General features: G+C 47.2%; 55 protein-coding genes and 1 tRNA gene (1 of these 56 only partly in view). 22 read left to right on the top strand and 34 right to left on the bottom strand.

Annotation, left to right across the window (positions count from 1 at the left end):
• Nucleotides 1–287, top strand: the end of a protein-coding gene (locus ACM64D_RS08380; protein WP_415062750.1) for a hypothetical protein. It extends 3,709 nt beyond the left edge of the window; 287 of the gene's 3,996 nt are visible here — the last part of the coding sequence; its start codon lies off the left edge, out of view; it ends in the stop codon at nt 285–287.
• Here ACM64D_RS08380 and sixA read toward each other — a convergent pair.
• Both sixA and ppk1 read right to left on the bottom strand, forming a co-directional pair.
• Complete coding sequence (sixA, locus tag ACM64D_RS08375) at nt 284–790, bottom strand: phosphohistidine phosphatase SixA (protein WP_415062749.1); 507 nt, start codon at nt 788–790, stop codon at nt 284–286. The two genes, ACM64D_RS08380 and sixA, sit on opposite strands and share 4 nt — an antisense overlap.
• 4 nt (nt 791–794) lie before the next feature.
• A complete protein-coding gene (gene ppk1 / locus ACM64D_RS08370; protein ID WP_415062748.1) occupies nt 795–2,960 on the bottom strand; it encodes a polyphosphate kinase 1 in 2,166 nt (721 codons plus the stop codon).
• 78 nt (nt 2,961–3,038) lie between these two features.
• On the opposite strand from ppk1, the gene thiL reads away from it, so the two are divergent.
• Together thiL and ACM64D_RS08360 are read left to right on the top strand one after the other, a co-directional pair.
• Nucleotides 3,039–3,989 (top strand): thiamine-phosphate kinase, encoded by a 951-nt coding sequence (gene thiL / locus ACM64D_RS08365; RefSeq protein WP_415062747.1) that lies wholly within the window; start codon nt 3,039–3,041, stop codon nt 3,987–3,989.
• 67 nt (nt 3,990–4,056) lie between these two features.
• On the top strand, nt 4,057–4,596 hold the full coding sequence (locus ACM64D_RS08360; RefSeq protein ID WP_415062746.1) for a PilZ domain-containing protein: 540 nt from the start codon (nt 4,057–4,059) through the stop codon (nt 4,594–4,596).
• A gap of 2 nt (nt 4,597–4,598) precedes the next feature.
• Here the strand turns inward: ACM64D_RS08360 and ACM64D_RS08355 are convergent, their stop codons facing one another.
• Nucleotides 4,599–5,498: a LysR family transcriptional regulator gene (locus tag ACM64D_RS08355; protein ID WP_415062745.1), complete on the bottom strand. Its 900-nt coding sequence runs from the start codon at nt 5,496–5,498 to the stop codon at nt 4,599–4,601.
• 93 nt (nt 5,499–5,591) lie between these two features.
• Here ACM64D_RS08355 and ACM64D_RS08350 point away from each other — a divergent pair, with 93 nt between their 5' ends.
• Nucleotides 5,592–6,194: a YceI family protein gene (locus ACM64D_RS08350; RefSeq protein ID WP_415062744.1), complete on the top strand. Its 603-nt coding sequence runs from the start codon at nt 5,592–5,594 to the stop codon at nt 6,192–6,194.
• A 6-nt stretch (nt 6,195–6,200) separates the two neighbouring features.
• On the top strand, nt 6,201–6,971 hold the full coding sequence (gene ygiD, locus ACM64D_RS08345) for a 4,5-DOPA dioxygenase extradiol (protein WP_415062743.1): 771 nt from the start codon (nt 6,201–6,203) through the stop codon (nt 6,969–6,971).
• Here ygiD and ACM64D_RS08340 read toward each other — a convergent pair.
• Complete coding sequence (locus ACM64D_RS08340) at nt 6,968–7,579, bottom strand: 16S rRNA (guanine(527)-N(7))-methyltransferase RsmG (protein ID WP_415062742.1); 612 nt, start codon at nt 7,577–7,579, stop codon at nt 6,968–6,970. The genes ygiD and ACM64D_RS08340 overlap by 4 nt on opposite strands.
• An 81-nt stretch (nt 7,580–7,660) precedes the next feature.
• On the bottom strand, nt 7,661–10,810 hold the full coding sequence (locus ACM64D_RS08335) for an efflux RND transporter permease subunit (RefSeq protein ID WP_415062741.1): 3,150 nt from the start codon (nt 10,808–10,810) through the stop codon (nt 7,661–7,663).
• Between the two features lie 209 nt (nt 10,811–11,019).
• Between ACM64D_RS08335 and ACM64D_RS08330 the strand changes: the two genes are divergently transcribed.
• Genes ACM64D_RS08330 through ACM64D_RS08320 form a run of 3 tightly spaced genes read left to right on the top strand, consistent with a single transcriptional unit; the run spans nt 11,020 to nt 14,167 of the window.
• Entirely contained in the window at nt 11,020–11,796 is a 777-nt protein-coding gene (locus ACM64D_RS08330; RefSeq protein WP_415062740.1) for a hypothetical protein, read from the top strand.
• On the top strand, nt 11,790–13,259 hold the full coding sequence (locus ACM64D_RS08325; protein ID WP_415062739.1) for a TolC family protein: 1,470 nt from the start codon (nt 11,790–11,792) through the stop codon (nt 13,257–13,259). The genes ACM64D_RS08330 and ACM64D_RS08325 overlap by 7 nt, the downstream gene beginning before the upstream one ends.
• A gap of 11 nt (nt 13,260–13,270) precedes the next feature.
• Nucleotides 13,271–14,167 carry a hypothetical protein gene (locus ACM64D_RS08320; RefSeq protein ID WP_415062738.1) on the top strand — a complete coding sequence of 299 codons (897 nt, stop codon included), beginning with the start codon at nt 13,271–13,273 and terminating at the stop codon, nt 14,165–14,167.
• A gap of 78 nt (nt 14,168–14,245) precedes the next feature.
• Here ACM64D_RS08320 and ACM64D_RS08315 read toward each other — a convergent pair whose 3' ends face one another.
• The 3 genes from ACM64D_RS08315 to ACM64D_RS08305 are packed head-to-tail and all read right to left on the bottom strand — an operon-like array spanning nt 14,246 to nt 18,186.
• Complete coding sequence (locus ACM64D_RS08315) at nt 14,246–16,045, bottom strand: ABC-F family ATP-binding cassette domain-containing protein (RefSeq protein WP_415062737.1); 1,800 nt, start codon at nt 16,043–16,045, stop codon at nt 14,246–14,248.
• Nucleotides 16,046–16,063: 18 nt separating this feature from the next.
• Complete coding sequence (aat, locus tag ACM64D_RS08310) at nt 16,064–16,753, bottom strand: leucyl/phenylalanyl-tRNA--protein transferase (RefSeq protein WP_415062736.1); 690 nt, start codon at nt 16,751–16,753, stop codon at nt 16,064–16,066.
• Nucleotides 16,753–18,186 (bottom strand): RecQ family ATP-dependent DNA helicase, encoded by a 1,434-nt coding sequence (locus tag ACM64D_RS08305; protein ID WP_415062980.1) that lies wholly within the window; start codon nt 18,184–18,186, stop codon nt 16,753–16,755. The genes aat and ACM64D_RS08305 overlap by 1 nt, the downstream gene beginning before the upstream one ends.
• A gap of 377 nt (nt 18,187–18,563) precedes the next feature.
• Here ACM64D_RS08305 and fusA point away from each other — a divergent pair, with 377 nt between their 5' ends.
• Nucleotides 18,564–20,672, top strand: coding sequence for an elongation factor G (gene fusA, locus ACM64D_RS08300; RefSeq protein ID WP_415062735.1), 2,109 nt, complete (start codon nt 18,564–18,566; stop codon nt 20,670–20,672).
• A gap of 139 nt (nt 20,673–20,811) precedes the next feature.
• On the opposite strand, the gene ACM64D_RS08295 is transcribed toward fusA, so the two are convergent.
• From ACM64D_RS08295 to ACM64D_RS08285, 3 genes are all read right to left on the bottom strand, one after another.
• Nucleotides 20,812–22,254 (bottom strand): hypothetical protein, encoded by a 1,443-nt coding sequence (locus ACM64D_RS08295; protein ID WP_415062734.1) that lies wholly within the window; start codon nt 22,252–22,254, stop codon nt 20,812–20,814.
• Between the two features lie 248 nt (nt 22,255–22,502).
• Nucleotides 22,503–22,973, bottom strand: coding sequence for a hypothetical protein (locus tag ACM64D_RS08290; protein WP_415062733.1), 471 nt, complete (start codon nt 22,971–22,973; stop codon nt 22,503–22,505).
• A 99-nt stretch (nt 22,974–23,072) separates the two neighbouring features.
• Nucleotides 23,073–23,873: a dienelactone hydrolase family protein gene (locus tag ACM64D_RS08285; protein WP_415062732.1), complete on the bottom strand. Its 801-nt coding sequence runs from the start codon at nt 23,871–23,873 to the stop codon at nt 23,073–23,075.
• Between the two features lie 225 nt (nt 23,874–24,098).
• Here ACM64D_RS08285 and ACM64D_RS08280 point away from each other — a divergent pair, with 225 nt between their 5' ends.
• Genes ACM64D_RS08280 through ACM64D_RS08265 form a run of 4 tightly spaced genes read left to right on the top strand, consistent with a single transcriptional unit; the run spans nt 24,099 to nt 27,083 of the window.
• Complete coding sequence (locus tag ACM64D_RS08280; RefSeq protein WP_415062731.1) at nt 24,099–25,139, top strand: CNNM domain-containing protein; 1,041 nt, start codon at nt 24,099–24,101, stop codon at nt 25,137–25,139.
• Nucleotides 25,140–25,141: 2 nt separating this feature from the next.
• On the top strand, nt 25,142–25,456 hold the full coding sequence (gene cutA / locus ACM64D_RS08275) for a divalent-cation tolerance protein CutA (RefSeq protein WP_415062730.1): 315 nt from the start codon (nt 25,142–25,144) through the stop codon (nt 25,454–25,456).
• Nucleotides 25,457–25,489: 33 nt separating this feature from the next.
• A complete protein-coding gene (gene pyrE / locus ACM64D_RS08270; protein ID WP_415062729.1) occupies nt 25,490–26,005 on the top strand; it encodes an orotate phosphoribosyltransferase in 516 nt (171 codons plus the stop codon).
• Between the two features lie 40 nt (nt 26,006–26,045).
• The gene (locus ACM64D_RS08265) at nt 26,046–27,083 is read left to right on the top strand and encodes a hypothetical protein (protein WP_415062728.1); all 1,038 of its coding nucleotides are present in this window, start codon (nt 26,046–26,048) and stop codon (nt 27,081–27,083) included.
• 30 nt (nt 27,084–27,113) lie between these two features.
• On the opposite strand, the gene ACM64D_RS08260 is transcribed toward ACM64D_RS08265, so the two are convergent.
• The gene (locus ACM64D_RS08260) at nt 27,114–27,923 is read right to left on the bottom strand and encodes a phosphatase domain-containing protein (RefSeq protein WP_415062727.1); all 810 of its coding nucleotides are present in this window, start codon (nt 27,921–27,923) and stop codon (nt 27,114–27,116) included.
• 284 nt (nt 27,924–28,207) lie between these two features.
• On the opposite strand from ACM64D_RS08260, the gene ACM64D_RS08255 reads away from it, so the two are divergent.
• Nucleotides 28,208–28,747 (top strand): hypothetical protein, encoded by a 540-nt coding sequence (locus tag ACM64D_RS08255; protein WP_415062726.1) that lies wholly within the window; start codon nt 28,208–28,210, stop codon nt 28,745–28,747.
• An 80-nt stretch (nt 28,748–28,827) separates the two neighbouring features.
• On the opposite strand, the gene ACM64D_RS08250 is transcribed toward ACM64D_RS08255, so the two are convergent.
• The 6 genes from ACM64D_RS08250 to topA all read right to left on the bottom strand — a co-directional run bounded on the left by ACM64D_RS08250 (nt 28,828) and on the right by topA (nt 37,839).
• Nucleotides 28,828–29,670, bottom strand: coding sequence for a class I SAM-dependent methyltransferase (locus ACM64D_RS08250; protein WP_415062725.1), 843 nt, complete (start codon nt 29,668–29,670; stop codon nt 28,828–28,830).
• Nucleotides 29,670–30,725: an alpha-ketoacid dehydrogenase subunit beta gene (locus tag ACM64D_RS08245; RefSeq protein ID WP_415062724.1), complete on the bottom strand. Its 1,056-nt coding sequence runs from the start codon at nt 30,723–30,725 to the stop codon at nt 29,670–29,672. Before ACM64D_RS08245 ends, ACM64D_RS08250 begins: the two co-directional genes overlap by 1 nt.
• Nucleotides 30,725–31,834 carry a thiamine pyrophosphate-dependent dehydrogenase E1 component subunit alpha gene (locus tag ACM64D_RS08240; protein WP_415062723.1) on the bottom strand — a complete coding sequence of 370 codons (1,110 nt, stop codon included), beginning with the start codon at nt 31,832–31,834 and terminating at the stop codon, nt 30,725–30,727. The genes ACM64D_RS08245 and ACM64D_RS08240 overlap by 1 nt, the downstream gene beginning before the upstream one ends.
• A 199-nt stretch (nt 31,835–32,033) precedes the next feature.
• The gene (locus ACM64D_RS08235; RefSeq protein WP_415062722.1) at nt 32,034–34,055 is read right to left on the bottom strand and encodes a S41 family peptidase; all 2,022 of its coding nucleotides are present in this window, start codon (nt 34,053–34,055) and stop codon (nt 32,034–32,036) included.
• A gap of 121 nt (nt 34,056–34,176) precedes the next feature.
• On the bottom strand, nt 34,177–35,076 hold the full coding sequence (locus ACM64D_RS08230) for a hypothetical protein (RefSeq protein ID WP_415062721.1): 900 nt from the start codon (nt 35,074–35,076) through the stop codon (nt 34,177–34,179).
• A 75-nt stretch (nt 35,077–35,151) separates the two neighbouring features.
• The gene (topA, locus tag ACM64D_RS08225) at nt 35,152–37,839 is read right to left on the bottom strand and encodes a type I DNA topoisomerase (RefSeq protein ID WP_415062720.1); all 2,688 of its coding nucleotides are present in this window, start codon (nt 37,837–37,839) and stop codon (nt 35,152–35,154) included.
• Between the two features lie 180 nt (nt 37,840–38,019).
• Here topA and ACM64D_RS08220 point away from each other — a divergent pair, with 180 nt between their 5' ends.
• From ACM64D_RS08220 to ACM64D_RS08210, 3 genes are all read left to right on the top strand, one after another.
• Nucleotides 38,020–38,790, top strand: a complete 771-nt coding sequence (locus ACM64D_RS08220; protein ID WP_415062719.1) for an HAD family hydrolase — start codon at nt 38,020–38,022, stop codon at nt 38,788–38,790.
• 112 nt (nt 38,791–38,902) lie between these two features.
• Complete coding sequence (locus ACM64D_RS08215) at nt 38,903–39,382, top strand: hypothetical protein (RefSeq protein ID WP_415062718.1); 480 nt, start codon at nt 38,903–38,905, stop codon at nt 39,380–39,382.
• Between the two features lie 312 nt (nt 39,383–39,694).
• The gene (locus tag ACM64D_RS08210; RefSeq protein WP_415062717.1) at nt 39,695–40,687 is read left to right on the top strand and encodes a hypothetical protein; all 993 of its coding nucleotides are present in this window, start codon (nt 39,695–39,697) and stop codon (nt 40,685–40,687) included.
• A gap of 69 nt (nt 40,688–40,756) precedes the next feature.
• Here ACM64D_RS08210 and ACM64D_RS08205 read toward each other — a convergent pair whose 3' ends face one another.
• The 5 genes from ACM64D_RS08205 to ACM64D_RS08185 form a co-directional block, all read right to left on the bottom strand.
• Entirely contained in the window at nt 40,757–42,100 is a 1,344-nt protein-coding gene (locus ACM64D_RS08205; RefSeq protein WP_415062716.1) for a TldD/PmbA family protein, read from the bottom strand.
• Entirely contained in the window at nt 42,100–43,488 is a 1,389-nt protein-coding gene (locus ACM64D_RS08200; protein WP_415062715.1) for a TldD/PmbA family protein, read from the bottom strand. The genes ACM64D_RS08205 and ACM64D_RS08200 overlap by 1 nt, the downstream gene beginning before the upstream one ends.
• 397 nt (nt 43,489–43,885) lie before the next feature.
• Nucleotides 43,886–46,246, bottom strand: coding sequence for a helix-hairpin-helix domain-containing protein (locus ACM64D_RS08195; RefSeq protein ID WP_415062714.1), 2,361 nt, complete (start codon nt 46,244–46,246; stop codon nt 43,886–43,888).
• A 44-nt stretch (nt 46,247–46,290) separates the two neighbouring features.
• A complete protein-coding gene (gene infA / locus ACM64D_RS08190; RefSeq protein ID WP_088616707.1) occupies nt 46,291–46,509 on the bottom strand; it encodes a translation initiation factor IF-1 in 219 nt (72 codons plus the stop codon).
• Nucleotides 46,510–46,559: 50 nt separating this feature from the next.
• Nucleotides 46,560–47,090: a hypothetical protein gene (locus ACM64D_RS08185; RefSeq protein ID WP_415062713.1), complete on the bottom strand. Its 531-nt coding sequence runs from the start codon at nt 47,088–47,090 to the stop codon at nt 46,560–46,562.
• Nucleotides 47,091–47,211: 121 nt separating this feature from the next.
• Between ACM64D_RS08185 and lpxD the strand changes: the two genes are divergently transcribed.
• Nucleotides 47,212–48,258 (top strand): UDP-3-O-(3-hydroxymyristoyl)glucosamine N-acyltransferase, encoded by a 1,047-nt coding sequence (lpxD, locus tag ACM64D_RS08180; RefSeq protein WP_415062712.1) that lies wholly within the window; start codon nt 47,212–47,214, stop codon nt 48,256–48,258.
• 11 nt (nt 48,259–48,269) lie between these two features.
• Nucleotides 48,270–48,635 carry a hypothetical protein gene (locus ACM64D_RS08175; RefSeq protein ID WP_415062711.1) on the top strand — a complete coding sequence of 122 codons (366 nt, stop codon included), beginning with the start codon at nt 48,270–48,272 and terminating at the stop codon, nt 48,633–48,635.
• Nucleotides 48,636–48,670: 35 nt separating this feature from the next.
• Here the strand turns inward: ACM64D_RS08175 and ACM64D_RS08170 are convergent, their stop codons facing one another.
• From ACM64D_RS08170 to rpmB, 9 genes are all read right to left on the bottom strand, one after another.
• Nucleotides 48,671–49,144 (bottom strand): DUF5615 family PIN-like protein, encoded by a 474-nt coding sequence (locus tag ACM64D_RS08170; RefSeq protein ID WP_415062710.1) that lies wholly within the window; start codon nt 49,142–49,144, stop codon nt 48,671–48,673.
• Nucleotides 49,141–49,527, bottom strand: coding sequence for a branched-chain amino acid aminotransferase (locus tag ACM64D_RS08165; protein ID WP_415062709.1), 387 nt, complete (start codon nt 49,525–49,527; stop codon nt 49,141–49,143). Before ACM64D_RS08165 ends, ACM64D_RS08170 begins: the two co-directional genes overlap by 4 nt.
• A gap of 13 nt (nt 49,528–49,540) precedes the next feature.
• Nucleotides 49,541–50,665 carry a THUMP domain-containing class I SAM-dependent RNA methyltransferase gene (locus tag ACM64D_RS08160; protein WP_415062708.1) on the bottom strand — a complete coding sequence of 375 codons (1,125 nt, stop codon included), beginning with the start codon at nt 50,663–50,665 and terminating at the stop codon, nt 49,541–49,543.
• Between the two features lie 85 nt (nt 50,666–50,750).
• Nucleotides 50,751–52,487, bottom strand: coding sequence for a 4Fe-4S dicluster domain-containing protein (locus ACM64D_RS08155; protein WP_415062707.1), 1,737 nt, complete (start codon nt 52,485–52,487; stop codon nt 50,751–50,753).
• Nucleotides 52,488–52,526: 39 nt separating this feature from the next.
• Nucleotides 52,527–52,778, bottom strand: a complete 252-nt coding sequence (locus tag ACM64D_RS08150; RefSeq protein ID WP_415062706.1) for a hypothetical protein — start codon at nt 52,776–52,778, stop codon at nt 52,527–52,529.
• A gap of 85 nt (nt 52,779–52,863) precedes the next feature.
• Entirely contained in the window at nt 52,864–53,694 is an 831-nt protein-coding gene (locus ACM64D_RS08145; protein WP_415062705.1) for a carbon-nitrogen hydrolase family protein, read from the bottom strand.
• Between the two features lie 7 nt (nt 53,695–53,701).
• Nucleotides 53,702–54,049 (bottom strand): hypothetical protein, encoded by a 348-nt coding sequence (locus ACM64D_RS08140; RefSeq protein WP_415062704.1) that lies wholly within the window; start codon nt 54,047–54,049, stop codon nt 53,702–53,704.
• Nucleotides 54,050–54,223: 174 nt separating this feature from the next.
• Nucleotides 54,224–54,484, bottom strand: coding sequence for a KOW motif-containing protein (locus ACM64D_RS08135; protein WP_374715983.1), 261 nt, complete (start codon nt 54,482–54,484; stop codon nt 54,224–54,226).
• Between the two features lie 12 nt (nt 54,485–54,496).
• On the bottom strand, nt 54,497–54,784 hold the full coding sequence (rpmB, locus tag ACM64D_RS08130; protein WP_415062703.1) for a 50S ribosomal protein L28: 288 nt from the start codon (nt 54,782–54,784) through the stop codon (nt 54,497–54,499).
• A gap of 194 nt (nt 54,785–54,978) precedes the next feature.
• On the opposite strand from rpmB, the gene rpsR reads away from it, so the two are divergent.
• Nucleotides 54,979–55,248 (top strand): 30S ribosomal protein S18, encoded by a 270-nt coding sequence (rpsR, locus tag ACM64D_RS08125; RefSeq protein ID WP_415062702.1) that lies wholly within the window; start codon nt 54,979–54,981, stop codon nt 55,246–55,248.
• Between the two features lie 72 nt (nt 55,249–55,320).
• Here rpsR and ACM64D_RS08120 read toward each other — a convergent pair whose 3' ends face one another.
• Nucleotides 55,321–55,791: a hypothetical protein gene (locus ACM64D_RS08120; RefSeq protein WP_415062701.1), complete on the bottom strand. Its 471-nt coding sequence runs from the start codon at nt 55,789–55,791 to the stop codon at nt 55,321–55,323.
• A 72-nt stretch (nt 55,792–55,863) separates the two neighbouring features.
• Here ACM64D_RS08120 and ACM64D_RS08115 point away from each other — a divergent pair, with 72 nt between their 5' ends.
• On the top strand, nt 55,864–56,070 hold the full coding sequence (locus tag ACM64D_RS08115; protein WP_415062700.1) for a hypothetical protein: 207 nt from the start codon (nt 55,864–55,866) through the stop codon (nt 56,068–56,070).
• Here ACM64D_RS08115 and ACM64D_RS08110 read toward each other — a convergent pair.
• Nucleotides 56,067–56,729, bottom strand: a complete 663-nt coding sequence (locus ACM64D_RS08110) for a hypothetical protein (protein WP_415062699.1) — start codon at nt 56,727–56,729, stop codon at nt 56,067–56,069. The two genes, ACM64D_RS08115 and ACM64D_RS08110, sit on opposite strands and share 4 nt — an antisense overlap.
• A gap of 83 nt (nt 56,730–56,812) precedes the next feature.
• On the opposite strand from ACM64D_RS08110, the gene ACM64D_RS08105 reads away from it, so the two are divergent.
• Nucleotides 56,813–56,889 (top strand) — tRNA-Pro (locus ACM64D_RS08105).
• Nucleotides 56,890–56,988: the final 99 nt, after the last annotated feature.

The raw sequence follows: 56,988 nt of genomic DNA, 5'->3' as shown, positions 1-56,988 counted from the left end.
CTCCAGGAGAAAACCGCAAAGCCGGAGACATCTTTGAAAATTGGTATTCAAATAAGAACGTGGTTGTTGCCACTTTGCCTGAGGCAAAACAACTTCTGCTGAACAACCAAGATATGCTGGGTAAGGCTCAGCTTTATGAAAGAAACTTGGTGGAGGATCTAAAGCGCGCCTTCCCGGATAAAAACGTGAATGACATGGAAATCGTGGCAATCACGATTCAACATGATTCGAACGATGCCGGGGACTCTTCGGAGGCCTATTTCAAGGCTCTGGAATTCCTTCCCTAGTCGATCAGAAATTTCGGCGGAATCGCATACAGAAGCTGGGCCGTCCCAGCTTCTGCGTGTGCGAAGGATTCGATCTCCAGGGCGATCACACCGCTCTTCTTTAAATCAATAAAACTTTCCGTCTTCCCACTCAGAAGATAGCTCGCGAAAGAACTGAGATGAGGTTCATGACCGACAATCACCAGACGGCGATGCGTTCGCGCCTGCGTTCTAAGCCACTTCAAGAAAGCCTGCGGAGGACTGTGAGGAACTAACTCTGGGGCTTCCACCACCTTTGTCTCAAAATAGATCTGAGAAACAATTTCCGCCGTCTGACGAGCTCGCGTCAAAGGACTTGAAACAATTAGATCAACTTCTTTCACAAAATCGAGCAGACGAACACAGACCTTTTGCATTCGTTTGCGCCCCTTGAGAGTGAGCGGGCGCATATGGTCTTCGAGACCTTTTTTTACAAAGTCTTCCCGCTCCTCGGCCACCGCATGACGAATAATAATTAGCTCCACACGTCTACTCCGCTCCCGAATGATTTTCTTCAACCATGCTGATTCGTGTCTTGGCGATTTGCATCAGGGTCTGATGAATTCCGACCTCTGAAGAGGTTCGATGGGTGTAGGTTCCATCCGAATTCATCTGCCAAGCCTGACGCTGTTCTTTAATGCAAAGCTGAAGGATTTCCCAACACTTTTCACGAAGATTGCGATCCAAAATAGGCACAATGGCCTCTACGCGAGCATGAAGATTCCGATACATCCAGTCAGCAGAGCCAATAAAGAACTCGCCATCGACCGGATCTTTGGCACCATTTCTAAAATAGAAAAGTCGCGAGTGTTCCAAATATCTTCCAATGATGGAGATCACACGAATCTTTTCGCTCATGCCTGGAACACCCGGACGCAAACAGCAAAATCCGCGCACGATCATATCGATATCCACACCTTTTTGAGAGGCTGCATAGAGTGCCACCGCAATATCATTTTCTTCGAAGTTATTAAACTTGGCGATAATTTGCGCGGGCCGCCCCGCCTTGGCGTGCTCTGCTTCACGTTCAATCATGGCTTTAAAGCGCGTAAACATATTCACCGGCGCAATTAATAAATTCTGATAGTTGTTCTTTAATGAACGTCCGGTTAGATAATGAAAGAACTCAACCACATCATTGGTGATTTCATCCCTGGCTGTTAAGAGCCCCAGGTCCGTGTAAAATCTTGAGGTCGCCACATTGTAGTTTCCCGTTCCGATATGGCAATAGCACTTAAGTCCCTCTTGCTCTTGGCGCACCACCAAAGCGGTCTTCGCATGAGTTTTCAATCCCACAACACCATAAACGACATGAACGCCGGCGTTTTCCAATTCCGTCGCCCAATAGATGTTTCGTTCTTCGTCAAAGCGGGCTTTGAGTTCAACCAGGCAAACTACTTGTTTACCTTGTTCTGCCGCGCGGATTAATGAACGAATAAAGGGGCTGTTGTCGCCGGTACGATACAAGGTCATCTTGATGGCCAAAACTTTGGGATCGTCACAAGCCACACGAATGAATTTTTCTACCGAAGCAGCAAAACTTTCAAAAGGATTGTGGATCAACTGATCTGCAATCTTAATTGAGTTAAATATCCCCACGCCCTCCTCGGCAAATGCTGGCGGGACAACGGGGGTGTAGGGTTCAAACTTAAGCTTCGGCAAATTAACATCTGCAATGACTCCGAGATCTGAAAAATCCAACAGACCCGGCAGTTCGTAAATATCTTCTTCCGAAATTTCCAGCTCTTCCATGAGGAACTTCAGCATCCAAGGATCCGGGTGGGGGCCATGCTCCAGACGGACCACTTCGGCAAATCGACGCTGGCGCAACTCTTCTTCAATGGCTTCCAGCAAATCTTCCGCATCCTCTTGATCATGATCCGAATCCGCGTTGCGAGTGAGACGAAACGGCATCACGTCCAAAACCTGCATGGCCGGAAAAAGATCCGCAAGATTCTCTTTGATCACTTCCAGCAGACTTACAAATTTTAACGTCGAAGACTCTGAATCCACGCGAATCCACTGAGGCAAAACTTTGGGAACCTTGATCCGTGCAAACAGCTTATCTTCATTGTTGGGATGCTTCAAAGTCACGCCAAGCGAAATAGACAAGTTTGAAATAAAAGGAAACGGATGCCCCGGGTCCACCGACAGAGGCGTCAAAACGGGAAAAACATTTTTGTTGTAGTATTTTTTGACCAGGTCCTTTTCTTTCTCTGTCAGTTCTTTCCAAGTCAGAAGAAAGACACCCTCTTTTTCAAGAGCGGGCTTTAAAGATTTATAATAACAATGGGCCTGGTCTTTTAACATAGGGTTCACAAATTGACGAATCTCTTGAAGTTGATGCAGCGGCGTTTTGCCATCTGACGACTTCGGAGAAATGCCATACGCCACATGGCGCTTCAAGCCACCGACTCGTTTCATAAAAAACTCGTCCAAATTGGAGCTCGAAATACTCAGGAACTTCACCCGCTCTAAAAGAGGATTGCGATGATCTTCCGCTTCAGTCAAAACACGACGATTGAAATTCAACCATCCGATTTCTCGACTGCTGAAAAGACTTTCAGATGACAGAGGATGTTCGACAACCTTGGGCTTTCTTGTCGATTTCTTTTTAGATGTTCTTTTCGGCGAAGCCACTTTTGACGTATTCAAAGAATCCTCCTTGACTCCTCGTCTAGCTATTTCACAATAAAGCCAAATTTTTAGCAATGTCTTCTCAGGGAAAATGGCATGCAAAATACTCCGAAAGAATGGTCGCTTATTCAGATGATTCGCTATCGGGTCCAGCGTCAAAACGAACACACCGTTGTACCGCTGGGTGATGACGCCTTTGTCTTTAAGAACTTCCCTGGTTATTCAGTGATTTGCCAAGATATGATGGTTGAGGATATTCACTTTAAACTGGACTATGCGAGTGCTTTTGATCTTGGGCACAAAGCCTTGTCGGTCAATCTGAGCGATATTGCTGCTATGGGAGCCCAACCTCATTTCGCCCAGGTCTCGTTGGCTTTGCCTGCAAAAATAAACGAATCTTGGCTTGACGACTTCTATAAAGGCATGAGCAGTCTCGGCGACGAATACAATTGCGAAATCGTTGGCGGAGACCTTTCCGCCACTCATGATAAACTGGTCATTGACGTCAGCATGCATGGATCTGTTGAAAAACCTTTGACCCGCAAAGGAGTGCAATCCGGAGATCTCCTGCTGAGCAGTGGTCCCCTCGGATTGTCGCACACAGGATTACTGGCTCTGACCAAAAAGAAAGAAGGTTATGACGAGGCAAAAAGGAAACACCTGCGCCCCCTGCCGCGCTTGGATCTGGTTTCCGGCCTGCAAGAACGTCACGACAAAGTACACGCCCTGATGGACTGTAGCGATGGACTTATCAACGACGCCCTTCAACTTTGCCCTCAGCCATTGGGCTTTCATATCTTTTCGGAAAATCTTCCTCTTCATGCAGACACTTCGAAAATGTCTTTGGCGCTAGGAATTCCCGTCGAAGAATTTGCACTTTGGGGAGGCGAAGACTTTGAACTTCTTCTGGCGATCTCCCCTGACGACTATGACCTTTTCCCAGGCTGGCATCTGGTCGGGCAGTTTACCGAATCCCCGGGGGTTTTCGTCACGCACGCCGACGGCAAAAAAGAAATCACGGAATTCAAAGGCTGGCGGCACTTTTAAGCTTTCGTCTCAAAATGATTCGCAATGTTTGCTTAAGCAGGAGGCCCGGCCAACCGAAAAGACCAGTATGACCAGTCTTGCTCGCTACCATGGAAGATCACCGCGCTACATTCTCAACACTGAGGATGACAGCCTGGTCCGCGTGGCGGGTCCCAAACAAATTCCCTGGGAAGAAGGCACTGAAATTAAAAATGTCTCGTTAACAGGGCTGGCCTTCACAGCTCCCGATGACCTTTGCCCCTTGCTGGGCGAGGTCGTGAAGATTCAATTCACGCCACCCGGCTCTAAACAAATGGCTTGTTATGGAATCGTCACACGCTTAGAAAACATTTCTGAATCTCGAATGCTTGTGGGCGTTCATTTCTATAAACTCGAGATGTCTCAACGGATTGCCTTGGCTCAAGGTTTGGCTAGAAAATTCAAAGAAAACCAAGAGCGAGGCCACATTGACGATTTACTCAACCGTTCGCCGGCGCAATTCAGCCTGGCTCGCCTTCCCCAATTAGTGATGATGGGTCTTCTCGCCTTTCTTTGGTGCGGAACGATCTGGAGTCTTTTTCGTTTTGAATACGCAGGCCTTTATAAAATCCTACTGCGTCTTTTTTAGATTTACGCCAGCATTTCTTTGAGTCTCTTCGCCGCAAACTCACTGAACTTTTTAACTTTTAACGAAACTTCTTTTTGTTCGGGCGTCACAATGCTGACGGGAACCTCACTTCCACGCAAGCTTTTATAAATATGCACAAGACGGCCAGACCTTAAATGCTCCACACACAAAAACTCAGGAACAAAAGCGATTCCTTTTCCCAACAAAGCCATCTCCACCAGCATGGCCGGATTGTTTGCGGAACAGACCAAATGGGGCTTCAAAGTGATCTTCTTCCCCTCCGTCCCGCGAAAAACCTCCAGTTTTGGCATCACAGTGAGTCCCACAAAAGGCAAGGAACTAAACTGGGACAGATCTTCCCATTGGCGATAACGCTCCAAAAATCCCGGCGTCGCGACAAAAATATTCTTCACGACTCCCACTCGCCGAACCCGCAAAGAGCTGTCTTTCAGAATGCCAATACGAACCGCCACATCCACGGACTCTTTAACCAAATCAACATAAGCCTGCGTAAGAAACAGTTCAAATCGGACCTGAGGATATTGTTTTGAGAACTCATCCAGAATCGAAGGCAATTGTTTAATCCCCATGTCATCCGAAGCCGTGATCTTAATCAAACCCGAGACCTCGGCCGTGGTTTCACTGACCTCCGTGGAAAGGCTTTCCAAACCTTCAATCAAACCTTGAGCTCTCTCATAATAGACCCGTCCCATTTCGGTCAGTTGAAACTGACGCGTGGTCCGATAAACGAGCTGCACCCCCAGCTCCTTTTCCAGTGCGGACAAACGGCGACTGACCCGAGATTTGGGCTGGCGCAGCACCTCGGCGGCCTTGGTAAAACTCCCCGCCTGAACAAGTCTCACAAATGTGCGTATTTGATTCAAATCTAATTGTTCCATCATTGGAACAGTCTATCTCAAATATGTCACCTTACGCAATAATCCAATTACGACGATACTGCAGGGGTGAAAAACAACATAAAAGGAGAATCCCAAATGAAAAAGTTAATCCTGACCGCCCTTGTTACCTTGGCCAGCGCCGCCGCCTTTGCCGGAAAAACGATCCCCGAAGGATCTTATAAAATCGACGGCGCCCACTCGAAAATCGGCTTTGAAATCCCTCACCTCGTAATCGCGACGGTTGAAGGACGCTTCACCTCGTTTGATGGCGCTATTACCATCGACAAAAAATTGGATAAATCAAAAGCCAATCTCAATATCGATATTGCCTCGATCGATACGGCCAACAAAGACCGCGATGATCATTTAAAAAGTCCTGACTTTTTTGATGTCGCCAAGAATCCAAAAATGACTTTTGTCACAAAAAAGGTGGTTGGTTCTGCTGAAAACCTAAAACTGGTTGGCGACCTGACCTTGAAGGGTGTAACAAAGGAAGTCACTTTGGACGTAAAATACCTCGGTGACGTGAACGACCCTTTTGGAAATCATAAGGTGGCTTTCTCTGCGACAGGAAAAATCAATCGTAAAGATTTCGGTTTGACTTGGAGCAAAGCTGTTGAAGCCGGTCCCGTGGTAGGTGATGACGTGACTTTGATCATCAAGATCGAGGCCAACAAGCCTATCGAAAAGAAAGGTTAATATTTTATGCGACAAATGCCTGTGCTCTTTGTCGGTCACGGCTCGCCAATGAATGCGCTCGCTAAGAACGCCTTCTCGGAGAGTCTCCACAAACTGGGAGCCACACTTCCCAAACCACAGGCTGTTCTTTGCGTCTCCGCCCATTGGGAGACGCAGGGAACACAAGTCTTATACAACGCAGCCCCTCCCACCATTCACGATTTCTATGGCTTCCCCAAACCTCTTTTTGACCTTCAGTATCCAGCACGAGGCCCCTTAGGTTTGGCACATGAGACTCAAAAGTTACTTCCCCAGGCCACCCTCAATGAAAAATGGGGACTAGATCACGGGACTTGGTCCGTGTTAGTTCACATGTACCCTCATGCCGACATTCCCGTTTTTCAAGTCAGCCTGGACATCAACAAAACACCAAAACAACATCTGGAAATGGGACGTCACCTGCGCTCATTGCGCGAAAAAGGCATTCTGATCTTAGGCAGTGGGAATATCGTACATAATCTCGCCACCCTGAATTGGCACGAACCGACCGCCGCCTATCCTTGGGCTCAAGAGTTTGACCTGGCAGTAAAGAAAGCTCTCGAAGAAAGGGATGAAGTCACCCTGACCCACTTCGAAGAAAAAATAGGCGCGACATCGGAACTCGCCGTTCCGACTCCTGAACACTATCTCCCTCTGCTTTATTGTCTTGGAGCTTCCCAAACTTCTGATGCCATCTCTTACCCATACGAAGGTTATGAGATGGGAAGTCTTTCGATGCGTTCTGTTCTTTGGAGTTAAATCAAAACTAGATGGCGTTCCACTTCAAGAACGGGAGACTTCAACGGTTCAATACGAACCTTCAAGTCTTTAAATTTCTTGCGCGCAAGAACAAGCTCTTCCTCGATTTTTTCCCGGCGGGCTTTCAGCAAAAAGTATTTGCCGTTTTTCTTATAATAATCCCGACTGACTTCTAAAATCACATCAATCGGTTTAAATCCTCGCGCTGTCACAATATCGATATTCTTAAGCTCTTTAGGAATCTCGCCGTGAATCTGCAAATTCGGAGCAATCGTCTTGCACTGATTCAAGAAGATTTGCTTCTTCGGACTTTTTTCATACAAGTGATACGCGATCTCGGGAAACTGGATGGCATAGATCACCGCCGGAAGACCTCCCCCAGAACCAAAATCCGCCGCCGACTTCACACCCTCAGGAAAAAGCTTTAACGGCAAAAGGCAGTCAATAACGTGATTATCCATAAGCTCATCAAAGGTCATTTGACGACTGATCAAATTGAGCTCTTCATTGGCAGACCACAAGAGATCGATATAAGCCTTCAGCTGCGGCAAAGCCGCTTCCCGAAAACCCAACTGAAGTAAAAGAGGAATTTTTGCATCGAAGTTCATATACCAGAAGATAATCGAATTTTATGAGACTGGCCAACAAATCATAAAAAAAAGGCCCTCCGAAGAGAGCCTTTTCTTACTTTAATCCAAAGCTTCCATGCCGACGGCAGCAAAAGCCTGTCTGGTTTTCTCTCGGACTTCATCCCGCTTCTTGAATCTATCCATCAACTGATAAACCACCGGAACCACAAACAAGGTCAAGGCCGTCGAAACGAACACGCCCCCGATAAGACAAATCGCCATCGGACGCATGGTCTCCGAGCCCGCTCCCGTGGCCGTCGCCGAAGGCACCGCTGCCGCGATGGTTGCAAACGACGTCATCAAAATCGGGCGAAGACGTATCGGACAGGCTTCAATCAAAGCCTTGGTCGCTTCCCTGGTCCCACGGTCGCGGACCGTGTTCGTAAATTCAATCAACAAAATAGAGTTCTTTTTCACAATCCCCATCAAAAGAAGAAGACCGATCATCGAGTACATATTTAAAGACTGCCCCGTGATCAGCAGCGCAAAGAAGGCACCACTAAAACTAAACGGCAACGCCATCAAAATAGTCACCGGATCAATGAACGAGTTGAACTGGCTGGCCAAAACCATGTAGGCGATCACAAGTCCCAACACCAACGCCAAAATTAAACTTTGGAAGGACTCTTTGAACGTCTTCGAACTTCCCCCTTGATCAATCATGTATCCAGGCTCGAACATTTTTTTAGCCGTCTTTTCGATATACTCCATCGCGGTTTGCTGAGAAACCCCCGGCTTCATATTCGCCGTCACCGTGATCGCGCGTTGACGATTCGAACGGGAGATGGCCTGCAAACTGGAGCCCACTTCTTCCTTGGTCACACGCGGAAGAGGAATTAGATTTCCCCGACTGTTCCCAACAAACAACGTTTTCAGTTCGTCCATGGGCTTCCCTTGATCCACCAACTTCACCTTGATGTCATAGCGATGCCCCCCTTGAGGGAACTCACCCACCTTCACACCACCAATAAGGGCACTGACCGTGGTCCCGATTGAATTGATGCTCACGCCATGCTGAGCGGCTGCAATACGATCTGGTTTGACCTGAATTTCAGGCATCCCCAGAAGGTAGTTGGAATCCACGTCGACCATCAGTCCGCTTTTTTCCATTTCCTTCATCATCTGGTCCGTGTACTTCGCAAGTTTTGCCCAGTCCGACCCCAAGATCGTAAATTCGATCGGATAACCTCGACCGCCGGAGAAACCCTGTTGTGACAAGTCCATCAACACCGGGCGCATATCTTCAATTTTTGAAAGCCCCTGACGAGCCACCTGCATGAACTCTTGTTGTGACAACTCCCGGCCCTTTTCAGGGTCCTTCCCCCTCTGGCCTTTGTCCTTCAAGGTAATGAACATCATCGTGACGTTGGCGTCGGAGGCTCCGCCACCGAAACCACCAATCGCCGCATAAACTTGTTTTACCTCAGGACGTGACAGCAGCCATTGTTCTGCCTTCTTGGTCTGTTGATCCGTATATCCAATGGAAGTTCCCACCGGCATGATCAGACGAGCCATGAAGATGCTTTGATCTTGCGCCGGGCTCATCTCTTTGTTCAAAAATTTGACGGACACAAAAGAAATCACGACAAAAATCAAAGAGGCCAACAACGTCTTCCAGGGATGATTTAAACAAATCTTCAACCAACGCTCGTAACTCACTTTCAAAGCTTCCATGGAAGCTTCGAAGGCTCTTCCGAATTTTGTCTTTCTTTCCCCGTGATGCACAAAGCCCGCACAACGCATCGGCGTGATGGTCAAAGACTCGACCAGCGAAAGGAAGACCGCCAAAGAGATCGTCACACCAAACTGCATGAAGAACTTCCCGATAATTCCCTTCATGAAGGCGACCGGTAAGAAGATGGCAATAACCGCAGCGGTCGCCGCCATGGCCGCAAAGGAAATCTCACGCGCGCCGAGGATCGCGGACTCAATACGCCCCCGTCCGTTTTCGTTATAACGGAATATATTTTCCAGAACCATGATGGCGTCATCGACCACGATACCAATCGCCAAAGTCAAACCCAACAAGGTGAAGGTGTTTAGTGTATATCCCAAGAAATAAAGACCAATGAAGGCCCCCAACAAGGATGTAGGGATCGATAACAAAACGTTGAACGTCGCCGACCAACTTCCCAAGAACAACCAACACACGATCGAGGTGAAAATAACCGCCAAGACCAAGTGATGGTTTAATTCCCCCACGGACTGCTCAATAAATTTGGTACTGTCAAAGTTGACCTGAAGGTTCATGCCTTCCGGAAGCTGCGCCTGAATTTCTCCGATTTTCGCCTTCACCGCTTGGGCCACCGCCACCGCGTTGGTTCCACGCTGTTTACGAATCCCGATTCCCAAGGCGGTCTTGCCATTAAAGCGGGAAATACGTTCAATCTTGTCCAACCCCATGCTGGCATCCGCGACCTGATGGATCTTCACCATATTGGTGGGATCCGCCACTGTCACGCCGGCACGTCGACTGATCACGATCGAGCGAAACTCATCCTCGGACTTAGCTTCACCCATCGTACGCACGTTGAAGTTCTTTTTCTCTGTCTCAATATAGCCCCCCGGAAGTTCGGAGTGCTCATTGCGGATTGCATCCATCACGTCGTTGACGGAAATATTATAGCGCAACAAATCCTGCGGACGCACCCGCACCCGCATCACCGGATCCGTGTAACCCCCAAGGAAAATATCGCCGACCCCTTCCACCGTCGTAAAACGGTCCTTCAGGTAGTCACGGGCGTAACTCATCATGAACTCAGGATCATTCTTATCGTAAGTCAAAGCCAGCCACAAAATGGGCTGATCATCCGGGTTGGTTTTGGAAATTGTCGGAGGATCCACATCATCGGGAAGAAGGCGCTGAACACCGGCAATTTTCGCCTGCACATCCTGCAAAGCCACATCGATATTGCGATCCAAATCAAACTCAACTGTGATGCTGGCAGAGCCCGTTTTACTGTTGGATTTGATGGATTGAATTCCTTCAACGGTCATCAAGGAGCTCTCGATCGGGTCGACCACCTGGGTTTCCATAACCTCAGGGGCAGCCCCGCTCAGGGTCACACTGACTGTCACTGTCGGGAAGTCCACATCCGGCAACTGACTGACCCCCATACGAGAAAAGGAGATCAGACCAAAAATCATCAGACCAAACATCAACATCCACGCAAAAACGGGATTCCTAATCGAAATATCCGAGAGCCTCATCAACCACTCCTGTTAATCGGGCCACTCTAGGCAATCCATGTAAAATAGTCATTACCATTTTCTTTCAACACATCGCTCTCAAGGCCTTGAAATCAATAGATTTGTTAGCCCCCCTTAGAACCAGAAAGGGAGGTTGACAGGCCCTCCCCCAACGACTATTCCTGACGCCGCATAAAAATAGGCCTGTTTTTGGGACAAGAGGTGAGAATATGAAATGGACGCTCCTTGTAGTGCTGACGCTTTTTTCCGTCATGAGTTCGGCTCAAGCCAAGAAAAACTCCTCAACTCTTTCTCTGAAGCCTGAACTTTCCTTACGCGAAAAGGCCCTTGCCGAATCCAAAGTTGAGGGATTGGCCAAAACATCTGCCACAGACGCCCAAGTTCCTGGGATGCTCACGTTAAAAGACCCCCGCCCCGAGATCATCACTCGTTCTTGGCGCTATTTTGCGGGTCTGACCGCACAGAGCTTTCAACCTGAAGGAATCGCCAAAAAAGAGGGCTCGGGCGCCTTCGATCTGGGTAAAAATGATCAAACCTTTATGCCCGGATTGGAATTGGGAGTCTTAAGCACCCCCATTAAAACTAAATCTGTTCTGTGGAAACTCGGCCTTCGCGGGAAAGCGGGATTTTCCTCCCAGGGAACCAGCCTGACTTTAGACTCTGGCTACCAAATCAACGACGCCCGCCTGAACACCACCCTTTTTAGCGGTGGTCCTTTGCTGACATTGCAATGGGAAGGCTTGCAAAGTGTCAGCCTGACTCTTTCCCCGCAAATGGGCAGCGTCACTTACACTCAAACGAGCTCGAATGAATTTGCCACCTTTTCAAAACAATCCGGCTTTGAGTCCATGAGTTATGGACTTGATTTTGCCCTTGGCCAAAGATGGTCTCTCTTCACGGAATGGTCGCAAAGAACTCTTAAAGACAACACTGAAATTGCACTTCAAAAAGACAACTTTGAATTGGGAACAAAAGTCACATGGTAAAAATCTTTCTGGCTCTACTTAGTACGACATCCTTGACGGGAGCTTGGGCTCAAGCTCCGAAAGAAATCACTTTATCGCAAAAGACCGTGGCAGAACTTGTCTTAAAGCAGGGACCTAAGACGCTTGAGGTGAATTTAAAGTATCAACAGTTCCGCTTAGCTCCAGTGCAGGCCCTGTCGGTTTATGACTGGAAGGTGACCGCTGAAACTGGTTTCGAATACGATAAGTCGGCAAGCCTTCTGACCACCACCAGCCAAAACAATAATAAATACGAACGCTACAAAACAACCGTCAACTTGCAAAAGCCCTTCACGACGGGAACTCTCTTGGGCTTGGAGCTAAGCCGCCTTTCTCAGAAGGTGGATCTCGACGCTTTTACGACCAATCCTCCTCCGTCCCAGCAAACACTGGATTCCGCGGGACTGATCCTTGAACAATCCCTGCTTGGAAACTTTTTTGGTGTTGCGGACCGTGGAAATGTGAACGCAGCGGAACTCACTTACCAAGCCAACAATATCGCGCGCGCCAATGAACTTGAGGACGTGGTCTTAGAGGCCATTCGTCAGTTCTGGAACACTTATGTTGCACAAGAAAACTTCCGCGAATCTGTCAATTCTCGCGATCGCTACAAAAAATTGGTTGATGCCGTTAAAAGAAAAACCTCTCTCGGCTACTCCAACCCCGGGGATCTTCCTCAGGTGCAGGCCGAGTTCGAAACTCGCGAACAACGAGTGAAGTCTTCCTCGACTGAGTATCTCAAAAACGTCGAGAATCTTTTGACTCTTTTAGCTCTTGAGCCCGGCACTGAGGTTAAATTTGAAATCCCTAAGGATATTCCACCCGTTCCGAAGCTGACTGAAAAGAAGGTGGAGGACCTGCGCCTTGTTCGCTCTCAAAAACTTCGTGTCGAAGCGGCCCAAGAGGCTTTAAGTGCTTCGGAATCTTTGAGCTATCCCACTTTGAATTTCGTGGGCAAAGTTTACACAACTGGCGTGGATGAATCTTCTGAGAACTCTTATTCAGAGTTGGTTTCCGGCACCAGACCCAAATACTATGCCGGTCTTAAATTCCAATACAACTTTGGCTCGGACGTTCAGAATGAAACTGTTATCAACAGAAAGCTGACGAAAGACCTTGAGTCCACTCGCCTGCAAAGACAGTTGATGGAGACTCAAGATCTTGAGTCTCAAGCGCAAAGAAAAGTTCAATCCACTTATGCGATTGCACAAAGTTCGCAACGCCAAAGGGAGTTCCGTGACAAGGCTTCGCAAGAGCTGAATCGCTCTTACACGCAAGGCCGTACCGACATTTCGATTTTGATCACGGCTTTAAATAATTATTTCGACTCGGAAGTTCAGTACATTCGTGCGGTGGGCGATTATGCCATTGCACTTAATGAATGGGCCGCCGCCCGAGACGAACTTATTCCTGACGATGTTCCGTCAGAAGGTTATCAGAAATAGAGGGGTTCCATATGATGAAGAAACTTATTCTTGCCTCTGCTTTACTTGCTCTCGTAGGCTGCGCATTTGATAAAGACAATGCGACCAACAACGCGCGCGAAGTCGAAGAAAGACAAAAGTTGATGAACAAGTTTAGCCGCGTAGTTGGTTACTACACGGGAAAACTCACAACCTCCGCAGCTCAACAAGACGTTGAACTTCGTCTTTTCACTTTAGAAGACCAAGGTGGAACGAACTCAAGCGGTGAAGATCGTTACCGTGTTGTTTTGCGTGGCAACTACAAAAAAATCAATCCAGTCGGACCTGGTTTTAACTTCAAAGCTCGCTACATCGAGGAAACTGCAGAACTCATCCTAACCAACGAAGCGGGCACCTTGGGCGTGGATGATATTCACACCATCAATGCCAAAGTTGTTGGTCAAAAAATTGTCGGTGAAGTGAAGTCTATTTCTGGCGTGATTGGTGTTCTAGATCTGGCGTTGACCTCTAGCCAAACCAAAGTTCCCGGCGGCAGCAACGAAGAAAATGAGTACTACGAAAGACTCAGTCGTCAGTACAACGCCATTGCCGGCACGTATGTTGGCGAAAACGTGGTCGACGGCAAGGTGACCTACCAGTTCTCGATCTCTCTTCAGGTTGTAAAGACCGGCATTGTTCCTCAGTTGATTGGCGAATTCAAACGCCAAGACGATCCCGAAGGAAACGTGTCCTTGACCCTGACTGCGGTTTATCAGCCCGAGCTTTCTCCTGCGGTGTTAACTTTGACCGGGAAACCTCGCTACAACCCTAACAACTCCCCTTACCAGGGAACCTTCCAAGGGACTTTGGTGGGTGACGAGTACAAAGGCTCTTGGAGAACAAACATCAGAGGCTTTGAAGGGGAATTTCTTCTTAAAAAAGCAAAATAGTCGTTTCAATCCCGGATTGACCCAACTCGAATCCCCTTCCTTCAGCGAAGGGGATTCTGCTCATGTCTTCGCTCGGATTTAAACCTTAGCTTCCAGTTCAGCCCATCGGGCATACAGCTTATCGATTTGATTTTGTAACTCTGAAATCTGGGTATAGAGTTCCTGAACTTTCGCCGCTTGACTGACGATTTCAGGCTTCTGAGACTCGGCCTGAGCGACTGAGAGCTTTTCCTCCAAAACCTGAATCGTGGCTTCCATGTTCTCTAGCTCAAACTTCTCTTTGAAAGAAAGTTTGGCGGGTTTGCCACCGGATTTCGATTCCTTTTTGGCATCCTTCTTAAGTTCTAAAGCCTCCAAGGCTTTTTGCTCTTCAAACCACTCTTCCCATTGCAGATAGCCGACAAAATTCTCAAGTGTCGTTGAACCATCCGGTCGTTTATGGAACGCCATGATCTGTGACGCCACTTGATCCATGAAATAACGATCATGGGTCACCAGGATGACCGCGCCGTTGAATTCTTTAAGTGATTCCTCTAAAACCGTCAGGGTTGCCACATCCAGATCGTTGGTGGGCTCATCCAGAATCAAAACTTGCGCCTCATTCAACATCAGTTGCGCCAGACGCAGACGACTTTGCTCGCCTCCAGAAAGTTTTTCGACAGGCAAATCCATTTGTTGGCGATTGAATAGAAATCTTTCCAGATAGCTACGCGCAAAAACGTATTGCCCCTGATAGTGAACGTAATCCCCTTCAGGACAGATGTTTTTTAGAACAGATTCTTTGGGTTTTAAGGTCTCACGATTTTGTTCGAAATAGGCCACCTTCAGCTTGTCCGCTTGTACGACTCTTCCCGAATCAGGCGTTTCCTGCCCCAGCAAGATACGGATCAGAGTGGACTTCCCGGTGCCGTTATCGCCAAGCAACGCCAAACGCGTTTTCGGATTCACAAGGTATGAGAAGTCTTTGAAAAGAACTCGGCCATTGTAAGCTTTGGTGATATGGTCGACTTCAATCAACTTTTGTGGATTGCGTTCGGCATCTTTAAATTCAATCTTCGCCACTCGCGCGGCATTTTTGACGGTCAAATCCTGAACGTCTTCTTTCAAAGTTCCGGCCCGTTCAATGCGCGCTTTTTGTTTGGTCTGACGAGCTTTAGCTCCGCGACGGAGCCATTCGGTTTCTCGACGAAGAGTGTTTTTAAGAACCACCTCGCGCTGCTCTTGCGCCTGTAAAAGCTGCTCTTTGGCTTCCAAATACTCCAAGTATCCGCCCTTGACCGACAACAAGTAGTTGGGGTTCTTCGGATCCAGATCAAAAATCTTGTTGGTCACACGCTGCAAGAACAAACGATCATGGGTGATAATCAAAGTCGCAAAAGGTGCTTTTTCTAAAAACTCCTCCAACCATAAAATACTGGAGACATCGAGATGATTCGTCGGCTCATCCAGAAGCAAGAGTTCTGGTTCCAAAATCAGTTCCCGCGCCAAAGCCACGCGTTTTTTCCAACCCCCAGAAAGATCTTCGACTTTAAAATCTTCGCCGAACTGAGAGAGCTCCAAGCGTGCAATCCATTCATAGGCAGAACCAATGGCCTCGTCATAGTTGGCTTTGCTCAAAACCGCATCGAGGATTGTTTCTCCTTTGGCAAAAGTCGGCGTCTGCTCTAAAAAGCCCATACGCAGACCTTTTTTCGTGGTGACGTCGCCACCATCGGCGTCCATTTTTCCGGCAAGAATTCGCAGCAAAGTGGATTTACCAGCCCCATTGGGGCCCACCAAACCAACTCGTTCGCCGTCTTCAATGCCTAAGCTGACATTGCTAAAGAGGGATTTTCCGGCAAATGATTTTTCTAACTTATGAGTATTAATAAGAAGCATGACCTAAAGTACGTTGAATTAACGATCTCCGCTAGGATTTTCTGGCTGAGAATATGAATGATGCCTTTTTTCAAGCATTTCTAAATAGTCCTCACGATCGACGTACTTTCCGCCCATACTACCAACAACAGGCGTGACCATCTGAACGTCCATCCATTCATGACCCTGGCTTTTTAGTAGGTCTACCAGATACCAAAGAGCCAGCTTGGAAGCATTGGGCTTTTTATAGAACATGCTTTCGCCACTAAAAACCCCCTCCACCAGAACACCATAAATTCCGCCAATCAGAATATTGTCTTCACGGACTTCCACGGAAAGGCAATAACCGGCCTTGAAGAAGTCGTGGTAAGCCCTCTTCATCATCGGGGTAATCCAGGTGCCCTCTTGCCCCGGACGAGGTTGCTTGGCACACTCCTCCATCACATGAGGAAAATCTTTGTTCACCGTAAATTCTATTTGCGGATTCTTCCGACGAAAGCGCTGCAGACTTTCTGAAACTTTGAAATCTTTAAACTCTAAAATCCCTCGCCGTTCGGGCGAAAACCACAACATCGGAAGATTTGGTTGTGGCCAAGGAAAAATCCCTCGAGAATAAGCGGCATAAAGGGTGCCGACATCCAACTTGCCACCGACGGCAATAATACCTTCGGCCAATGTATCCCGAGGATCTGGAAAATCAACGGAAGAACGCAAAGGTTTGACCCCCATCACGCCTCCTGATTTTTCATCAGACACACATCACACTTTCCGCAAGGTGTTTCATGTTCATGACCAAAATAATGATAGATGCGATTCAAACGACACTCGGAATCTTGAGTGGCCCACTGAACCATTTTGAGAAGTTTGGTGTTTTGGCCCTTTAAGATCTCCACACCATTTTCCTGAGTGAACTGCTCGTCTGTCGGTTCATGAACACAAGCATAAGGAAAGTGGTCCTCGGACTTTTCTAGGCAGCCCCAACGCTCCAAAATACCGACCGCCGCTTCGGGACGAAAATCCCGACGGTTTTTAAAATTCATCTGTTCGCGTAAAAAATCAAACCCACCCTGATCGACCTGCAGGCGTTTTTCCTCGATCAATTGATAGATTTTGCGAATGAATTCCGGTTCGGGATGAGACCACTTTAAAAACTCCATCTGAATGGACACGTCGTCTTGATCGTAAAGCAAGTGACAAGAAGACTCTTGTCCATCCCGTCCCGCACGCCCCACTTCTTGAAAATAAGACTCTAAGGCATTGGGAGTTTCAGCGTGAATTAAGAGGCGCACATTTTCTTTATCAATCCCCAACCCAAACGCAGGGGTCGCAATCATCAACGGAGCGCCTTCACTGATAAATCTTTTTTGATTGCGTTTACGATCCTGCGGTGACAAATCCCCGTGATATACTAAATGCTCCATCCCCAAACGCTGAAGAGCGGAAGAGATTTTCTTTAATGTTTGAATCAACGAACAATAAACAATCGCGGCTCCGTTATGTTGATGACGAAGGCCCACAATCGCCCGGATCTTCTCATCGATGCCGTAAATATCGTGAACGCTCAAAGCCAGATTGGGGCGCTCGATCCCAGCGGAAATAATTTCAGCCTGCGGCATATTTAGTTTCGCCAAAATATCTTTTTGCACTTCCGGGGTTGCGGTCGCCGTCAAAGCCAAAGTCGGTGGATTGCCTAAAAGGGCGCGAAACTCTCCTACTCGTGAATAGTCAGGGCGGAAATCGTGCCCCCACTGGGAAATACAATGCGCCTCATCGACGGCCAGAAGTTGAACCTTGCGATTCTTGATGGCTTCTAAAAACTCAGGCTTTCTGAAGCGCTCGGGTGTCACATAAAGAAGTTTAAAGTCCCCTTTGGCCAACCGGGTTTGACGAAGCTCCCGCTCGTCTCGACTCAAGGTGGAACTTAAGAATGTGGCCGCAATCCCCAGATCCTGGGCTTTATAAACCTGATCCTGCATCAAGGCGATCAGAGGCGAAATCACGATCACGAGCCCGTCTCGGACCTTGGCTGGGAACTGAAAACAGAGGCTTTTTCCCATTCCCGTCGGCATTAATGCGAGGAGGTTTTCATTTGCCCAAACTTTGCGCAAAATAGCCTCCTGCTCCCCCCGAAAAGAAGAGAAAGGAAAATGAGAACAAAGCATCTGTTTTAAATCCACACTCATCCTCAAATCCTACCCGCACCCGAAAGCTATGTTCAAAATAATTCTAAGGGAGGCGCTTCCCTCTGGATTGGTGACCTCTGCGGGGCCTGGATGGCCCCCCGCCGTATGGCGGGAGCAGCCAGGCCGGAAGCCGTGTCTCAAATTCAGAGGGAAGCGCCTCCCATGAAATTATTTTGTAGCATTGCGTCGCGACTAGCCCGTAGAATCTTCTTTTGCACTCGGCACTATTTGGTGATAATTCGAATGCTTTCATAAAATTAACTATTTAAATAAACAGTGACCCGTATACAGGGTCACTCTAGCGGTCGGTTTAAGGCAAAGCTTTTACCGATTTAAAGATAACGAAGGGTAACGATATGTCCAAAAAGTGGAATATTGATATGGTCAGAAACATCGGTATCTCGGCTCACATCGACTCGGGAAAAACGACGACTTCTGAACGTATTTTGTTCTATGGAGGAAGAATCCACGCTATCCACGAAGTTCGTGGTAAAGACGGCGTGGGCGCGACAATGGACTCCATGGATCTAGAGAGAGAAAAAGGTATCACCATCCAGTCTGCTGCGACTCAGGTTCAGTGGAAGGATTACACAATCAACTTGATCGATACTCCGGGGCACGTGGACTTCACAGTAGAAGTTGAACGTTCTCTTCGCGTTCTTGACGGGGCTATCCTTCTTCTTTGCGGTGTAGCCGGCGTTCAATCTCAATCCATCACTGTTGACCGTCAGATGAAACGTTATAGCGTTCCTCGTTTGGCGTTCGTAAATAAATTGGACCGTCAAGGTGCCAATCCTTACCGTGTTACTGACGCTTTGATCGAAAAATTGCGTTTGAATGCTGTGATGATCCAAATTCCAATCGGTTTGGAAGATCAACACAGAGGTCACGTTGATTTGACTGATATGAAAGCTTACATCAACGAAGGTGAGTCTGGGGAAACTGTTAAAGTTGAAGAGATCCCTGTAGACCTTGTTGATCAGGCTAAAAAATACCGCCAAATCATGATCGGTAAATTGGCTGACATCGACCCTACCATCGAAGAAAAATTCTTGATGGAAGAAGAGCCTTCTACTGAAGAAATCCGCGCGGCCCTTCGTAAAGGCACTATTGCCTTGAAGATCGTTCCCGTTCTTTGTGGATCTGCCTTCAAAAATAAAGGTGTTCAACGTTTGATGGACGCTGTGACTTACTATCTTCCATCTCCTGCTGAGAAACGAGAGCAAGCTCTTGATCTTAACAAGAACGAAGAGAAGTTTGACCTTTTCCCAGATAACACAAAACCTTTGGTTTCTTTGGCGTTTAAACTTCAAGAGACTCCATTTGGTCAGTTGACTTACATGCGTATCTACCAAGGTAAGATGGGCAAAGGCGACTTCATCATCAATCAGGTCAACAAGAAATCTGTAAAGATTCCTCGTTTGGTGCGTATGCACTCTGACAAGATGGAAGACATCGACACAGCTTACGCTGGTGACATCGTGGCATTGTTCGGTATCGACTGTGCTTCTGGTGATACGTTCTGTGATGAAAACATCCAGGCTTCTATGCAATCTATGCACGTTCCTGATTCAGTTATCAGCTTGGCAGTTGCTCCTAAGGACAAAGCTGGCGCGAATAACTTCTCTAAGGCGTTGCAAAAGTTCCGTAAGGAAGACCCTACTTTCCGCGTTCATCGTGACGAGGAGTCCAACGAGACTATCATCTCTGGAATGGGTGAGCTTCACTTGGAAATCTATGTTGAGCGTATGAAGCGTGAGTTCAACTGTGAAGTGATCGTGGGTCAACCTCAGGTTGCTTACCGTGAGACCATTTCACAAGAAGCTCCATATGATTACACTCACAAAAAGCAAACGGGTGGTTCGGGTCAATACGCGAAGATCGTTGGTAAAATCCAACCTCTTCCTCCACAAGAAGACGGCGCTGTTTTCAAATTCGAAAACAAAGTTGTCGGTGGTCGTATCCCTAAAGAATTCATCCCTGCTGTTGAAGAAGGTTTCAAAGAGCAAACGGTTAAAGGACCACTCATCGGCTTCCCAATCGTGGGTGTTGAAGTTGTTCTTGAAGACGGTGCGTACCATGATGTCGACTCTTCATACATGGCGTTTAAGATCGCTGGTATGGCGGCTCTTCGTGAAGTTTACGCTGCTGCGAAACCAACAGTTCTTGAGCCTATCATGAAGCTTGAGACAACTGTTCCAGACGAATACCAAGGTTCAGCGGTTGGTCAAATCAACCAACGCCGTGGTACTATCGTGGGAACAACTGCTTTCGAAGGCAACTGCGTGATCGAAGCGGAAGTACCGTTGACAGAAATGTTCGGTTACTCAACTGATCTTCGTTCTGCAACTAAAGGTAAAGGTGAGTTCTCTATGGAATTCGCGAAGTACGCTGCTGTACCTCGCAACATCCAAGAAGAACTTGCGAAGAAATACCAAGCGAAGCGCGCAGCTGAGCAGAAGTAATTTCTCAACCACAAAAGCACAAATAAAAAAGCCCGATGGAAACATCGGGCTTTTTCTTTTTAAGCTATCTTGTTTTAGCTATTAAAGCGCAAAAGGTGCCTGGTGATTTTTTACGTCTACAGTGCGTAACACAATCTTCTTAATTAAAAATGCCTGAACATCTTGGCGCGTATAGCGGTTTCTGTGCGGCTTCCTCGAAGAAATTCAAAGCTTGAGTTTTGAGCTCTGGTGAAAATATTGGTTTTCTTTGAGAAAAGTCGACTCCGGTTTTCAGGCGCACGTCTTCGATGAAGGCTTTCATTTTTTCTACGCTTTGCTCTTCAAACATGCCACGCATAGGAAGCGCGCCTTCCCGGAACTTCACGACTTCATCGGGAAAGACGATGAGTGGCGCCAGCAATTCCACCTCATGAGAAAAAGAGGAGATAATATTGGGAAGCAGGCGACGTGAATCCATCTTCACCGCCAATAGACCGCCGTTTGGAACCATTTCAGTGAAACCATTCTTAGTAAGAGCCTTATCAGATCCCACAAATCTATGTGCGACCCATGGAGAAAGTGTAAAAGAAATATAGCTCGACGCCTTCGGGTCTCCGGCGTGGCTGCTCATGGTCTCTGTTGTAAGAAAAGAAGTCATCGTCTTGAGTCCATTGCTTCGATTCGTTGTTAAAGAGCGCAATCGTCGCGTGTAACTTCCTTGATTCTTCGTGAGAACCGTCGACATAAAACCCAAGTGTTCACTGCCATCAGCCATCTTTAAGCGTTGTACTTTATCCGTCGTATAGTCGACGCCACGGAACGCGACTGTCATACGAGAAGGATCTGGGTTTTCGATTGCATCCAACCACACCTTCCAGGTTTTAGCCTCCATCGGCTCCATCACAGACCAAGGAAGATATGCTTCTAGCATCTTGCGGACTCCGGCCCGATCGTTCTTAAGAATCAAATCGTTGAGCTTGTCAGACATGGATTCGTACTTCTCAAGAAGTTGAGTTTGCTCGCGGTATCGCAACAACTCTTTGTGTTTCCTTCGTGTGTCCGCTTCCGCCTGCATTTTGGCTTCCTCTATTTGCGCGACTGAGGTCTCTTTTTCAAGCGCTATCTGATTTCGCATTTTCTCGAACAAGGCAGGATCTTGATTCTTCAGCGTCTCGAGAGAGTCGAGATAGCTTTCCCGCAAGACACTCCCCCCAAGCTTCATAATTTCATAACGGGCCGACAAGCTTCCGTGTTGAGCGTTGAAAAAGGTTTCAACAAGCATATAATGGTAAGACCCTTCCCATCTTGAAGAGAGAGCTTTGAGCACACAAAGATCTTTGACAAAGAGTTCAGGTTTCTTCAAGGCTTCTGAATCGTATATCAACTTCAACTTAGCTTCTCCGTTAGAGAAGATGGCGATGAGCTGAGTATGCGTGGGAGTTTCAACCTGTTTTACTTTTTCAGAGAAGAAGACCTGCGCAGAATCCCCTGCCGCCATGGCGCTCAAACTTTGCACCGTACTTTGAATGATCGCTTCGGTCTGAGCGAACACGCAAAGAGGTAAAAACAGAGCGAACATTAAGAATGTTAGAAGCGGCTTCATAGAGACTCCTCTTTTCACTAAAAGTGCAAAACAAGGACCACTTGAACTCATTGAAATGACTTACATTCTTTTGTAAAGACTCATATTTAGTGACAGTATTTGATAGTCCTCTTGTAGAACGTCTCAGAATGAGACTACGTACCAGAGAGGAAACCACTCACCGGGCGCCAGGAAAAAAAGTCTTCAAAAAATAAAAGGGCCGACTTTACGTCAGCCCTTTCTTATTTCTGCTTACTGATTTCTAGGAGTTAAAGAGGCCAGTGATTACAAAACTCATCGCTGTCTGTCGACAAGACCTTTTTCGTTTTCTTATCCACCACCGTCACGACGATTTTCGTGCAGGTCTCTGAAGCGCTGAGATCCTCTTGAATTGTCGTTGTATAAATAATCACATCACCACGATCTTCTGTCTTCACATTGCTGGTCACCGGATATGTTTTAGCTGTTGGAGCATAGAAAAGCTCTCCGCCCATTCCGCCACCGCCGTCATAGCCGCCCCCATCAAAAGAGCCACCACCGCCGCCACGGTCATTGCCTTCGTACGTTTCTTCACGAGAATCCGGAGTTTCTTCCCCACCCGTACGCTCATCACGATCTTTAGGAGCCGGCTCGGATTTCTTTCCTTTTTTTGCTGACACCAAATCAAGAGAATCTGTCGAAGCACCCGCATGGGCCACCATCGCAAAAGAAACAAGCACTGCAAGAATTAACGATTTCATTTATAAACCCCTTTGGTATTTCAAGGGCTGTCTTTAGCACAAACAAAAAGCCCCCGCCAGAGGCGAGGGCCATCCTTACCCTATTTTCACGAATGACAACTATTTAGACAGCGGAGCGACCTCACCCAGAAAGTCCATCAACGCCTGCCAAGAACGACGGTCTGCGGCCTCGTTGTAAGCCACCCCTTTGGAGATGTCATTTCCGGCACTCTTCTGAGTAAAAGCATGAACTGCTCCCGAATAAGCGACAAATTGATAATCCACTTTGGCGTCATTCATTTCTTTCATAAAACCATCGACCTCTTTGGGAGGGACATTGGGGTCGATCGCACCATGAAGAACCAACAGCTTGGCTTTCATATTTTTTGTATTTTGTGGATTCGGAGTTGAAAGGCCTCCGTGAAAGCTCACCGCTCCTACGATGGGAAAGTCGGCGCGAGCCGCCTCAAGAGCTCCGGTACCGCCGAAACAATAGCCCATAATGACGATCCGTTTGGCGTCCACCCTTTTATTTTTCACGAGATAGTCAAAGGCGGCCTTTTCTCTTTGACGATAAGCTTTGATGTCCGTCTTGTATTGCATGGCAAGCTTGCCCGCCTCTGCGGCATCCTTGGGGCGAACTCCTTTGCCATAGATGTCGATGGCAAAGGCCACATAACCTTTTGCCGCCAACTGCTCTGCCCGCATCTTTTCATAGTCCGTCAACCCCATCCATTGGTGGACAATCATCACCGCAGGACGAAGCCCCGTCCAAGAGTCATCATAAACCAGGACACCCTCCAAAGTGGTTTTTCCATCTTTGTACTCCACGGCCTCCGACGTAATGGCAGCATGTGCTTTTGTGCTCATCAAACCCCACTGAATAATCAGGACCCCTAAAAGGGCGAATAGGACCTTCATCTTAACTCCTTTTATCTTTACTAAAGTCTATAGAGACCCCATCAAGTCCGTCAAAATGGCTTTCAGTCGCCTGCAAACAGACAATTTTATGGCCAAATGGAAATAAACAGGACCTTGCGAGTCGCGTTATAGACAGCCTCCTTCCCTGCTATGATAGACTTAGTCATCTATGGATTATTATAGGCCCTGGCCAATCACAATTAACCTCCCTGCATTGCAACCACTATGACATTACTTATCGTCTTGTTTATCAGCACCATTGGTATTTCATTTCTGTGTTCTATGTTAGAGGCCGTTCTTTTAACTTCGACTTCCGCTTACATCGGGGTGCTCGTCAAAGAGAATAAAAGAAGCGCCAAGCTTCTGGAACACCTCAAAGAGAATATTGACCGCCCGATTTCCGCGATTCTGACTCTGAACACTCTTTCTCACACCTTAGGCTCCGCCGCCATCGCTTACCAGATTCAAGTTCACTTTGGACAAGAGGCCGTCACGGCCGCCTCCTTCATCTTAACTTTCTTGATCCTCATCGTTTCAGAGATCATCCCGAAGTCCATCGGAGCCGCACACTGGAAAGCTCTCGTCCCCTTTGCGGCTTACACGATTCAATTTATGATTCTGGCTTTGTATCCTCTGGTGCTTTTGTCAGAATGGTTGGGAAAGTTTTTTGCAAAAACCTCCGAAGATCCCGAAGTCACGCGCGAAGAGCTTCTCATGACGGCAGAAATTGGCGTGGAAGAAGGGACTCTGAAGGGTAAAGAGTCCAACATTATCAAGAATCTTTTGATGCTGGATAAGATCTATGTTTCCGACATCATGACTCCGCGCTCAGTCTTTTTTGCCCTCGATAAAGAGCTCACGGTGGAAGAAGTCTTTAACAAGTACAAACCTTTGCGATTTTCCCGCATCCCGGTTTATTCAGGAAGTTTAGACAACATCATCGGCATGACGTATCGTTATAAAATTCACGAAGCCCTTTCCAACGATCAACATGAAAAAGTGGTCGGCGATATGGTGACTCCGATCTCGAGTATTCCCGAGCGTATGACGGTTTCGCAAGTTCTAGATTTTTTCATCAAAGAAAAAGAACACATTGCCTTGGCCGTAGACGAATACGGTATCGTGGCCGGACTGGTCAGCTTGGAAGATGCCGTTGAAACTCTTTTGGGTGTTGAGATCGTCGACGAACTGGATAACGTGGAAGACATGAGAAAGTTTGCGCTAGAGCAATGGCAATTGCGTAAACAAAAACTCCGCCGGAGCTAAGCATGATCTTGTTCTATATCCCCTGCCCCGACAAGGCCACTGCGGAACATATCGCCACCACCCTGATGCAAGAAAAACAGGTTGCTTGTGCGAATATCATTCCGGGCATGGAGTCGATGTATTGGTGGGAGGGGAAAATAGAGACAAGCACTGAGTATATCCTCATCCTTAAAACCTTGAAAACCCCTGACGCACAAGACAGTGTCACAAAAAGAGTTCAAGAGCTTCATCCCTACGAGGTGCCCTGTGTGATGACTCTTCCCGTCCTGGGAATCAACGCGTCCTACAAGAAGTGGCTTGAAGAGAGCCTCAAGTAACATCTATGATCTCTCTAGATTTCAGGGGGATTCATGACAAAACAAGAGTTGGCAAAAAAGATTTACGACGTAGCTCATTTGACCGGCGAATTCAAATTGCGTTCAGGGCAAATTTCAAATGAGTACTTCGACAAATATCGCTTCGAAGCCCAACCGGCCCTGCTTCGTGAGATCGCCAAACACATGGCGCCATTGATCCCCGCTGGAACTGAAGTTCTGGCTGGACTTGAAATGGGAGGCATCCCCATCGCCACCGCCTTGTCATTAGAGACCGGCCTGCCTTGCGTTTTTGTGCGCAAGGAAGCCAAAGAATACGGCACCTGCCAATTCGCCGAAGGCCTGGACATCCAAGGCAAGAGAGTCTGCGTGATTGAGGACGTCGTGACCACAGGAGGCCAAGTCGTGCTTTCTACGGCGGATCTACGCTCTTTAGGCGCTGAAATCAGCCATGTTCTGTGTGTGATTCACCGTGGCCCCGTCTTCCCTGAACCCAAACTCACGGAGGTCGGCCTAGCCCTTAGTCCCCTCTTTATGAAATCCGATTTCTAGCCGATAAAAAGGACTGGTTTACCTACCAGGAGAAAAAGGCATGAAAAGGTATCAACGAGTTCTGACAATCTCTGCGATTGTTATATCTTCAGCGACAAGTTTTGCGGGGTATGATGAGTTCGATTGCCGCAGCAGTGGTTTAAACTTAAAAAACACTCAACTGGAGTGTGTGTCCTGCGGAGCCCAAAAGTACTTCGCAGATAAAGCGGGCGGTCGCGAAGTTGTTCCATCAGAAAAGTGGCTGACTCTTTTAGGTACGATGGCTGTGCAACATGCGAAGCTTGATCCTAAAGGTCGAAACAATATTAGCGCGGATTCCGAAGCCAGAACAAACTATCAGATCTTCGTCATTTCCATGTTACGAGATTATGGCTTCTGCCAAAAGTACATCAGCAAAGAGCGCGCTCGCTCTGCAACCAACAAGAGTTCTGACATCGGTGGCGATGACTGGGGTCAATACATTTACCCCGGCCTGACTCGCAATGCGAATCTCGACTATAGCGGGATGAAGTCTCTTGGAAAGTACTACGGTTTTGACAGTTCCTTCTTTGGCTGGAACTCCGCAGAGAACATGAACTATCTTCTTTTGAACAGTCCAGACCCCTATAAGAGCAACAACCCCAAAGACGCTGCTGACCAATCTTTCGCTGAGAAATATCCTACTTACAATCAAGGACAGCAAAAATCAGATCGACGTCCCGCTTTCGTTCGACGACTGAAGCAGGCGTTGCAGTCAGAGTACGATGTCTCTGGTGAAAAGAAGACCTCAGGTGATCGTATTGTTCAATCCGGCGACAAAGACAATGGTCTGAGCGAATGTCTGCGTGAAATGGAAAGAATGCATGAAGGCAAAGGCGATCCTCTTTTGAATTCCTTCCTGCAGTCTTCATCAGAGAACACCAACTTCTGTAAATCCATGGCGAACTCCTGTGAAATCTCGGCTGATTTTTGTGGTGCGACTTCAACAAGTACCAAACCCACGAAGCAACCAGACCCGATAAAACCAGGTGCGCTACCTCCGCCACCACCGCCTCCTCCTCAACCAGCCAAAGCCCGCCAAGGTGGTGGAGTTCGATAAAAAAAGCCCTCGCAAGAGGGCTTTTTTCATTTAGTGAGTTGCCACATTTTGCAGTTGGCACTTTCGATCGATTTGTTGCTTAAGATACGTCAACTTTGCCGTGGGGTTTTTGATGTCCCATTGCCATTTAAAGTCGCGACAATCTTGCCACCAGGGGAACACCATTTCTCCGAAGATTTCTGACTGACTGTCGCGAAGAAGGCGCTTATAGACAAGATTTTCAATGACCGGGTATGCTTTTTCCGGCAACAATCCCTTCTGTATTAAATCCAGAGTCACCTCCACCGTCGTCACAAAACCAATTTGTCCCGACATCGTGGGGTGAGGGGACTCTCCCTTCGACGAATACGCCTCGCGGATGTAACTCACCGACGGAATTTGAGGAAACTCTTGAGTCATTTGATTGTAAACAACGGCGTCAAACTGACCGTTGTCGCCGAAGTAGATAACCAGTTCAGGCTTCTTTTCTATTAATAACTTACGAATGACTTTTTGCTTTAGCTCAGGGTCTTGCTTCATCCCCGGATTCATATGCAAGTTCGTGACGGGAAACTTATTTTCTTCAAGAAACTCACTGTGTTTGGATTTCATCAAAATCTTGGGTGCCAAGCTGACATAATGGAATTCAATGTCGTCATGATTGAAACTCAGCAGGCGGTAAAGTTCAGACATTCCAACAAAACGACTGTCGTCATCGAGGAAGGAACTTGCCGCCCCCTTTTTGGTGAGAACATGACTGACCTTGATGGTGTCATCGATATCCGAGATTACCAAAATTTTCGCCAACGCCGCCTGGGAAAGGCCCGACAAAAGAAGAATAACGGTCAAAAGTCTTTTCATAAACAGCTCCCTCATTCCAAACAACGAACCCACGTCCACATCGTCTATTCCCTAGACAGAGGCGCAAATATGGCTCCTTCTCCGCCCTCAGCTGAAAACCTATTTCATTTCAGTCAACCAAGGGGAACAGAAACAGGTTTGATCCAATTTTCAAGCCACCTCCCATCCAAAATCAGAGCCCTTTTGACACCAATTCCCCTGGCCCTGACTTTGCTTTAAGAGGGTCTACGGGCTTTAAGAAGGAAAAAGTCCGCAAAAAAACACCATTTCAAGGGGCCAATACCATGTCATTATTCAAAAACTCTCTGGTACTTCTGCTTTCGGCGACCTGTTTATTCTTTTCCACTCAAGCGGGCGCTCAAATTAGACCCGATGATCGCGTTCGGGTGCTCGAAAGTCGCGTCAATCAATTGGAATCCCTGATCAATCAACTTCATCAACGAGTCAGCAATCTTGAATACAACCAACGCCCCCAACCCTACCCCGAACCCCAAGAGGTCGCCTGCCTGCTTGAAGACACTGGTTATAATAAAGTATTTCTTGGAAAGGGGCGCACCCGCTTAGAGGCAGAGGCCGTTGTCCGCGAAACCTGTGGTCGCGAAACTCACCCCACATACTGCCAAGCACAACCTAAATGCAGCAATCCTCGCGAAGAACGTGGGATGAATGGAGCTCTTTGTATCATGACGGATACGGGCTACTCAAAGACCTTCAAAGCCGAAGGAAAATCCCTCATTGAAGCCGAGTTCAATGTTCGCAAAGCCTGCGGAAGCGGTACTCACCCCACCTACTGCAAAGGCCCCATTCGCTGCGAATCCTTCTAAAACATTGAGAGGCACTCAAACAAAAAAGCCGAGACAGTCTGCCTCGGCTTTTTTAATTTCAGGTTGAATACAATATCTGCTTATTTCTCTCCGACGATATAAGCAATCCAGCTTTGACAAGCTTCCCCGTGATCGACACGAGTGAAGTTTCCGTCCCCGCTGCCATCTTTGGCCGTGCCTTCCCAGTAGACGTGGGTCTTACGGAAGCCCACTTCCTGCATGATATCGCGAATTTCAGGAATCGACCAGACTCTCCAGTCATAAGAGAAAACTTGTTCGATCTTTTTACCCCACACACGGAAGTGAATATGGAACAAAGCTTCGTTGGTCACAGGATCAAAATTGGTCTGATCCCAATAGTAAGTGAAGCCTTCGTGCTTGATGGTGTCCTCGATAGCATCATAACACTGACTGCCACCGAAAATATCCACTAAGAACATGCCATCCTTGTTCAAGGATCTATAGACATTTGCAAAGTACTTCTTCAAAACATCTCTTTGCTTGAAGCAGAAATAAGAAAAATTCATCCCGGCGACAATATCGGATTTCGGCAGATTGGGATCAAGAACATTGCCCTCAATCAACTTCATGCGACGCTGCTGTTCAGGCTTCATCTTCGCCAAATAGTGATGACGACCATAAGCCATGGGCTCTGGATCTAAATCAATACCAATCGCCTCGTGACGAGGATTGAGCCTGATCCACTCTGTTGACAACGCAAAGGTTCCACAAAAGTCTTCACGGAAAGTGCGTGGGCTTTTCCCTTTCAGCTCCTTGTAGGTATCACGGATAAAAACCACGTCGTTTTCAGCAGACTGAACCGCTTTTCGATAAAGTTCATATTTATCAAAGAGGATTTTCGCGCTTTTCTTATTTACACGACGACGTACTTTCTTTTTGTGGGACACTTCTTTTTTAGCCATTAGGGCACTTCCGCAACTACTTCGCGAATCGCGAGTTCAATATCGTTAATCTGAGGGACAGAGTTTTTCTCAAGGTTCGGATGCAAACCAATGCCCGGCAAGTTTTTACCCGCCAACACACGAGGACGCGCCATCAATTGATAGAACAACTCCTGAGTTACTCGATAAGCCAAATGCTCACCGAAGTTCGTCACTTCCGTATCTTCATTCACAAAAAGAACCCGTCCGGTTTTTTCAACAGAAGACTTAATCATCTGCCAATCGTAAGGGTAAATGGAACGAAGGTCGATCACTTCAACAGAGATACCTTCTTGCGCCAACTTATCCGCCACCTCATCACAGAGATGAACCATGCGACTGTATGTCACCACGGTAATATGATCTCCCGAACGAGTGATCTTGCCTTTACCGATGGGCACTAAATACTCTTGCAGATCCGGCCAACGAGGCTTCCAGCCTTCCGCATTTTGAACCGGCTTATCAATCATCGCCTTCAGTTCTTTTTCATCGGCAGGTTCCCCAGGAATCAGCTCTTCCCCTTTATGGCGCATCAACGCTTTCGATTTCAGATACAACACTGGATTGGGATCCTGAATCGCTGACAACATCAAGCCATAAGCATCCAACGGATTTGATGGCATCACGATCTTCCAACCAGGAAGACGAGACGCCCACGCATCAAAAGAATGTGAATGATAAACAGAACCAAAGATTCCCGCACCCACCGGAGTCATCACCACCATCGGAAGTTGAATCTGACCGTTCGTACACCACAAGGTGTTCCCGGCAATCTTAAGAAGATCGATCGTATTAAAGATATAATCCGCGAACTGGATCTCAGCCACGCAACGATCTCCACCCATGGCAATTCCCATCGCCATGCCGATGATACCGCGTTCATCCAACGGAGAGTTCCACGCTGTCTTCAAACCTTGAGTGGCCGTGAAAACACCTCCCAAAGGAGCCCCCACGTCTTGACCAAAAATATCTTTAACACCCAAGTTCGTTTCACCATAATGAAGGGCCATTCGGATGGCCTGTGCAACACTTGCCATTAGAACTTCCTCCAATCAGCATTCTCATTGTTCACGTAGACATGATCCCAAACGGACTCCGGCGTCGGCACGGGTTCCTGGCGAGCTTGCTCTTGAGCAACAACGCCTTCCGTTTCGTAGATCTCCCAAATTTTCTTCGCGGCTTTTTCAGTTAACAAGCCCGCATCAATCAGACGCTTCTCAAAGCTGAGCACAGGATCAAACAACTGAGGTTTTTTATTGGCTCCGTCAGCTGACGAGTGACCATACAAACGCGTCACCATCGCCTCAATGAAAGAGGGCTTTCCTGTCTTTCGGATATATTCCATCTCTTCTTGCAAAGCGAGATAGGTTTCAACAGGATCATTTCCATTTATAATGCGCGAACGGATGTTAAAAGCACGCGCACGATCCGCGATATGTGTTTCACCGTGTTGGCCCTCATACGGAGTCGAAATGCCGTAACCATTATTTTGAACGGTAATAAGAAGCGGCAACTCTTGTCCTTTACGTGAAGCTAATACCAAGCATGATGCAAAATCACCTTCCGCAGTTCCCGCGTCTCCGCCTGTTACAATCGACAATGCTTTCTTGCCCGCTCGCTTTTGCGCGTGAGCCGTTCCACAAGCAATCGGGTACTGAACCTCCAAAGGAGACGTTACCGGCGCCACATTCCATTGAGGAAAACAATAGTGACTGGAAAAGTTTCGACCGCCCGTAGATGGATCTGTCGCTCTATTCATCATCAAACGAATAGAGTCGATCATGTTCAGCCCCAAGGCGACCATCGTGGGAGTACAACGATAATGTAAGTGGAACCAGTCATGCTCTAAGCCCTGACCTTTTCTGGCCAGCATTCCCAGTGGCACACCCCAAGCTTCTTCACCAGGTCCACCAATCCAGAAGTAGGCTTCCCCGGCTTTGTAGATTTTAATTAATCTTTCCTCAAGGACACGCGACTTCACCATCAGATCATGCATACGCAGCAAAATCTCTTCAGAGAGTCCGCCAAAATCGTGCTTTTTGGTTGTCACTTTTTTAGAAGTTTTCACGGATGTCTTGGCAGCGGACTTCAGGGTCTTTTTCGCAGACGCCTTACCTCCCGCTTTTACAGTGGTCTTTTTAGACATTCAGTTCTCCATTAAAGGGTCGATTTCCGGTCTATCTAAGCGAAAAGAGAGGCTTTTGTCACCTCGAAAGAGCCCCAAATCCCGCTATATGCAAAATTTCCGAGGAGCGATGCCCCATCTCTAGGCAATAAAAAAGCCCAGGGTTTCGCCCTGGGCTCTAACAACAACAAACATGGCCCTCAAGGACTCCGAAGCCGCCCTACTTGGCGTTACTAGCCTGTTTCGGCGGGACCAGGGTCTTCCCCTCTTCCAACTGAATCAGATCCAAAAGAACACTCTCGGCTTCCTGAATATCAGGACGCTTTAAGTACTCTTCCGTTTTCTTGGCCTTATTAGCGGTCTTCTTTGCCTTATCTTTTTTATCTTTTTCATTTTTATCTTTAAGCACTTCGCTGACACGGATCACTTTGCCGCGCGCTTTGGCCTTATTCAGCTCATCTACGATTTTCTTAAACTCGTCGTTCTTCGCCACACGCTCGGAAGATCTGTCGCGCAAAGATTTCAACCACTCTGGTTTGATCTCTTTCCACATCCCCGGACCTTCTTTCACATAGGCATCCGGCGACAAGAAAGGTTCAATCGTTTTTGGCGGCAAAGAGTAATCCATGTACTTCTCACCGATATCATCAGTACTGAAAGGACCTGGCAACACCACGTCTGCATCGACACCACGATGCTGAGTGGATTTACCGCCCGGAACAAAGAACATTCCCACCGTCACCTTGATTGCACCCAAGTTGTTTGGAATAGGAAGAACAGACTGCACACTTCCTTTACCGTAAGTGTGGTCGCCACCGACAATCACTGCTCGTTTATAATCTTGCAAAGTCCCTGACACGATCTCGGAAGCGGACGCGGAAATACGGCTGGTCAAAACAACCAAAGGCCCCGCCCAGTCCACAGTCGGATCCGTATCACGAAGAGCCGATTCGGCACGCCCTTCATTCTTAGACGATTGTTTTACAACATTTCCAGTTTGGAAGAACAGACCCGCAATCTTCACGGCGTCTTCTAAAGAGCCTCCACCGTTATTGGAAAGATCCAAGACCAATCCATCCGCTTTCTTTTCATTAGCTTCTTTCACGAGCTTCTTCATGTCTGCCGCAGAAGAGCGTCCACCGCGTCGAGAATCGGCATAGAAGGACGGGAAGTTGATAATTCCCAACTTCTTTTTCTGCCCGTTGATTTCTCTGTCCACGAACGTGATAGAAGCCGCCTCGTCTTCAAGATTTACTTTTTCACGAGTCAACGTCACATCAAAACGTTTTTTACCGTCGCCTGATTTACGCAAGATCGTCAAACGCACTTTCGTGCCTTTGTTCCCGCGAATCTTTTTAACGACGTCTTTTAAATCCATGTCGATCACGTTTTCCATCGGACCTTTTTCCTGACCGACAGCTACGATCTTATCTTGAGGCTCAATCTGCCCTGATTTGGCAGCAGCTCCACCAGGAACCAACTGTTCAACAACAGTAAAGCCATCTTGAGAAGAAAGAGTCGCGCCAATTCCTTCCAATGACAAACGCATTTGAATTTCAAAATCTTCAAGAACGTCACGAGAGAAAAAGCTGGAATGTGGATCTAAAGCTCTTGCAAAAGAATCCAAATATCCTGAATACAGATCATCCACAGTGGTGTCTTGAGTTCTCTTTACCGCACGTTCGTAGTTTTTTGCGACATTCTTTTTGGCTTCTTCCAACTTCATGTCTGTCGCCAAATAATTTCCGATTTGGAACTGGATGTATTTCTTTAAATACTCATTGGCCTCATTGCCATCCTTCGGCCACGCTTTTTTCTCGGGATCAAAAGTGAACTCCGTCGTTGCATCAAACTTAAAATCTTTTCCAAGATACGTTTTAGCAAAAGACGCACGATCTTTCACTCTCTCTAGGACAATCTTTTGTGTTTGCTCTAGGAAACTGCAATCGCGATTTTTTGTTTTCTCAAAAACATTTCCACTGATTTTTTTAATTTGATCTACGTCAGCTTGAGTTAAATAAATTTTTGAAGGATCCAATCTTTTGAGATACTGATCAACCACGCGATTCTGTAAATCCGCATCACGATTAGAGTACTTAACGTGATTCGCCAAGAAGCCTTGCTCAATGACTGTAAGATAACGGCACTCTAAACCCTCTTTTAATTGGGCAGATGCCAGTGACGAGATTGCCAATGAACCGGCAATAATGAAACCTTTAACACCTCTAGAGAATGAACTCATGATGATCCTTCCGTGTCCGCGCTCCCTCTGGGAGCCATCGTGATTTCATTAGATTATCAAAGATTTATAAGAGAGCATTCAATTTATGAAGCTCGTCATAAATTAGGACGTGGAAGAAACATTAAGACTTTCGTCGATCTTCTTCAAAAAAGGAAAGTTGTGAGAGGTTCTCTACTTTGTCCGCGCGCAAGCCCCCTGCCTTTACTTCATGTTTCACAAAACTTCCGTGCTGAGTTTCGATCATGAAGAAGGACATTTCAGGGTACCTCGCCTTTAGTCGAGTCATCTCTTCAAGGATAAGCTGAATATTTTTAGGATCATCATCAGACATTCCAAAGCGGTGATGAGGATTGTAGCCATAAACTTCGATGGCTTTTTCCACACTTGCGCGAATAGCTCGTTGCTTCAGCTCCGCGGTGCCTTCTTTAAACTCAGGATCCCCCAACTGCACACGAGTCTCTTTGTGACTTACTGGGTAGACACTCAGATAGTTGGGCTCTAAAGGAAGAACTCGATTTTGCACAAACACCCGAATCCCATCTTTCAGCGTTTCAGGATGATGTCCACGTGCCGTAATAACCGAAAGAGGCCGTTGATTGAAAGCGGCATGATAGAAACATTCCCAAGAAGGTCCCTTCCACTGAAAATCAGCAAATCCCAAAGCTTCGGCAACGTCTTGAACAAAGACCTGCTTCTTACCTTGCAACTTTGCTAACTCATCAATGTGATGGTCTCGAAAATTTCGGAAGGTCCCGGTCATATCGCAGTAATCAATATCATACTCTTCATACAAACCGGATTTACCAATGGATTGATGATATTGCGCAAAATCTCCACTGGAAATCTGCACTTCACGACGATCCTGTTTATGGAAAAGAATCAGAGGCGTAGTAAGAAAAGCAATGTTATCGTCGAAATCAAAAAAATAAAAACTGCGCCCACCTTTATCGAAGTTTCTATCCTTCTCAGGTGCGCGATTGATTCCTAACTCCAACTGTCCCTTACGGGGACTGTCGCTCATAACAACTCCACTTTCTAACTAAAGTTGGAGTGAATTTAACAAAGAAACCCCCTCTGGAAAAGGGGGATGAACAAATTACTTTTTCTTCTTACGAGTGACTACTTTTTTGACACCAAGAGCTTCGGCTTTTTCTTTTGCGGTCCCCGCCTTCTTCAGGCTCTTCTTCGGAGCGGCTTTCGCAGAAGCTCCTTTGCCTTTCCCCTTCGCCTTGGTGCCGCCCTTCTCATTGATTAGAGCCACGGCTTGCTCCAGGGTCACCGTTTCTGGGGTTGCTCCTTCAGGAAGAGACACATTCACTTTTCCACTCTTAATGTAGGGCCCATAAGGTCCATTATAAACTTGAATCGCCTCCCCAGAATCCGGATGAGCACCAAGCTCTTTCAATGGGGCTGCCTTACCACGGCCTTTTTTGGGCTGACTTAGCATCTCGATGGCTCTCTCAAGAGTGATCGTAAAAATGCTTTCTCCTTTTGGAATCGAGCGATAGTCCCCTTCATGAACCACGAAAGGACCAAATCGTCCCAAGCCCGCTTTGATATCCTTGCCCGTGCCGGGATGTTTCCCCAAGGTTTTCGGCAAAGACAAAAGATCCAACGCCATTTGCAAATCAACTTGCTCAGGCTGAACGCCCGGAGGCAAGGATGCACGCTTGGGTTTGTCGTTCTCTGGAGACACATCTCCCAACTGAACATACGGGCCATAACGACCACTTAAAACATAAATGGGCTCGTCCGTTTTCGGATCTTTTCCTAAGGCGTCAGCTCCATTAATTTTTTGATCAATCAATTTCTCAGCAATCTCCGGTGTGATATCCGCCGGAGACTCATTGTCAGGCAAAGACGCGCTGACATCTTCTCCATCCCGTTTGGCTGTGAGGTAAGCACCATAACGTCCCACATGGAACTTATATTTATCCATGCCTTCCAAAGTCATGGTTCGCGCATCGTCTGGATCAATCTTTTCCTCTTGCGCATCCACGCGGGCGCGCAATCCTTTTGGCCCCTTGTAAACGGATGCCAAATATTTTTCCCAATCCAAGTCGCCATCAGCGATATTATCCAGGCTTTGCTCCATTTCAGAGGTAAAACCCAAGTCCACATATTCAGAAAGATAATTGCCTAAAAGTTTTGAAACGATCATCGCCGTAAAGGTCGGCACCAACGCTGTTCCGCTCTTACGAACATATCCACGATCAATGATCGTTCCGATAACAGAGGCGTATGTTGAAGGACGACCAATACCTTCTTTTTCCATCGTCTGTACAAGGCTCGCCTCGGTATAACGAGCGGGTGGTTTGGTTTCATGAGACGTCGGATCCAATTTCGCGCACTTCACGCCGTCTTTCACTTTCAACGCCGGCAAACGCACTTCTCGTTCCGCCAAATCTGCTTCTGGATCATCACTGCCTTCCACATAAGCGCGCAAGAACCCCGGAAACTCAATGGTCATTCCCGACGCTCCGAAAAGAGCGTCACCCACTTGAATTTTCGCACTGACTTGTTTCTGACGAGCATCCACCATTTGCGAAGCAATCGTTCGTTTCCAAATCAAATCATAAAGACGGAACTGAGTTCCTGTGAGACCCGTTTCATCCGGATCCATAAACTGATTTCCAGCAGGACGAATCGCTTCATGGGCCTCTTGGGCCCCCTTCACTTTTTTCGCCGCATAATTGCGCGGTTGCGGGGTCAAATATTCTTTTCCATATTTACCTTGAATACAGTCACGTGACGCCGTGATCGCCTCGTTCGACAAGAATGTCGAGTCGGTACGCATATAAGTGATGAAACCTTGTTCATACAGCTTTTGCGCGACTTGCATGGTCTCACGCGAACTCAAACCCAGCTTACGGTTGGCCTCTTGCTGCAAGGTCGAAGTGATGAAAGGAGGAGCTGGTTTTCTGAATGTGGGCTTTTCTTCCACATCGGTCACCGCCCAATTTCCCGACTTCAAATCTTTAGCAAGACCCGAGGCCGTCTTTTCATCAAGCACCAAGACGTCTTTGCCCGCCGTCAACTGCCCCGTCAGACCATCGAAGTCTTTTCCCGTGGCTACACGTTGATTTTTATACTGCTGAAGGCGAGATTCAAAGTTCACACCGTCCTTGGAAAGTTCGGCCAACACGCCCCAATAAGAAGACTTTTTAAAACGGATGCGCTCAAGTTCTCTTTCGGCGATCAAACGCACCGCCACCGACTGCACTCGGCCCGCCGACAATCCGTAAGCGACCTTCTTCCATAACAGTGGAGAAATCGTGTAACCCACCAAACGATCCAGAATACGACGCGCCTCTTGAGCACGCACCAAATTCAAATCAATTTCACGAGTGTCTTTCAGCGCTTTTTGAATCGCCTCTTTGGTGATCTCATGGAACACCATTCGTTTGGTCGGAACCTTGGGTTTCAAAACCTCCAACAAATGCCAACTGATCGACTCCCCTTCGCGGTCTTCATCCGTCGCGAGGTAAAGCTCTGAGGCTTCTTCAAGTTTGTCTTTGAGGTTCTTCACCACTTTGGTTTTATCTTTGGGAACACAGTACAGAGGTTCAAAGTTTTTATCGACATTGACTCCCAACTGCGCCCATTTTTCTTTTTTTACTTTTTCAGGAATGTCTTTTGCCGACTGTGGAAGATCGCGGATATGCCCCATGCAGGACTCCACCACATAATCCTTCCCCAAGAACTTACGAATCGTCTTTGCCTTTGTGGGAGACTCCACAACGACCAATTTGATTCCATCAGATGCGTCACTTTTTTTAGCCATGATAAGTCCTTATCCGAACTCGCCCAAAGTCGATGGCGTAGCCCGTACTATATATATAGACAAAAAATGAAGGTGATTGCCTTAAGGTGCAAGTCTAATTTTTAACAAGCCGTACCAAAGGACTCGAACATCTCTTCATACTTTTTGGTCTCAAAGCGCTTTTTCCGGTAAGTTTGTAGTATGAAAAACATCTCTGAGTTCTCCGATTCTTTGCGTTTTCTTCTCACGGATATCGACGACACCCTGACCGACGACGGGCACCTAGGTCCTGAAGCTTACGAGGCTTTATGGAAACTTTCACGTTCTGGCCTTCACGTAATTCCCGTCACCGGTCGTCCAGCAGGCTGGTGTGAAATGATCGCACGAGTTTGGCCCGTGAGTGGCATCATCGGAGAAAACGGCGGCTTCTATTTTAGGTATCACAACAAGAAGATGCATCGGCATTTTTTCTTTGATGAAAAGACGCAAAAAGAAAATCGCACAAAACTTCAGCAAATAGAAAAAGAAATTCTTCATAAGGTTCCCGGATGCGATCTTGCCAGCGATCAGTTTTGTCGCTTAATGGATCTGGCCATTGATTTCTGCGAAGATGTGCCCGCCCTTCCGCGCAGTGAAGTGCAAAAGATCGTTTCCATTTTTGAATCCCATGGCGCCCAAGCCAAAGTCAGCTCGATTCACGTCAATGGGTGGTTTGGCAGTTATGACAAACTCACCATGTCTTTGCGTTTCCTGGAAAAGGAATTTGGAGTCAGCGCAGACGAAGCAAAAAAAGTATGCGGCTTCAGTGGAGACTCCCCCAATGACGAGCCCATGTTTCGGTACTTCCCCCACAGCTTCGCAGTTGCCAATATTCAGAATTTTATAGACCAGATTAAGGATAAGCCGGCCTATATCACTCAACAACGTGGCGGCTTGGGGTTCACGGAGATCGCGGCGGCCATTCTTAAATAGCCCACCCCCGGGGTCTGTAAAGAGGCTGCACACGAAAGTTTACATCTCATAAAGTCCACATTGAGCTCTCGCTCAAGTCGCCTTATATTAGCGGCCACGAATCGAGGACTTTATGAAGGCATCAATCTTCACCCTCTTATTAATCTCACTGATTTTTTCAGCAACTCCCGCTTACACTCAGGAACTTTCTGATCTTGAAAACAGCTGTGACACCTACTACGACATCGAAAACAGTCTGCGTTGCGGGTATCAATCCTATATCAGAAAATTTGCCCTGCCTTACTGCCAAGAGTATCTCAGAAGACACGATTCCTTTTCCCCCGCCGGGCAGGTTGTCGCCAAAGGCATTCGCGCTTGTCTGCAACAAGAACTGCTAGCCAATCTTTACGAAAATCCCGATCTTTCCTGTAACAACATTCAAAGCATCGGCATCCGCTCTCACTACAAGTGCTACATCGAGGCGGGCTTTTGCGAGCTACCCAATCCCGATCTTGTTCTGATCATGTGGATCGCCAAAAGACAGGTTTTCAACGCCGAAATCATGGCCACCTTCATGGATGTCGTGGGTTATTGTCAGCGAGGCTCCCCTTAAGAGCCTCGTCTGCAGGTTTTGTCTGCTTCCTTGACGATTTCTAAACCTTTAGAAACGAGCTTTTCTTACTCATTCGTCTCACTTCAAGAATTTATTTTTCCTGCTTAAAGGGACATTTTCACGAATTGCTCTGTGAACTGTTCACCCTTCAGACATTCTTATGTTATCCACGATCTTCTGCAAATTTCTTCGACAGCAATTTTTTAAAATCTGCATTTTCCGTAAACACACAAAATTATATTTTTTCCTGCCCATTTTTATTTTTCAGAATTTCCTCTAATCTGTTTTTGGATCTCAAGAGGAGGGACCACCATGAACAAGCAAGCACTCGTTTCAGCATTGTTAGCGATTGGATTTCTTGCAGGATGCAACAACAACATGTCAGCCGTTGATGCCGCCAGTGAAAACGCTCCACAAAGTGTCCAGAACACTTCCGAAGCACAAAAGATGCTTCAAGAACTTGAAGCGACACTAAGAGCCACACAGAATTCCGGCAGCGCCTCAGCCCAGAAAATCACGACCACCGGAATTTCACTTAACAACTCTCAGATCAGCACTATTATTGGCATGGCCAGCTCTGCCCTTGGCGGTGCCGGGCTCAGCAACAGCAATGATCTCAGCGCGATCCTTCCTGTTCTTATTGGCGGGGCTTCTCAAGGTGTCGGCGGACTGGGACTTCCCACCGGGCAGGCCACAGATCTTTTAGCTCTTATTGGCAATGGCTCCCTGGGATCAATTCTTGGTTCTGCCTCGGGAACGGGAGTTCCCACCGATCTTATTCAGACTCTCACCGGCTCCCTCTTTCAGAATCTGCCGAACGCAGGAATCTCTTCCGGAAATATTTCTCAAGTCGCGGGATCTTTGATTGGATCTCTGACGGGAAACCTCGGCTCAACAGGATTAGGCTCTGGTGATCTTTCAAGCATCATTCAAAGTATTTCTTCTGGCGCCGTGTTGGGTATCGGCGGCATCAATGGGACCAGCGGTCTGAACTCCACTTTATTCTCAAGTATTCTTTCACAAATTGGTGCTGGCTCTGTTCAAGGCATTTCAGGAATTGCCCTTCCTGGCGGAATGAACGCCTCTTTACTACAAACTTTGTTAGGCTCTTTCGCTTCGGGTTCAAACTTGGGATTGGGTCAACTGGCGGGTTCTCAAGTGATTAACAACTCGGCCATCACGACATTGCTGGGCAGCTTGATGCAGGGACAAAACGCGGCTCTTCCCAATATCGGTTTGGGATCAAATCAACAACAGACCATGGCCGCCTTCCTACAAATGCTTCTTGCAAATCTTGGTCGCTAAGTCGATGCCATAAAAAACCCCTCTTTTCTCGAGAGGGGTTTTTCTTATAATCACCTTTATTTAAAAAATCTAGGCGCCCGCAAAACTCAACGACTTCACCAAAACATCAGGGCAAATCATCGAGCTGCCGGGTTTATTGTATTCATTCCCCAGATCTTCGATATCTCGTAGCAGGTCTAAAACATTCCCCGACATCACAAACTGATCGATGGGGCCGATGCACTTGCCGTTCTCATATAAGAATCCTTCGGCCGGCATCGAGAAGTCTCCGGTGGTTTCCTTGAAGCCGGCGTGAAGACCGCCTGAAAACTCGGTCAGATGAACTACCTTCGTATGAGAAGCCAAAAGTTCCTGCAAAGATTTCGTTCCTTTTGCCACTAAAAGATTCGTCGGAGCAATCTCCAACTGAGACGCCGGACTTCGACGGGCGTGAGCCGTGTGAGGCAACTCCATCTTTTTTGCGTATTCCAAATTAGTCAGGAAGTTTTTCAGAACCCCCTTTTCAAAAAGAACCGTCTTTTGAGAAGAAGCCCCCTCATCATCAAAGGGTCGAACCGCACTGCCACGAAGTTCAAACGGATCATCCACCAGTTGAAACTTTTCGCTGGCAATTTTCTGTCCCAGCTTCCCTTTGAACAAGGACTTACCCTCGTAAACTTGTTTGGCTGAAAAATAAGAGTAAATCATTTGCAGCACCATCGGAAACTGCGAGCGATCAATCACCACGGCATAATTTCCCGTTGGCAACTTCTGTGCCCCTAGGCGAGAAAGAGCTTTGCGCACACCCTCCTCCGCCACTTCTTTGGTTTTAATATCTTGAAAAGAGCGAACAAAGAACCCCTCGCCATCCATCTTCGAAGATTCCCCCTCTTTCGCCAACGCATAAGCATAGCCGGAATAGTAGTTCTGTTTGAACTCTTGATCCAAACCTTCAGAGTTTAAAATGCGTTTAAAACTGACCGTCTCGCTAAATCCAGAATAGGGAACAGCCTGAACACGTTTATCCACGTTCAAACTGATCTCTTCCAAAAGACGAGCTACTTCCATCTTTTTATCCATGGTTACATTTTCCGGATTAAAAAGATGATTCATGGCCTGCACGGTTTGAGGTTTTACAAGCGGCACTTCCAAGCTCTCGCCTTTTTGCACGGTCTTGGCATTACTTAAAGCCTCACGATAGGTGCGCAACAAAGATTCATCAGAAAGATTCTCTGTGTAGGCGTACCCCTGACTGGCCCCCAGGATGACTCGCAGACCGGCCATCTGGGACTGCGTCGCCTCAAAAGACTCGAGCTTATTCTTTTGATAGCCAATGCTCAGGTCTTCACCGCCAGACAATAACATCTCGACCTTGGCGCCATCTTGACGAGCCAGTTCAACAATCTTTTGAAAATTTTCTTTAATAGCATCCATTATTTTGCTCTCCCGCCAACCATCAAACTTGAAACCAAGATTTGCGGCTGTCCCACTGCTGCTGGAATACTTCCACTCACAGAACCACACATGCCGCGGGCCAATTTTAAATCATTTGAAACCTTGGTGATCTTTCCAAGCGTGTCGATACCTCGGCCAATTAAACAAGCCCCTTTCACGGGCTCTTCGATGCGCCCGTTACGAATGATATAAGCCTCGCTCACTTGGAAGTTGTAGTCTCCCGTTCCAGGATTGACGGAACCTCCCCCCATTTTTTTTGCATACAATCCGTAATCCACATCACGAATCATATCTTCAAATGTGTCCTTCCCCGCCGCGATATAGGTGTTTCTCATACGCGAAGCGGGAGCATACTTGTAAGACTGGCGACGGCCACTTCCCGTGATCGCATGCCCCGTCTGAAGGGAGCCCATCTCATCGACGATATAAGACTTCAAGACTCCGTTTTCAATAAGAGTTGTTTTTTGTGTCTTGTTGCCTTCATCATCGATAGTCAAAGAGCCCCAACCATTCTGAATAGTCCCATCGTCAATCGCCGTGACACTTTCGTGGGCAATCTTTTGACCCAGCTTTCCACAAAACACAGAGGCGTCTTTGGCCACACTTGTCGTTTCAAGGCCATGCCCTGAAGCTTCATGGAAGATCACTCCGCCAAAACCATTATCAATGACTACCGGCATCTCACCTGCAGGGGCATAAGCCGCCGTCGTCAACATCATGGCACAGTCTGCGTTTCTCTCGGCAAGCTCTTTCAAATTGATCTGATCGTAAATTTCAGAAGTGCCCATATGGCCTTCATCTTCGGCGGCACTCTCTTTGACACCGTTATTTTCTACAAAGGTTTGCATACGCAAACGAGAATACGCTCGCTCATCATAAGCCATCACGCCGCGTGAGTTAGCGATTTGCACTCTTTGAAATTTCTCGTTCAAACCAGCCTCAACTTGAGTCACCGCCGCATGGCGCGCCCGTGAATACTGATCGAGGGAGTTCAGCCACTGAAACTTACGATCCCGATTCATCTCCCAGGGTTTTTCGCCATAAGTATGAATGGAATCAAAAGGCACTTGCATCAAGGGCATGGTTTTTTTTGCGACCCCGGCCCCACGCGTTTGGGCCGCATTCAGAGCCGCTTTAACCAAACCCGCTTCAGATAAATCATTGGTCGTGACATAGACAATTTCATGCTCAAAAAACAAACGAATCCCGGCTCCGTACAACTGACCGACAATGGCTTGTTCGGGCTTTGAATTTAAAACCGTGAGCTGTGAAGAATAGGTGTCCTCAAGAAAAATATCCGCAAAGTCCGCTCCCGTACTGAGGGCCGCATCCAGAGCTTTGGTAAGAATATGAGGTTGAACAATCATGACGCCTCCTTGATCTTGGCAGAATAGCCGAAAAAAGAGCCACCTCCATAATAGAAAAGATCAGGGCGCAGAAGAGACGCGCTAAGTATCAATATATGATACCATCCCAGAAAGTAGCTTTCCCGACCGATGTCCAGAGATAAAACAATCTAGCTCTTTCCACCCAACCGATACTCTTAAAAAGCAAAAACCCACCTCTTGCGAAGTGGGTTTTTTTAGCTGATCTCACAACAAGAAAATTACTTGCGGATCTTTGCTTTGATCATACGCTTTTTCTTAGCGATTCTTTTCATTCTGTGACGGATGCCTTTTTTTGATTTTCCTTTTACTGCCATTTTAAACTCCTTATGTTTCTTTAAACCTGTCTCCGCGAAGCCCCCAAAGGGACTTCCGTGTTTTACTTTTTATTCGTAGGTACGTTCATCAATGCTGCAAATGGGTTGTTAAACGGATTTGCAGGTTTCGCTGGAGGCCCAGAGGGACGTTGATCGCGACCTCCGCCACCACCGTGAGGACGCCCTCCGCCCGACGGTCTTGGACCACCCGTGCGTTGCTCAGGACGTCTTTCCCCACGAGGAGCTGAAGCCTCAGGAGCATCATCCATTTTCATAGTTAAAGAGATTTGGTTTTTAATCGTATCCACTTTAAGAACTTTCACGGTCACATGGTCACCGGGATTCACAACTTTACGAGGATCATCCACGAACTTATGAGACAACGCCGAGATATGCACAAGGCCGTCTTGATGAACGCCGATATCCACAAACGCTCCGAAGTTGGTCACGTTCGTCACGATACCTGGACAGATCATACCTTCTTGAAGGTCTTTCACCTCCATGATGTCGTCGCGGAATTGGAAAACCTTGAACGGATCACGAGGATCACGGCCCGGCTTTTCAAGCTCTTTCACGATATCATCAAACGTAAACTCACCAACAAGTTGTGCCCACTTGGTTCTTTGTGCCAAAAGTTTCTTCGCACCTTCACCAATCACTTCAGACAAAGAAACACCCAAGTCCTTCGCCATATCCGTCACAGCTTGGTAACGCTCGGGATGGATGCCTGTCGAATCCAAGATCTGTTTGCTAGAGGGGATTCTTAAGAAACCCGCCGCTTGCTCAAATACTTTTGCAGAGAACTTAGGGACCTTCAAAAGCTCCGTGCGATCTCCAAACAAGCTTTTCTTTCTGTACTCAACAATCCCTTTCGCCAAAGCCGGACCGATGCCCGCAACATGCGACAAAAGCGCCGCGGAAGCCGTATTCACATCAACACCCACGTTATTCACGCAGGATTCAACTACCGCTTCCAAAGACTTCTTCAGTTGCGACTGATTCACGTCATGCTGATACTGACCTACACCAATAGATTTAGGATCGACCTTTACAAGTTCCGCTAATGGGTCCTGCAAACGGCGAGCAATTGAAATGGCCCCTTTCACAGTGACATCAAGATCTGGGAACTCTTCACGAGCCACTTCAGAAGCTGAGTACACAGAAGCCCCGGACTCACTGACCATCACAACGGGAATATTCTTGCCAAGATCTTTCAATACTTTGCGCAAGAAAGACTCAGTTTCACGCCCCGCAGTTCCATTTCCAACCGCAATCGCTTCGATCTGAATCTGCTTAAGAACTTCACCAAACAAAACTTTGGCTTTTCTATCCGCATCATCACCCAAAGTGTAAAGGACCGTGTGAGAAATGAAAGCGCCCGACTTATCAATCAAAGCCACCTTACAACCCGTTCTTAAACCAGGGTCAACCCCCAGAACGCACTTTGGTCCATAAGGAGACCCCAGTAATAGTTTACGTACGTTTTCAGCAAACACCGTGATGGCATCTGCATCAGCCTTCTCTTTAAGAACACGGTGAACTTCATTCACCACCGATGGAAGGACGTAAACATTCAACGCCAAACGCGCACACTGTTTCAAATAATCACCAATGGCATTGTCGGGAGTCGAAGTCGCGAATTTTTCGTAAGACTTCAAGATATCTTCGTCATCACCCTTCACATCCACTGACAATTCTTCTTCTTGCCAACCACGTCTCATCGCCAAATAGCGGTGATTATTTTTAGCATCGAGAAGATTCTTAACGGGCTCTTCAAACTCTTTGTACATGTCGTACTTGGAGTTCGGCTTAAAGCCCTTCGCCGCTTTCGCAATCACGCGGCCTTTGTCGTTGTAGTTCTTCGCCACCATCGCACGCAATTCAGCGTCATTGGCGATTTTTTCGACGATGATGTCCTGAGCGCCCTTAAGCGCCTCTTCGTAGGTCATGATCTTCGCCGCAGGATTGAGGAAGTTCTTCGCCTTCATCTCCATGGTCAATTCGTCTTTGATCAGACCGTGACCCATGTCCCAGATCCACTGAGCCAAAGGCTCCAATCCCGCTTCGCGCGCGATGGTTGCCTTGGTCTTCTTCTTTTTCTTGAAGGGTTTATAGATCTCCTCAAGCTCACCCAAATCCCAAGAAAGCTCGATACGCTTTTGGATTTCTGCAGTCAGGTTGTTTTGCTCTCCAATCTCTTTGATTAAGAAAGCCTTACGCTTGATGATTTCGTTGTAAGTTTCGTGACCTTCAATCACCGCGCGGATTTGAACTTCGTCCAAATTGCCGGTTTTTTCTTTACGGTAACGAGCGATGAACGGGACTGTCGCGCCTTCCGCTGCAAGTTCGATCACAGCCTGTGCTGATTTTGCAGAAACGGTGGGAGCAATACGAGCCAAGTAACTCTGAAGAGCCTGATCCATAGAACCTCTAGATTTAATTGGGAAGTTAGAGTGATTAAATCAATTTATTTATGACGGAACATGATCAGACCATGAGTGGGGTCGTAAGGGGAAACCCCTACGCTCACCCGGTCGCCCACGACCACACGAATGTTAAAGCGTCTCATCTTTCCGCAAAGTTTAGCGTTGATGATCGCTTTATTTTCGAGTTCGATCTTATAGAGTCCACCCGCGAGGGCGTCGATCACTTTTCCATCAATTTGTACTAAATCGTCTTTTGCCATGCAGATAAATTAGTAGGTCAGATTGCAGTGCCTTGCAATAATTTTCTGCCCTATGACAGCTTCCTATTGCTGATCAGCATTCGTTTTCCATCCTCAAAAAGAACCTCTAAGCGGTCATATTCATTGGATAGAATAAATCCCCAGCCAAAGATCTTATGCTGCAAAGGAGTCTTTGCCTCAAATTGACCCGAAATACTGTAAGCAGGAGCCTTCATGCCTTTGTACTTTTCATGAAACTCATGCCACTTGACTTGATCTTCCGACATCCCGGACTTGTCAATTTTGACCTTTTTTTCTTTTTTGGGAGCTTCGACCACAACCTCAGCAGGAACAGCCTCGGCTTTCACTTTTTTCTCGGCTTTCGGAGCCTTTGCAGGGGCTGGAGGTGGTGGAGCCGCCTTTTTTTCAGGGGCTTTCGGCGCCGCTTTGGGAGCTTTTGTCGCCTTCACTTCTTTTGCTGCTGGTTTCGCAGCTTTTACAGGTTTTGCCGCCTTTGCGGGTGCCTTCGCCTTTGCAACGGGTTTCGCCGCCTTCTTGGCCTTTGCCGCAGGTGCTTCCTTTTTCGCAGCCTTTTTCGCCATCTCAGTTCCTCTCTTAATAAGGTGAGAAAAGATCAAAAGTGTTTAGTTAGCAGACTTATACTATCACCCAGTGTCTTGACATCAAAAAAATAATAGGAAAGTGTTAGCGCGAGGCATCACTATGATTACAGCTGAAGTTATTAAAGATCTCAATTCGTCAGACCTCTCCTTTGTGAGTGGTTCTTCTCAAGCCGTTGCCACAAAAGTTCGACCTCCCGAGTTTTGCGACTCTGAGAGTTTGGTTTTTGTCTCTAAAAAAGAGCAACTGGAAATCGCCCTGAAGGCCCAAGCCCCGATCATCGTGGCACACAAGGCCCTGCAAATCCCCACCGACAGCGCCGGAACGTTCTTCACAACCGGTTCTATTCAGTTGGGAATGGCCGCGATTCTTCCGCTCTTCGATGGCAAGATGAATCGTTTTAACCAAGAGACCAAGATTCACCCAACGGCCTCCATTCACCCGTCAGCTCACCTGGGCAAAAATGTGGGCGTCGGCCCCTTTGCGGTGATTGGAGAACACGCCAAAATTGGCGATGGCGCGACTTTAGGAGCTCATGTTGTTGTGGAGTGTTTTGCCGAAGTGGGCGACCACAGTCTGCTTCACCCCCATGTCTTCTTGGGGGCTTATTGCAGCGTAGGTTCTCACTGCGAAATCCATCCCAACACGACGATTGGATCTGACGGTTTTGCCTTTGCCACCGGCAAAGATGGAGTTCCCAAAAAGATTCCTCAGATTGGGAAAGTCGTCATCGGAAACAACGTGGAAATCGGTGCGAACTGCGCCATTGACCGCGCCGCTTTGACCGAAACTAAAATCGGCAACAACACAAAAATGGATAACTTGTGCCACATCGCCCATAACGTTGTTATTGGTGCGAACTGCCTGATCGCCGCAAAATTTAGCGTGGCGGGTTCAAGCACCATCGGCAATAACTGTATGTTCGGAGGCGAAGTTGCGGTCTCTGATCACGTTCAACTCTGTGATCACGTGATCGTTGCTGGACGCAGCGCCGTGACTAACGATATCACAGAACCTGGACAATACGGCGGATATCCCCTAGAACCTCTGCGTGACGCTCTGAAAACCCTGGCTAATAAAACCCATATTACCAGAATCAGAAAAGATATGGCTCGAGTGCTCAAACACTTGGGTCTTAATGCAGAATAAGGAGTTCGCTCATGTCTTATGAATTTTATAAAGTTCTTCACCTTTTAGGTCTTATGCTTTTGTTCTTCGGCTTTGGAGGACTTCTTGTAGCGGCCTACTCAAAGGCGGAGCTTAAGAAGGCTGCTCGCATCATGGGTTTCATCACACATGGACTGGGACTTCTATTTATTTTAGTGAGTGGTTTTGGAATGGCCGCTCGCCTTGGACTGGCTGCCGGCCTTCCAGGTTGGGTTCACGCCAAAATTGCGATCTGGGTTCTTTTAGGTGTGGGCATCTCTTTGGTTAAAAGAAAAGGATATATCGGCTGGCCTGTCGCCGTTCTTCTTTTGGGCTTGGGCACCTCTGCGGCGTTCATCGCCATCAATAAACCTTTCTAAGCCCTCTATTAAAAACTAAAAAAGTCCCTCGGAGTTTATCCCAGGGACTTTTTTATTGCTTTAATCTTGCTCTGCATTTTTTCAAAATGAGAACCTTCCCAATAAATTTGGTGGCACGTGGGGCATTCATAAAACTTATCGTAAAGTCCAAAAGTTTTCGCATCCACTCTGCCGACGACGGACTGTTTCTGAACTTCTTCAATTAAAGAGTTACAGCGAAAACATCGCGATAGCGGGTCTTCCGTCGCCAGAAAAGGATACTGCCGAAGTACTTCGAAAAGCTGCTCCTCCGGAGTTCCACTGATGACGAAATAAGCTCGCCCCTGGGGAATTCTCTGAAAAAAACGACGGTCTTTGGTAAGAATCAAGCGACTTTGTTCGTCAGCTTTAGCCAGCAGCTCATCATCTGTGGCTCCAGGAAGGTCGATCGTATCGACCCCCATCATACGCAGCCTCTTCACGAGGCCTAAGAGATTTTCATCAACTATAAATGGCTTTTGTTCATTCATGGCTTCAGATCGCAAGACACACTGTGGGTGCCTTGAGCGATCCGAACCCAGGTTACCTCTTTTGCGGAAACCTCAGAAGAACTTTCAAGCTCCCCAACCATGAGATTCTGCAAAATCAACACGGACTCAGGAAGAGGTGAGTTCATGTCATCTTCAATCAAGATCTGATACTGAATCATCTTTTGTTCGTCACCAAATTGAATCTGAGCAAAACGCCCCAGACGCTCTTCGATCATCAACGTCATCAGGGGTTGAGACTGTTCTTTAACAAGAACACCCTCAACAACAAAGCGGCAGGTGATGTTCTTATAGCTAAGAACCGGCATCACCGCCCATGCAGAAGAACTCATAAAAAGAAGAAGAAGTGGAATGATGTTTTTCATAAACCCTTGCGAATTAAAACATGCTGTATTTCAAGAAACGACACTCAATGTTTCCATTGAACACAAAGTGTTTACGGGTCGATTTAAGTTTGAGGTCCGCAATCAATTCTTTGTTTCCAGACAAGATCCACGCATCCCAACCCTTAAAGCGATGTTTCAAGGTGAAACCCAAATCACGATACACATCGCGCAGATTGTCTTCATCCCCGATACGAGCTCCATAAGGAGGATTCACTACGATCATGCCCTTTTCAACAGGAGGCTCCACCGTTGCCACAGCCTCTTTCTTAAACTCGATAACTTGATCCACACCGGCACGCTTGGCGTTGTCTTTGGCATTCTTTAAAACGCGATTGTCGATATCATAACCGTAGAACTTAAATGGAAGCTCTTCTTTTTCAGCATCCATGGCCTCTTGAACGACCTTTTCCCAAGCCGCTTCTTCGTAGTTCAACCAGTTTTGGAAACCGAATCTTTTGCGGTTGATACCAGGAGCGATATTCATGGCCATCATTGCCGCCTCAATCAAGAACGTTCCTGAACCACACATGAAATCCACCAAAGGACTTTGTCCGTCCCACTCGGTGACCTTCAAAAGGCCCGCCGCTAAGTTTTCCTTGAGGGGAGCCTCTCCCACCTCTTTACGATAACCACGTTTAAACAAGCTATCACCCGAGGTGTCGATCGCTACATTGAACTGATTCTTGATCGCACGCACATGAATTCGCAAAGATGGGTTCTCATTGTCCACGTCAGGGCGAACTCCAAATTTTTCACGGAACTGATCGACGATCGCGTCTTTCACCTTCATCGCCACAAAACGCTGATCGCGCATTTTGGATTCGCTGACACTCGCATCGATGGAGATCGTCTGTGTTGGCTTAATATATTTTGTAAAATCATGACGAAGAATTTGAGTGTAAAGCTCTTCCGGCTGATAGGCCGTGAAATCCAGAACAGGCTTCAAAATACGGCTGGCCAAACGAGAGTGAAGGTTCGCCTTGTAACAACCTTCCCAGTTACTTTCAAAAAAGACCCCACCGATATATTTATCAGTGACTTTAAGTCCAAGATCTTTGAGTTCTTTTTCTAGAGGTTCTACAAGTCCACGGGCTGTGGAAGCAAAAAATTGAGGCATGGGCTGGTCCTTTCTGTTGTTGAAGAAGGCCCAGTCCCTATGCGCTGAGCCTTCCTTACCGTCCAGCGCAGCCCGATTCTAAAGGCTACACCTCGCGATATTGTGGTCCCCCGCCCCCTTCAGGAACGGTCCACTCGATGTTTTCGAATGGGCACTTAATATCACAAGTTTTGCAGTGAATACAGTTGGTATAGTTAATTTGTAAGTCCTTCTTACCCGCTTCCTTCGTAGACGGCACCATTTCGTATACAGAGGCCGGGCAGAAATGATTACAGGGTGATTTGTAGTTGGGCTCACATACCGTGCGGCAGATATCCCCATCCTTCAAAATCAAATGGTTCGGGGAATCTTCATCATGCATGGTTCCGGTCAAATAAACGCTAGATAGTTTATCAAAGAACAGCTCACCATCCGCCTTCGGAAGCTTATTGTCCTCATGGTCTAAGCCATAGGGCCCCCACACGTCGATCACCTTTTCGGTGGTGTCCGCATCAATATGCTCAATCTTCATATGATCCTGCAAACCACGACCGCCGGTCATCTCTTGAAGACCAATCATAGGAAGTCCGGCCAAGAAACCTTTGCTCAAAGCCTGGTGGAAGTTACGAACACGATACAACTCGGATTTCACATAACTGCCTTCGATACGCTTTTCATACCCTTGAGTGGTGGCTTCCGTAAAGTCGCCGCCCTTCATAAGCCCTTCAATCACCGTCTCGGCCACCTGCATCCCCGACTTCATCGCCAAGTGAATACCTTTCAGCTTTTGCACGTCGACCATGCTGGCAGAGTCTCCGCACACCATGAAACCATCGCCATAAAGCTTCGGCATAGAGTACCAACCACCCGCAGGTAACGTCTTACCGCCATACGCGACAACTTTTCCACCCTTCAGCATACTTTGCATGAAGGGATGAGTTTTCAATTTTTGCAACTCGCGATGAGGATCCAACAATGGATCGTTCGTATCAAGATAAGCCACAAGTCCGACAATGATCTTGTCGCCCGGAAGAGTGTAAATGAAAGTTCCACCAATAGACTTCGAAAGAGGAAAGCCCATCGTATGAATCACTTGTCCCGCTTCGACCGTCCCCGCAGGCATCTGGATGATCTCTTTGACACCTTCTTCAAAGACTTCGGGGTTTTTACCCGCACGAAGATCCAATTTCTTTTCGACTTGTTTGAAAAGAGAACCACGAGTTCCCTCTGCAAAAATCACCACTTTGGATTTTAAAATCAAACCCGGCTCAAAGTTCGCCTTCGGTTTGCCGTTTTTATCACGCCCCTTATCGCCCGTACGCACACCGACAATTTTATTGCCTTCATACAACGCTTCGACGGCCGCAAAACCCGGGAAGATATTGATCCCTTTTTCTTCACACTTTGTCGCCAACCAACGGTTGAACTTGCTCAACGAAACGATGTAGTTGCCTTCGTTATGAAAAGGCGGAGGAGTGATCGGAAGTTTAAAAGAAAAATCAGAACCCAAATAGTAAACCGCATCCTTTTTCACTTCGGAATCAAGAGGACATCCCTCTTCCTTGAAGTTCGGAATCATTTCACCCAGGGCTTTCGGATTTAACACCGCTCCAGAAAAACTGTGAGCCCCCACTTCGGACGCCTTTTCCAGCACCACGATCATCTGTTCAGGAATCTGTTCACCTTGTTTGCGACCTGCGGAAACATCTTCATTGTGTTTTTGAATTTGGTTTTGCAAATGGAGCGCGCAAGAAAGGCCCGCAGCTCCGCCGCCGACGATCAAAACATCGACATCCATAGTCTCACGAGTTACACCTTCAGGAAGTTCATTATAAGTAGACATAGGGGTTCTCCAAAAAATACTACAGTTTAAATTAGACCTTTATTCCTCGACAGATTCTTCTTTGATCTCTGCCTGAGGAGCCACTTTTCGTGCCGGAGTTGAAAGCTGACTCTGCACCTTCAACTCTTCTTCATCGCGCCCCCCGGGGTAAAGACGCTTCTTCGCTTTTTGAGCAATCTCCGCATCACGAGCTTCGTCGTATTTGGGTTGCTCTGTCGCCTCCTCTTGAGCCCCAGCCTGGAAGCTGAAGGACGAGGTTAGCAAAAATAAAACAAAGAAAACTCGGATCATAATCCAGCTCCCTGGTTCTGCGCTGGGCGCATATTAAAAGCCAATTGAGAAAGTTGTCATTGAAATAGTGCAGGATTTCTAGTCTTTAGGCAACTGGAAGACGACGGTGAAACTTCATCGGAATCTGCTTACGAACCTTTTCGATTTGCTCTCGACGAAGTGTCGTCACTACAACCCCCGGGCGGCTTTTCTCAAGCTGCACCACCACACTTCCCCACGGCTCGATAACTAAACTATGGCCATAGGTTTCCCGTGTGCCCCCGTTTATGCCCCGATGAGTCCCCGCCTGAGCGCTCGCAATGACATAGGACTGACTCTCGATAGCTCGAGCTCTTAAAAGAATCTCCCAATGCGCTTCTCCCGTTTTCACAAGGAACGCGGCGGGCAACAATATCACATCCACCTCTTTACGAGCATACTGCGAAAAGAGTTCGGCAAAACGCACGTCATAACAAATCGCTTCACCAATACGCCATCCATCGACCTCAATCAGATGAGGTTTTTGCCCATGGCGAAACACGTCTGACTCGCGAATCGGCGTTTGCCCCTCGAGCTGAATATCAAAGAGATGCATTTTTTGATACGTGGGCTGCACAACTCCTTCAGGAGAAATCAAAACCGATGAATTGTAGAGATGACCATCGACATAAAGAGGAAGGGAACCGAGATGCAGATAAGTATTGTATTTTTTCGCCCACGCAGAAAGCTGCACAAAAGCGGGATGAGAAAGAGTAAACCCCTCTATTTTTTGGCCTTCGATCAAACGCAGATACAGACAATTTTCAGGGAAACTAACAAGACGAGGCTGAGAGCTTTTGAAAGTCTCTTCAAGCAAAGCTTCCATTTGCATCAGGTTGGTGTCCACATCATCAATGGATGTCATTTGCACGACAGCAACAACCAACTCCGAGCTCATGGGAATCTTACTCCGCTCCGGTCAAAACATTAGAGGTTCGCGCTTCTTTCACTTCGCGACAACTCCACTTTGCTTCTTCCAGATTTTTTCGAACGTTAGCAATAAACTCGACGCAAGAACTTGGATTCAAGCCCGAGCCGATCGTTTCATCCACGCCTTGTTTTGTATAAATCGCACGACATTTCTGATCCGTGCCCATTTCGACACGCAAAGTACGAACTGTCTTATTGCTTTTACACAAAACTAAAGATTCGCCGAGTTCAGCGGACGCCAACGACGAAAAAAAAAGCACCGCCATCGTCGCCGAGAACAGTGCTTTTTTGCTTTTTAATGCTGAGATTTGGTCCCGTTTCAAGCTGCCTCTCCTCTTTGGGTTGGGTGAAAATAATTTTTCTAAACCCAACTTAGATTTTACGCAGCTATGTCAGAGACTAAAATGAAGAGATCGCCTTAAGGACCAAATTTAGACTTTGTCTTAGGCAAACTTTGCCGCATTTAGCGCGACTCCAGAAGAGCTGGAGCCCCAGACCTATGCAGACTTAGACTTAGTCGCCTTTTTAGAAGTCTTCTTTTCTTTAGCAGCAGCTTCAACTAATTTCACATTGGAATAGTCGATGAAGCCTTCTTTTTTCAAAAGACCGTCTTTTTTGTCATAGTGTGTTTGTACTTTCACACCTTGAACTTTAACTTTCATGTTTTTAGCATCTACAGCCAAAACTGAACCCTTCTTACCTTTGTCAGAGCCAGTGATAACTTGTACTGTCGCGCCTTTTTTAACTTTCAATTTCATGACGGGCCTCTATTACTTTTTAGTGCTGATTTTTTTCTTAATTCTCATTTTAACAGCCATAGCTCTTTTAGAGAGCTTAGAGTCATCAGAATTAAGGATGTAGTTATCAAAACCGCCTACATGCTCCATATCGCGGATAGCACTAGCTGCGATTTGCAATCTCACCATTTGGTTCAAAGAACGGCTAAATATGCGTTTCTTTTGAACATTTGGTTGAGCTGTTGATTTAGTTTTAATGTTGGAGTGAGACACCAAGTTCTTTACAACAGGGCCTTTTCCAGTAATTTCACATCTGCTCATACTAAGCTCCTCTGGCTCGTCTTGGACCTTACGGTCCCTGGCTACAAGTCTGGGTCAACGCTTCCCTTCAAATTAAATAGGGGCGCCGCAAACAAGAAGTAACCATATAAAGTAAAAAGACACTTGATGGCAACTCTTTTTTCTTGTACACACAATAACTCGCTAACCAATCAGGAAATCGAAAGAGGATAGTAATGAAAAAGACAACTCGTAGCAAATACCGTCAGGAATTCTCAGGCGATCACGTTTTTGACTATAAAGATCCCGCTTCTTTGACTCGTTTCATCGGTGACGGTGGTAAAATCACTCCATCTAGAATCTCTAAACTTAGCGTAGCTCAACAGAAGAAAGTTGCTGCTGCTGTTAAGAAAGCTCGTAACTTGGGTCTATTGCCTTCTGGCACTGACGCTTACGATACTTTCCACAGAGCTGAAGCTATTTCTCCAGTTCCTTTCGAGATCTAATCAGGTCTTGTTGAAAATTTGAGATTTCCTTGATGGGAAGAAAAAAGCCGGTTTTAAACCGGCTTTTTTCGTTTAGTCAGCACGCACTCGCGACGTCCGCCACCAGCCCCACAGAGTGAAAACCATCATCACCATGTAACTTTTACTGGACCATTGATGCAAGACCGGACCTGGAATCCCCAGAAATGAGAGCTCCTCAAAGGGCACTCCCCAGTTGGCCAACCGCATCCCTAAAATAGGCAGCGCAAAAACAGTCCAAAACTGCAAAACCGCCACAAACCAAGCCATCTGCTCCAACCCTGCGCGGCGATACTCCCAAGTCATCATCCCCAACGGAAGACCGACAAAAAGAACCCCCGCGACCGTCGCGGCCACTTGGCGTTCCGGAATAAACTTAAAACTCATCGTTACTAGAACGATGACGATCACTTCGGCTAGCAAATATCCAAGAAAGGCGTTTCGTCTCATATCCAAGAAGTTAGTCCACCCCTTGGGACAACTCAAGACCTGCAGCGGCTCAAACTCATTTAAATCATTACCCACAGAAAACACGTCCGGCTTTCGCCTTGCACAATGGGTCTGGCAAGCAACTTAAACCTCACAAAGGACGGATCTATGAGCAAAAATGAAATCACTCTTTTGAAGCTTCAGTCAGAACTTAAATTTTTCGGATTAAATCCCGCAGAGTGGAGCCTGCAACAAGCCCAGGCTTTAAGCTATGTGATTCGAAATAAGCTGGATAAGAATTTCGCCCTCTATGGACGCCTTGAGTATCGCGATAAAAAACCCCGTTGGAAGTCCTTGGAGCTGGTGTCCCTTTAATAAGTTTCGCAACGAACCGAGAAAAGACTGCGATTCCAAATCTCCCGCTCGGGCAACACGGCGGTGGCCTTTTTAGGCTCCACAGTGGCTCGAGTGGGGTCCGTAGAAAACGGCGCTTCTTCTCCTGGCAACTTGGCCGTGACTCTTTGACGAAGAGCGGTCCACCCTTCCTCTCCGTTGGCTCTGATATAGATACTTTTTAGGCGGCAAAAGATCGCGATTTCCGCGTCCTGCATCCAGCCGAATCGCTCAAGCCCTGGCTCGGGAGGTTTGGTTCCCCACGCCAAGCGCACCATCAGCTCCAGTCCATCATTCAATGCCGACTTAACCTCATTCACATTGAAAAGCTGAGCCGTACATTCCCCCGAAGCCTTACCCACGTCGTCTGCCACTTTTTTAAGCACCATGAAATACTCATAACAAGATCCTGCACTGTTCCCCAACTGGCAGGCCTCTTTAGCTCGAACCAAAGTCGGAGGGATTTTGTTCTTCTTCACTTCCGTCGGAAAGATATTCCCCTTTTGCAGCTCACGGAGAGTGGCCTCCTGAGTGTCACAGACCGTATGCGGAGGGCTGACCAGCATGAAGACGCCAATACCAATTAAAATAGCCAAAAATGCGAGAAGTGGTTTCGGAAGCGAGTTAATGAAGTTTTCCATGAAAAAAAGAATAGCTTATGTTGTGCGTTAGTATCTAGTGATTTGACAACAGGCCCCTTAATTATTTATTGTCCACTCCTCGTCGGGGAGTAGCGCAGTCTGGTAGCGCATCTGGTTTGGGACCAGAGGGTCGTAGGTTCGAATCCTATCTCCCCGACCAATTTTTCAAAAAAGCCGAGTGGCATTGCAGAGGTTCGGTTCTACGGTTCTACGGTTCTACGGTTCTACGGTTCTACTCGCTCCATGGTGGGCAATTTCA

Origin of the sequence: Bdellovibrio sp. (genome assembly GCF_047637665.1) — a bacterium.
In the GTDB taxonomy this organism is placed as follows: domain Bacteria; phylum Bdellovibrionota; class Bdellovibrionia; order Bdellovibrionales; family Bdellovibrionaceae; genus Bdellovibrio.
The sequence above is the reverse complement of the archived record's forward strand: the minus strand, read 5'-3'. Positions and strand labels throughout refer to the sequence as shown.

Excerpts from the sequence above, each read along its gene's own strand:
- thiL (WP_415062747.1), top strand. The coding sequence starts at position 3,039 with ATGCAAAATACTCCGAAAGAATGGTCGCTTATTCAGATGATTCGCTAT.
- ACM64D_RS08360 (WP_415062746.1), top strand. The coding sequence starts at position 4,057 with ATGACCAGTCTTGCTCGCTACCATGGAAGATCACCGCGCTACATTCTC.
- ACM64D_RS08355 (WP_415062745.1), bottom strand. The coding sequence starts at position 5,498 with ATGATGGAACAATTAGATTTGAATCAAATACGCACATTTGTGAGACTT.
- ACM64D_RS08350 (WP_415062744.1), top strand. The coding sequence starts at position 5,592 with ATGAAAAAGTTAATCCTGACCGCCCTTGTTACCTTGGCCAGCGCCGCC.
- ygiD (WP_415062743.1), top strand. The coding sequence starts at position 6,201 with ATGCGACAAATGCCTGTGCTCTTTGTCGGTCACGGCTCGCCAATGAAT.
- ACM64D_RS08340 (WP_415062742.1), bottom strand. The coding sequence starts at position 7,579 with ATGAACTTCGATGCAAAAATTCCTCTTTTACTTCAGTTGGGTTTTCGG.
- ACM64D_RS08335 (WP_415062741.1), bottom strand. The coding sequence starts at position 10,810 with ATGAGGCTCTCGGATATTTCGATTAGGAATCCCGTTTTTGCGTGGATG.
- ACM64D_RS08330 (WP_415062740.1), top strand. The coding sequence starts at position 11,020 with ATGAAATGGACGCTCCTTGTAGTGCTGACGCTTTTTTCCGTCATGAGT.
- ACM64D_RS08325 (WP_415062739.1), top strand. The coding sequence starts at position 11,790 with ATGGTAAAAATCTTTCTGGCTCTACTTAGTACGACATCCTTGACGGGA.
- ACM64D_RS08320 (WP_415062738.1), top strand. The coding sequence starts at position 13,271 with ATGATGAAGAAACTTATTCTTGCCTCTGCTTTACTTGCTCTCGTAGGC.
- ACM64D_RS08315 (WP_415062737.1), bottom strand. The coding sequence starts at position 16,045 with ATGCTTCTTATTAATACTCATAAGTTAGAAAAATCATTTGCCGGAAAA.
- aat (WP_415062736.1), bottom strand. The coding sequence starts at position 16,753 with ATGGGGGTCAAACCTTTGCGTTCTTCCGTTGATTTTCCAGATCCTCGG.
- ACM64D_RS08305 (WP_415062980.1), bottom strand. The coding sequence starts at position 18,186 with ATGCTTTGTTCTCATTTTCCTTTCTCTTCTTTTCGGGGGGAGCAGGAG.
- fusA (WP_415062735.1), top strand. The coding sequence starts at position 18,564 with ATGTCCAAAAAGTGGAATATTGATATGGTCAGAAACATCGGTATCTCG.
- ACM64D_RS08295 (WP_415062734.1), bottom strand. The coding sequence starts at position 22,254 with ATGAAGCCGCTTCTAACATTCTTAATGTTCGCTCTGTTTTTACCTCTT.
- ACM64D_RS08290 (WP_415062733.1), bottom strand. The coding sequence starts at position 22,973 with ATGAAATCGTTAATTCTTGCAGTGCTTGTTTCTTTTGCGATGGTGGCC.
- ACM64D_RS08285 (WP_415062732.1), bottom strand. The coding sequence starts at position 23,873 with ATGAAGGTCCTATTCGCCCTTTTAGGGGTCCTGATTATTCAGTGGGGT.
- ACM64D_RS08280 (WP_415062731.1), top strand. The coding sequence starts at position 24,099 with ATGACATTACTTATCGTCTTGTTTATCAGCACCATTGGTATTTCATTT.
- cutA (WP_415062730.1), top strand. The coding sequence starts at position 25,142 with ATGATCTTGTTCTATATCCCCTGCCCCGACAAGGCCACTGCGGAACAT.
- pyrE (WP_415062729.1), top strand. The coding sequence starts at position 25,490 with ATGACAAAACAAGAGTTGGCAAAAAAGATTTACGACGTAGCTCATTTG.
- ACM64D_RS08265 (WP_415062728.1), top strand. The coding sequence starts at position 26,046 with ATGAAAAGGTATCAACGAGTTCTGACAATCTCTGCGATTGTTATATCT.
- ACM64D_RS08260 (WP_415062727.1), bottom strand. The coding sequence starts at position 27,923 with ATGAAAAGACTTTTGACCGTTATTCTTCTTTTGTCGGGCCTTTCCCAG.
- ACM64D_RS08255 (WP_415062726.1), top strand. The coding sequence starts at position 28,208 with ATGTCATTATTCAAAAACTCTCTGGTACTTCTGCTTTCGGCGACCTGT.
- ACM64D_RS08250 (WP_415062725.1), bottom strand. The coding sequence starts at position 29,670 with ATGGCTAAAAAAGAAGTGTCCCACAAAAAGAAAGTACGTCGTCGTGTA.
- ACM64D_RS08245 (WP_415062724.1), bottom strand. The coding sequence starts at position 30,725 with ATGGCAAGTGTTGCACAGGCCATCCGAATGGCCCTTCATTATGGTGAA.
- ACM64D_RS08240 (WP_415062723.1), bottom strand. The coding sequence starts at position 31,834 with ATGTCTAAAAAGACCACTGTAAAAGCGGGAGGTAAGGCGTCTGCGAAA.
- ACM64D_RS08235 (WP_415062722.1), bottom strand. The coding sequence starts at position 34,055 with ATGAGTTCATTCTCTAGAGGTGTTAAAGGTTTCATTATTGCCGGTTCA.
- ACM64D_RS08230 (WP_415062721.1), bottom strand. The coding sequence starts at position 35,076 with ATGAGCGACAGTCCCCGTAAGGGACAGTTGGAGTTAGGAATCAATCGC.
- topA (WP_415062720.1), bottom strand. The coding sequence starts at position 37,839 with ATGGCTAAAAAAAGTGACGCATCTGATGGAATCAAATTGGTCGTTGTG.
- ACM64D_RS08220 (WP_415062719.1), top strand. The coding sequence starts at position 38,020 with ATGAAAAACATCTCTGAGTTCTCCGATTCTTTGCGTTTTCTTCTCACG.
- ACM64D_RS08215 (WP_415062718.1), top strand. The coding sequence starts at position 38,903 with ATGAAGGCATCAATCTTCACCCTCTTATTAATCTCACTGATTTTTTCA.
- ACM64D_RS08210 (WP_415062717.1), top strand. The coding sequence starts at position 39,695 with ATGAACAAGCAAGCACTCGTTTCAGCATTGTTAGCGATTGGATTTCTT.
- ACM64D_RS08205 (WP_415062716.1), bottom strand. The coding sequence starts at position 42,100 with ATGGATGCTATTAAAGAAAATTTTCAAAAGATTGTTGAACTGGCTCGT.
- ACM64D_RS08200 (WP_415062715.1), bottom strand. The coding sequence starts at position 43,488 with ATGATTGTTCAACCTCATATTCTTACCAAAGCTCTGGATGCGGCCCTC.
- ACM64D_RS08195 (WP_415062714.1), bottom strand. The coding sequence starts at position 46,246 with ATGGATCAGGCTCTTCAGAGTTACTTGGCTCGTATTGCTCCCACCGTT.
- infA (WP_088616707.1), bottom strand. The coding sequence starts at position 46,509 with ATGGCAAAAGACGATTTAGTACAAATTGATGGAAAAGTGATCGACGCC.
- ACM64D_RS08185 (WP_415062713.1), bottom strand. The coding sequence starts at position 47,090 with ATGGCGAAAAAGGCTGCGAAAAAGGAAGCACCTGCGGCAAAGGCCAAG.
- lpxD (WP_415062712.1), top strand. The coding sequence starts at position 47,212 with ATGATTACAGCTGAAGTTATTAAAGATCTCAATTCGTCAGACCTCTCC.
- ACM64D_RS08175 (WP_415062711.1), top strand. The coding sequence starts at position 48,270 with ATGTCTTATGAATTTTATAAAGTTCTTCACCTTTTAGGTCTTATGCTT.
- ACM64D_RS08170 (WP_415062710.1), bottom strand. The coding sequence starts at position 49,144 with ATGAATGAACAAAAGCCATTTATAGTTGATGAAAATCTCTTAGGCCTC.
- ACM64D_RS08165 (WP_415062709.1), bottom strand. The coding sequence starts at position 49,527 with ATGAAAAACATCATTCCACTTCTTCTTCTTTTTATGAGTTCTTCTGCA.
- ACM64D_RS08160 (WP_415062708.1), bottom strand. The coding sequence starts at position 50,665 with ATGCCTCAATTTTTTGCTTCCACAGCCCGTGGACTTGTAGAACCTCTA.
- ACM64D_RS08155 (WP_415062707.1), bottom strand. The coding sequence starts at position 52,487 with ATGTCTACTTATAATGAACTTCCTGAAGGTGTAACTCGTGAGACTATG.
- ACM64D_RS08150 (WP_415062706.1), bottom strand. The coding sequence starts at position 52,778 with ATGATCCGAGTTTTCTTTGTTTTATTTTTGCTAACCTCGTCCTTCAGC.
- ACM64D_RS08145 (WP_415062705.1), bottom strand. The coding sequence starts at position 53,694 with ATGAGCTCGGAGTTGGTTGTTGCTGTCGTGCAAATGACATCCATTGAT.
- ACM64D_RS08135 (WP_374715983.1), bottom strand. The coding sequence starts at position 54,484 with ATGAAATTGAAAGTTAAAAAAGGCGCGACAGTACAAGTTATCACTGGC.
- rpmB (WP_415062703.1), bottom strand. The coding sequence starts at position 54,784 with ATGAGCAGATGTGAAATTACTGGAAAAGGCCCTGTTGTAAAGAACTTG.
- rpsR (WP_415062702.1), top strand. The coding sequence starts at position 54,979 with ATGAAAAAGACAACTCGTAGCAAATACCGTCAGGAATTCTCAGGCGAT.
- ACM64D_RS08115 (WP_415062700.1), top strand. The coding sequence starts at position 55,864 with ATGAGCAAAAATGAAATCACTCTTTTGAAGCTTCAGTCAGAACTTAAA.
- ACM64D_RS08110 (WP_415062699.1), bottom strand. The coding sequence starts at position 56,729 with ATGGAAAACTTCATTAACTCGCTTCCGAAACCACTTCTCGCATTTTTG.